This is a genomic window from Rufibacter sp. LB8, from assembly GCF_014876185.1.
In the GTDB taxonomy this organism is placed as follows: Bacteria; Bacteroidota; Bacteroidia; order Cytophagales; family Hymenobacteraceae; genus Nibribacter.
The window spans coordinates 3,960,343-4,018,013 of the sequence record NZ_JADALJ010000001.1 but is presented as its reverse complement, the minus strand read 5'-3'; the positions used below and the strand labels follow the sequence as shown (position 1 = coordinate 4,018,013).

Below are 57,671 nucleotides of genomic sequence, written 5' to 3'. Positions count from 1 at the left end.
CACAATCACGTGCAGGGCGGGCTGTACCGGGGTGGCGGGGTCTGCCTTTTCCCAGTTCTTGACCTCCTGGTCTAAGCGGGCCAGCATTTTATCTGGCGGAAGTTCGCCCAGGATACCCATGCGCTTTGACAGCGGATTGCCATAATAGGCCACAACGCGCTTGTGCGGCAGAATAGCGCCTTTGGCGGTCTCAACGGTGGCGGGGGTTGCCTTGGTGGTATCTGCAACTGTTGCTGGGCTGACTGCGGCACTGGTATCTTGCAGGGCCACGGTTTGCACACTTGCCTGGTTGGCAGGCGCGGTGGCTTCTTTTTTCACTCCCTCGGCCCCGCAACCGGTGGTTGCCAGGGTGGTCCCAACCAGCAGCGCCGTCGCGAGCTGGTTCCATGTCATCATCCTTCTGTTCATACGTTTCCTGTGTTTCCTCCCGACCTTATTAGGCGGTACGCTATTTTGTTGGAAGATACTTTTTTCTTGTCTATCGCCCCAGTTTCTGCGGGTAAATATTCTAAACTAGCCTTTTTACTCTCCTGTTGCCGCCGTTGGTGTTCACTCTTTCACGCCCCGCCCGTATAGCAATACCGCGACCACAGACTGCTGCGGCATAAAGGCGAACGCTTCTAGAGAAGACATGCCAGCCCTAGCCCTGCAATGTCTATCTTTGCCGCAAACCTACTACCACCAACCTGAGAAGACTATGGAAATGCTGCAACGCATTCTGCTGATAGATGACGACGAGATCACCAATTACATGAACATGCGCGTGTTGAACAAGGCCGAAATTGTGAAACACATTGACGTAGTCACCGACGGGCAGGCGGCGCTCAATTACCTGGCCAGCCCCGCCCACCTAAATGCCGCCCAACCCCTGGACCTTATTCTGGTGGACATTAAAATGTCTGGCATGGACGGCTTCGATTTCCTGGAGCATTACCAGCATCTGCCGGAGACCCAGAAAGCCAAAAAACTGTTCGCGCTTTCTTCGTCGGCCAGCTTCTATGACCTGCACCGCCTCAAGGAATTTCAAGATGTAGACGGTCACCTTTCCAAGCCCCTCACCCAGGCAGACGCCCTGGCCCTGGTGAAGGAACACTTCGGGGATGGCGCTCCAGAGGAAGCATCAGATTTGTAGTAACGTTCTACTGCCGTAACAAAAAACCTGTTTTGGGGCTCATTTCTGAAAATGAGCCCCAAAACAGGTTTTTTGTTTGATAAGAAACTTCAGCGTTCCGTTCATGACAACACGCATTTCATCCCCATTTGCAAGCGGGTAGAGAGATGATAAAGCTGTGAAAAAAACTGCCGCAAGTTTAGCACCAGCGTAACTTGTGGTAAAAAACTTGGTCGGTTTAACAACTGACGTAAGTTTATAAACTTACAACTTGTAAAACCATAAGTTACGCTAGCGCTAAACTTGCGGTAGGGAAAGATAAAAAAGTAATTATATCCCTCGGGCTGTCCCCTGACAGACCGAAAGAATCCGGCCTGAAACTACCTTAATTGGTTGGCTTGTCAGGGGGGACAAGTAAGGACAGAAAAATCATCCCCCTACCCCCTTCAAAGGGGGACGAAATGCGTACTAAGTCATCCTTGATCCAAAAAACCATGCTGTTGGGAGTAGCTAACCCTCCGCTGTTGGGAGTGTTTAGCGGAGCGTCACTCCCAACCACTTGTGATGGGTAGTCTCTGACTACCCTCGCTGAGAAACAGCGAAGACACGCATGGCTATTTCTTTGCCTACCCATCTAAGAAGCTACCTTGTGGCTGGACAGTTTCTTGAAAAACGTCTGGATTCAGTTTTTTTTTGGAGTGTTAGCGTAAACATCTCCATTGCGTAATTTCGCCGCTGCGCAGCGAGGGTAGTCAGAGACTACCCAATACATGTCGTCGGGAGTGACGCTGCGCTAAACACTCCCAACAGCAAGGAAAATGGGCACGAAGCTGCCTATACAGCAAAAATCATATACAAAAAGCATACAAAAAAACCCTTCCGTTTTCGGGCTCATTTTCAGAAATGAGCCCGAAAACGGAAGGGTTTTTAGAAGGCAGAAATCCTATTCGCGGCCGCGGCGTTCTGGGGCCCTTAGCGTGAATTCCTGGGTGGACTTGGTGCCGTTGGCTTCTACTTCAATGATGTATTTGCCAGGCCGCAGGTAAAGTTTCTCGTCCATAGACGGAGTTACTTTCACGGGGTCACCAGCTTTACGGCCTTCGTTGAGGGCACGTTCATACGCTGAAGAATTAGTGGCATCTACCGTTAAATCATAGCCCACGTAGTTCATGCCGCGCTCGCTCTGGTCTTTGGTTTCCTTGAGCACCTGGCCTTTGTCGGTTTTTATGCGCACGGTGGTGGTACCGGCGGTGTTCACGTAAAACGGAATAGTCATGCCCGGCTGGAACGCATCATTCCAGGCCCCGAAGCGCTGTCCCCAACGGTCTGAATACTGCGGCGCGGTCACCTGGAACACATGCACGGCTTTGCTTTGCACGGCAGGCGTGAGTTGTTGCACATGCGTTAAATTCCCGATGTACAATGACCGGCCGTGCGTGCCCACCACCAAATCATTTTCTCTAGGGTGAATCGCCAAATCATGCACCGCCACACTTGGCAAGGCATCCCCGCCAAACGCCTGGAACGACTGCCCTTTGTCAAAGGACACGTACAAACCGTTGTCTGAGCCTACGTAGAGCAGATTCGGGTTTTTAGGGTCTTCTTTTACTACGTTCAAAGGCTCTTTGGGCAAGCTGGTGCCAATGCGCTTCCAGGTCTTTCCGTAGTCATTGGAGACAAACAGATACGGCGTAAAATCATCCCAACGGTAGCCGTTCAGAGTGGCGTACACGGTGCCTTCGTTTTCCACAGAGGCCGAAATACTGCTCACCCACAGGTTCTCCGGCAGTTTGTCTACAATCTTTGTCCAAGTATAGCCGCCGTCTCTTGAAACGTGAATCAAGCCATCATCTGAGCCCGTGTACAGCAACCCGAAACGCTTGGGAGATTCCTCAATCACCGTCAAGGTTCCATAGCCCACATCGCCCACGCGGCCACCTTTGGTCAGGTCACCAGACAAAGCTTCCATGTTCTCGCCTTTGTTCAGAGAGCGGTGGAATTTGTTAGAGCCGAAGTACAGCACATCTTGGTTATGCCGTGATAGTAGAATGGGACTTTCCCAGTTGAACCGCAATGGGCGTTCACCCAAGTTATGCTTCGGTTGAATAGACAAACGCTGACCGGTGGCTTTGTTCAGCCTGAAATACGCGCCGTACTGAGAGCCGGTGTACACCGTGTTGTTGTCTCTAAAATCTACCTGCACCATCATACCGTCGCCGCCGCCCAAACGCTGGTACGGGTACCGACCATTATCCGTCCAGGCTTGGCTGGCTTGGTACGTGCTGGGCCCGCCCCACACGCCGTTGTCTTGCAGGCCGCCATATACGTTGTAAGGGGTGGCCATGTCAACGGCCACGGAATAGAACTGACCTACGGCTGGTGTATTGGCTTTAAACCAGGTTTTCCCATCGTCATACGTGATGTTGATACCACCATCGTTGCCGTTGACCAGGTGGCCGGGTTTGGTGGCGTTCACCCATAAATCCTGGTGGTCTGAGTGTACGTTGGGCCCGCCAATCTCTTTCCAGGTTTTACCGGCATCTTCAGATTTCAGCAAGGGCACTCCCAGAATATACACGTGGTCTGGGTTCATGGGCGACACCCTGATTACCCCGAAATAGTAGCCGTAGGTATAGTACAGATCATCAATATAGCCCGTGTGGGTTTTCTTCCAGGTCTGGCCACCATCATCTGAGCGGTACACCTGCGCGCCCGTCACCGGCGTCTCAATCATAGCACTGTTGGCATCTACCATAAAATCTGACAGCGCCACCGGTCTGATTTTGTCAGTGGACACCATTTCCTTCACAGATTTGGCCGTGTACTGGCGCGGGAAGTTATTGTCGTCTAAGAACGCGTTAATAGTGGCGTCTTCCAGCTTCAGGAAATCTTCTTTGGTGAAGTCTTTGAACTGCTCTTTGCGCAGACGGTTGCCGGCTGTGGGCGTGGCTTTCACATCTGAGCGCAAGTCTTGGTTATCAACGCTGGCGTAGAGAATCTTCGGGTTGCTGGGGAAAATGCTCAGGCCAATACGGCCAATGCCGTCGCTGCTGGGGAAACCCCCGCCTACTTTCTGCCAGGTCTCGCCGCCGTTGGTGCTTTTGTAGATGCCTGAGGTGTTGCCGCCTTCCACGAAGTTCCAGGCGCGGCGCTCGCGGTGCCACAGGCTGGCGTACACGTTGTTGGGGTTAGCCGGGTCTACCACTAAATCAACCGCGCCGGTGTTGTCGTTTCCGCCTTTGAGCACGTGTTTCCAGGTAGTACCGCCGTCGGTGGTTTTGTACACACCACGCTCAGGGTTCGCCGAGTACAAGTGACCCAACGCCGCTACCCATACCGTGTTAGGGTCTGTAGGGTGCTGAATAATGCGACCGATGTGGTGACTTTCCGGAAGGCCCTTGTTCTGCCAGGTTCGGCCGCCGTCGGTGCTGCGGTAAATACCCACGCCCGAGTAAGAAGAACGGGAGGAATTGCTTTCGCCGGTGCCCAGCCAGATGGAATTGGTTTTCCAGTCCACGGAGATATCACCAATTGTAATGACGGCTTCTTTGTCGAACAGCGGCTCAAAGGAGATACCGTTGTTTAGGGTGCGCCACAATCCGCCGGAGGCGTAGGCCACGTAAAACTGCGTGGGGTCATTGGGGTTCACATCTACATCTACCACGCGGCCGCTCATTACCGTTGGCCCCACATTGCGGAAAGGCACGTTGTTCACCAAGGAGTTCTGCTGGAGTTTCAGGCGCTGCTGGTAGCCGTCAAGGCGATCTTTGGCGGGCGTATGGGCGGGGACTTTCTCTTTGTTTTTCTGCTGGGCGATGGCCGGGAGACTCAACAGCCCCATCAGCATTAAGGGATAGAGTGGTTTGCGAAATTGCATATGTAGCGAAGGATTGTTTGTTAGAGGTGCGTTTGAAGTGCTGAAAATAGCGGAAAAATGCGAGCATCCGAAATAATTGCCCGCTCGCGGGTGCATCCTCAAACGGGCGTTAAAAAGAAAAGGCGTTTTAGGGCTCATTTCTGAAAACGAGCCCTAAAACGCCAACTTATATTTCTTTGAACTACTTACTGCACAGGGATCACCGGCACGGCTGCCTGCGCCGGCGAGGCTTGGGCGGGCGGTGTCACCATCAGGCTTGTCTTCACCAGCAATCCCAGACACCCAAGGCTCAACACCAAAGCGATCACGGCCCACACCTTCGGGCGGCGGGCCCGGGCCGGACGGCTGGACGTAGTGAACAACCCCAGCAGCGCCGCTACCCCGGTCACACCCATCGCCCACTGGCCCCATTGCTGGAACTGCGCTTGCTGCAGGTACCCGCCCCAAAGTTGGTCCTGCATCTCTGAAATGCTTTCCACCCTAGACACCAGGAAAAAGGCCAGCCCGGCTCCCGCCAGCACCAGCACCAGACCGGCTTTGATTAAACTGATATTAATGCGCACCAGGCCAAACCCCAACAACAACACCCCGAAGAGGCAAGCATACAAGGGCGCATAACTGAATATTTGCAGAAAGTAAAGTGTATTCATAAGACCGCGTAACGTTTTGGGGGATAAATGGATAGTGCATGAAATTGCGGTTAATACTAGTAATTAAATAGCAAAAACCCTATATCTAACCAAATTTACTGATGGTCAAGGTGTTTCATAACGGAAGATGCGGCGGAATAAATGAATGAAAAGGCGGCAGGCCGAAATAGAAAATAACTATTTTGGTTTGTAGGGACAGGTCGCGACCTGTCCTGAACGGTGGCCGAAGCAAGCAAACTCGCTAGACAAAGAAAAAGTTGCACCCCGCAGAAATGCGCGCATATCAGGAATACGTGAGGACAGGTCGCGACCTGTCCCTACATTTGTCTAGAATAGTTTTTCACCTGTATAAACACCCCAAGACAGAGCTACGCTCGTTGCTTCAAACTCGCGTTTGGGCAATCCTCAAGGGGAGAATTTGCGTTGAATTACGGCCTGTCTAGTTCGCCCACAAAATCTTTTCAAGATGACAAATTGAGAGATAGAACGAGAGGGAGATAGAGTCTTAAAGAAGTAAAAGCAAAAAATCCGAAGCAAGTTTAAAACCCACGCTCCTGCTTTTTCTGCTGGCTTCCGGCGAAGGTGAGGGTTTCTGAGAACTTGAGGATGGCTAGGCGCGTGGCGGCGGTTTTCTCAAAAATGCCCATGTGCCCCACGCCGCCCAGGAAATACACCATGCTGTTCTGCGGAAGATGGCATTGCTGCAGCACGGCTTCCAAGGGTACGGCGGCGTCTTCTTTTCCGGCCAAAAACAGTACAGGCAAGGCGGTGTCTTTCAAGACGTGCGTGCGGTCCTGGCGGTCGCGCATGGCTTTGAGGCAACCTGTGATGGTGGCCTGGGGCGTAGCTTTGCCAATAGCCTGCATTTTCTCAATGGCGGTTTTGCAGCTTTCACGGTTACCTTCGGCGAAGAGGGGCCCCACAAACGTTTCCATGAATTTCTCCACGCCGTGTTTTTCTATGAAGGAAATGGTTTTGTCGCGGCTTTCTTTCTTCTCTGCGGTGTCTGCCAGGGCGCTGGAATGGAACAGGCACAGCCCCAACAGCTGCTCTGGAAACTGCTCTGCAAACGCCAGGCTCACGTACCCGCCCATGGAATGCCCCACCAACAGAAACTTGTCTACGCCCAACGCCTGCAAGGTCTCCTGCACCTGCTGGGCCTGCGCTTCCATGGAAAAATCACCGGGGAGGGCGCTTTGCCCGTGGCCCGGCAAATCCAGGGCAATGATCCGGAAATGGTGCGTGAGCGGCTTCACGAAGTCGGTCCAGAGTTCTTTGCTTTCGCAGAAGCCGTGCAGGAAAACCAAGGTGGGGCCGGTGCCGGCGTCTGTATAGGCAAGTGGTGAATTGGTCATGGGAAATGCGTTTTAGGCTTCGTTTACGGAATGGAGGGCAAAAACAGCGGGAATAATTTGAAACGAAATGAAGCAACTTAAGTAAGGATAAACAATCTAAAAATCAATATAATGCTCTGTACTTTTCGCTTATTTTCATTAGATACTCCAAACCAGCATCAGTTATCCCATTCTGCAGGAATGACATATAAGTGCCAAAGGCTTTCTGATATTCCTCTTTATCAATTTTACCCTTTTTTTTCTCATACCAACTTATCCAACTTTGCAAATCAGAGCTTTTAAACTTCAAGAATCCAGTATGATCTACATTAACATTTGTGCCTGTCCAAGAATCAATTAAGTACAGGAAAGCAATATGTTCATGCTTTAGCTGATGTGCTTGCTTCTTACCTGCGGCAACAGAATCTAACACTGAAAAGTAGTATTTAAATTCTGTGTCTAAATCATCTTCTAACATGGTGGCACTAGCGCTTTTGCAAGAAACCATTAATATTAAAAGGACAATAAATGGGTAAATACGCTTCATTTATATAATTAATTTGATTCTGTTATTATCAAGTTTTCTACTGAAGGTTATATTACTAAAAACAGCCTAGAGATGGTACTAAATTAACTTCCATAGCCATTTCAAATCTAGTTAGCACGGTGACCAATAATGAATTTTAATTAAATAGCCGGCTTTAAAGGAAAACACCAACCCGGCATCTGACTCTTTAAAAAAAACCAGCGCATCTTTCACCCCGTTTTCTCTATCATCAAAATCTTCTTTGACGGACTTTTTGAACATCTTGGCGAAGGCAGCCATAGACATCTTATGGGTGAACCTGACCTTACCATACTCCAAAGCCAACTGACTTTCAGGGTTGAATTCTATTTCGTCAATGACATATTTTTCTTTCGCATTCCCTATAAAGGTGACTTGTTCATAGCAAAGCTCGTAGTAGGTGCCTTGTTCCACAGAATGGAATCCGCATTCATTGTTCGCTTTGACTACTTTTTTGGGCTTGCCAAGCTCGGCGGCAATCTCCTCCTTGCTTGCATCAAATTTCAAGCCTTTCAGGCGAAACAACTTAAAGTCTAGTTCTACTTTTTGGGCATAGCAATTGCCGAAACTTAAAGCGAACATGAATAGAATGCAGGAGAAAATTTTCATCAGCGAGTTGTGAAATACACTGTAAGAAAGCAAATTAAAACCAATTGAAAAGAATTACTGAGATTCCCGTTTTCGGCCTCATTTACCAAAACGAGCCCGAAAACAGAAAGGCCTCACAGGTTTTATAAACCTGTGAGGCCTCGCTCACTTCAATATCAAATCAAGCTTACACCCGTACTGCCACGCCCATTAACTCGCGCACGGCGCGCTCAATGCCGTCTGGGTCGAAGCCGCAGAGGCGGTGCAGTTCCAGTTGGGAACCGTGTTCTACAATGGTGTCCGGAATGCCCAGGCGTTTCACTTGGGCGGTGTAGCCGTGGTCGGCCATGAACTCTACCACTGCACTCCCGAAACCGCCTTGCAGGCAGCCGTCTTCAATGGTAATGACTTTCTCGTATTTTTGGAAGATTTGGTGCAGGAGTTGCTCGTCCAGGGGCTTCGCGAAGCGCATGTCATAGTGCCCCGGCCGCAGCCCATCTAATTTCAGGTTTTGGCAAACATCCACCACGTAATTGCCAATGTGCCCGATAGTGAGAATGGCTACTTCCTCGCCTTCCTGAATGGTGCGGCCTTTGCCCACTTCAATCAGTTCCAGCGGGGTGCGCCATTCGGGCATCACACCTTCGCCGCGCGGATAGCGTATGGTAAACGGCCCCATGCCGTCTTGGCTGGCCGTGAACATCAAATTACGCAATTCCTGCTCATTCATAGGACTGGAAACCACCATGTTAGGCAGACAGCGCATGTACGCAATGTCATAGTTTCCGTGGTGCGTCTGGCCATCGGCCCCGGCAAAACCAGCGCGGTCCAGCGGGAACACCACGTGCAGATTCTGCAGACAAACGTCATGCACCACTTGGTCATAGGCGCGCTGCATAAAGCTGGAATAAATGTTACAGAACGGTACCAAACCCTGCGTCGCCAAGCCCGCAGAGAACGTAACGGCGTGCTGTTCGGCAATGCCCACGTCAAACGCACGGTCTGGCATGGCCGCCATCATAATGTTCATGGAGGAACCACTAGGCATAGCCGGCGTCACACCCATGATTTTGGGGTTTTGCTCGGCCATCTCCAGCAGCGTATGCCCAAACACGTCTTGATATTTTGGGGCCTGCGGGGTGGTGTGGTGGACTTTATAGATTTCGCCGGTGAGTTTGTCAAACAGGCCGGGCGCGTGCCACTTGGTCTGCTCTTTCTCAGCTAAGGCATAACCCTTGCCTTTCACGGTCACGCAGTGCAGAATCTTCGGCCCAGGGATTTTCTTCAGGTCTTGCAGTACGCTGGCCATATGATTCACATCATGCCCGTCAATCGGCCCGAAGTATCTGAATTTCAGGCTTTCAAACAGGTTGCTATTCTTGAGCAGCGTGGCTTTGATGCCGCTTTCTACCTTGGAGGCAATCTGCTGCGCATTTGGCCCGAACTTGCTGATTTTACCCAGGATGTTCCAAAGCTCGTCACGGACTTTGTTGTAGGTGCGCGAGGTGGTGATGTCGGTTAAATATTCTTTGAGCGCGCCCACGTTGGGGTCAATGCTCATGCAGTTGTCGTTGAGAATGACCAGCAAATCTGCATCGGTGGAGCCGCCGTGGTTCAGGGCTTCAAACGCCATACCGGCGGTCATGGAACCATCGCCAATCACGGCAATGTGGTGCCGATCGTGCTCTTTCTTGTACTGCGAGGCCACAGCCATGCCCAGCGCCGCCGAAATGGAGGTACTGGAATGCCCCACGCCAAACGCATCATACTCGCTTTCTTTCCGTTTCGGGAAACCCGAAATCCCGTTCAGCTTGCGGTTGGTGTGGAAATTATCACGTCTTCCCGTCAGGATTTTGTGCCCGTAGGCCTGGTGCCCCACATCCCAGACCAACTGGTCATACGGCGTGTTGAACACGTAATGCAGCGCCACGGTCATCTCCACCACCCCCAGACTCGCCCCGAAGTGCCCGCCGTAGATAGACACGTTGTCTATGATAAACTGCCGTAATTCCTGGCATACCTGCAGCAACTGGTCTTCAGGCAGTTGGCGCAAATCTTCTGGCTTGTTTATCTTGGCCAGCAGTTCTCCGGGTTCAATGATCATAGGGGTGCGGGTTGGGTGATACGGTTGCAACAGCGTAACGTACTGAAAGTTTTTTACTATACGAAGTTACCGCCAGACAAAAGGCAAATTTACAGATTTTTTCTTAGCGTGAACTTTTGTGCCCACCGCAGGCTAATAGACTATGGATTGGTAACTGGTTTTGCGGGTAGTGTATTGCGTTTTGGGGCTCATTTTCAGAAATGAAGCCGAAAACGGAAAATTGGCTGATTGTGCAGCAAGTCTGGCGGAAGAAATAATATTCAAGAAACAATATATAATTTGGCTTTTACAGCTACATTTATAGCACTATAACCTTATCCTATAATTTTATATGAAAAAGCATTTACTGCCCTTATTAGCTTTCTTTTTACTTATGTGCAGCTGTGCAGACGATGCCGAGCTACCTGAGCCAGAAAAAAAATATTACCTGACCCGTAAAGTCTCAACAAGTGAATTCCCCGGTGGTCAAACGCTAACCATTGACCTAAGGTATAATTACAATGAAAAGAAGCAGCTAAGTTCTATCACTGGCACTAACCAAAGATCTGGTTCGGCTTCCAGTGCCATCAACATCCTTTATTCTTATGATGCCCAAGACCGCCTCGTGCGCATTCAATATTCGCCTGAGTTAATGTGGGACATCACTTACAACGAAAAAAATCAGGTAGATAAACAGATTCGTACTTCTAAGAACACAGACAACTCAACAGAAATACATTATTATAAAAATTCCTATAGTGCGTCAGGCCAACGTACCAGCTTACAAATGTGGAATATCATTGACGGAGCAGAGGTTCCAGGCCCTATCTATACCTATACGTACACCAACGGACAAGTAACATTCATGCACGGAGAGTTGCCTACTGGCGGCACCTATAATAATTACACGTTTGTCTATGATGACAAAAAAGTGCCTTTGCAGGGCATTTATCAATTATCTGTACCTACGTTGATAATGCAGGAGATTCCCCGTCAGATTTTAGCCGACCACAACCTGGTGGCACACTCAAAAACCGAAAACTACCAAGGCAACAACTATTCATTTGAGGCTACTTACCAATACAATGATGCAGGTTACCCGGTCTCTTCCATAAGATTATGGCATGAAGGGAGCATAGAGAGAATCAATTTCACCTATGAAAACTAAGCCTGCTTCAGTGAGGCGCCTTGTTGCCTCCTTCTCAACTAATAGCCATTAAAGCACATTTGCATTCGGGCGTAGTGTTCCCGTTTTCGGGCTCATTTCTGGAAACGGAGCCAAAAACGGGAAATTGATGATGGCTGGTTGCTGATAGTTTTCTTTACAATCAGCAACCAGCCATTAACCATTAAATATGCTGGCGCGAGTGTTTAGCGCAGCGGTCACCCGTGTCTATGGATGATGGGTAGTCTCCTGACTACCCTCGCTGCCCCAGCAACGACACTACGCATTTTAGATACTGACGCATATCGTCCCCCTTTGAAGGGGGTTGGGGGATGAAAAAGTCAGATGGAGAAGTAATCGGCTAAAAACTGCGACTAGTAAAAGTGAATCTCGGGAGAGTTTGTAATCACTCCTCTATGGCGCGGAAGTTACTTCCGTGACTTAAAGAACAGCCTAAAAGTAAGTCACGGAAGTAACTTCCGCGCCATAAAAGTAATCAGCACGAGTAAATCATCCCCCTACCCCCTTCAAAGGGGGACGAAATGCGTCAAAATCAGGAATGCGTGCGGGCGTTTGCGATACGCCCCTACATTATCAAAAAAACGTGAATCAGCAGAAGTAAACACCCCTCTACAGAGCTTCGCTCGCTGCCTCAAACTCTCGTTTGAGCAATCCTCAAGGGGAGAATCTGCACGTAGCAAGCGACTAACTATTTTGCTGGTTTTGATTACTTTCAAAAAAACAATCAACAAAGAACAATGAACAATTCCACCGTTTTACCGCTCATTTCCAGAAATGAAGCCGAAAACGGAAGTCAAACCGGCAAAGGTTGGCATAGGGCGATTCTTCTACGTATTTTTGGTTTTTGAACCGTTGCGTATTGCCTGCCTGTGAGTTTTGAGATAAAGCTATCGTTGTTTGAGGGGCCGTTTGACCTGCTGTTGTTCTTTATTGAACGCGACGAGCTGGACATCCATGACATTCCCATCTCGCAGATCACCAATGACTTTGTGGGCTACATCCGGCAACTGGAAACCATGAACATGGAAGTGGCCAGCGAGTTTATTCTCACCGCCGCCACGCTCATGCGCATTAAGGCCAAGATGCTGCTACCCCGTTTTGAGAAAGACGAAGAAGGCAACGAGATTGACCCACGTCAGGAACTGGTGCAGCACCTGCTGGAATACAAGCGTTACAAAGAAGTCTTGGGCGATTTAAGTCTCCTGGAAGACGTGCGCCTGCAACAGGAACACCGCGGCAACACAGATGCAGAACTGGCCAAGATTGCGGCTTCGCACCAACTGGAGTACGAACTCAAAGACCTGAACCTGTATGGCCTCATGCACGCGTTCTACAAGGCCATGCAGCGCTACGAGGACGAGCAGAACCGGCCCAAGCACACCGTTTATACCTACCCGTACACCATAGACCAGCAGCGCAACTATATCAAGCGCCGTGTGGGCACGCAAGGCACCGTCACGTTTGTGGAGCTGCTAGAAGCGTTTCCAGATAAAATAGGCTTAATCTTTAACTTCCTGGCTATCTTAGACTTGCTGCAGCTCAACGAGATTGGTTTGGAGATTGGCGACGGGTTTAATAATTTCCGCATTGTGCCGTTCTCAGACGCGCAGCACCTCACCCTTACCCAAGACCATGGACCTCAATCGTAAGAAACTCCTCTCCTACTTCACCCCGCAGCGCATTTTGATTCCGGTGGTGATTGGTCTGGGCATGATTGGCTACATGTTCTACCGTGACTCCGCCGAGATGGACCTCACGCCGCTCTACAACGCCAAGCCGTTCTGGCTCTTCATGACGTTTCTGGTGCTGGTGGTGCGGGACTTCGGGTATATTTACCGCATTAGGTACGTGACCGAGAAATTCCTGAGTTGGCGCAAAAGCGTGGATGTGATTATGCTCTGGGAATTCGCGTCTTGCGTGATGCCCAGTGTGGTGGGCGGTTCTACGGTGGCCGCTTTCATTTTGAACAAGGAAGGTTTGAGTCTGGGCAAGTCATTGGCCTACGTGATGGTGACCGCCATGCTGGACAACCTTTACTTCATCATTGCTGTGCCATTGATATTTTTGATTACCGCCGGAGATATTTTTCCCGAGGTTTCGGCCATGGAATTCTCCGTGACGCAAAGCCTGGAAATAGCGTTTATTGTCAGTTATTTGTTGATTGCGTTTTATGCGTTCTTGATGGCGTATGGCCTTTTGATTAACCCGAAGGCCGTGAAACGACTCTTCCTGCGAGCCACGTCTTTCCGGCTCACGCGCCGTTTCCGGGCTGGCGCTTACAAGCACGGCAACGAGCTGGTGTGGGCCTCGCAGCACCTCAAAGGCAGTACATTTAGTTATTGGCTGAACGCCGCGCTTTCAACCGCCTTCGTTTGGACGGCCCGCTACTTTGTAATTAACTGCTTGATTGCCGCCTTCACCGATATCAGTTTCCATGACCACGTGCTGATTTTTTCGCGCAACATGGTCTATAAGATTGTCTTGCTGGTAGCCGTAACGCCGGGCGGCGCGGGCATTGCTGAGGTGGCTTTTCCAACGTTTTTCGGGCAATTTTTGGGCAGGTTTACTACCGTGATTGTGCTGCTGTACCGCGTGGTGACGTATTATCTGTATCTGATTCTGGGTTCGTTCTTCTTACCGCGCTGGGTGTTGCGTGTGTTTGGCGAACATCCGGAGGACGAGGAATAGCCTTTCCGTTTTCGGGCCCATTTCTGAAAACGAGCCCGAAAACGGAAACGGTTTTCAGATAATCCAACTACGGAATGTTATGCTAGCTATATTTCGAAGAAATCCTGGGCAGGCCTTTTCTTCAGCAGGCCTTTAATTTCTGTTCTTAAGCCGATTCTGCCAATCGTTCTGAGGCCTTTTTACTTCGTTTCATGAAATTCTCTTTTGCCTGTGTGCTGTTGTTGGGAATGCTGGGCTGCACGGCGCAGGTGCCATCTTCTCCTTCGGTGAACAATGCGCAGCCCACGGCCCAAGCGCCCGCCGGCATCAACTGGTACCGCGCGCAAAGCCAGCCGACGGAGTGGTACGCCACGCCAGAGGCCACCCGAATTGCCGACAACGTACTGCTTTATCAGAAAAACAACGGCGGCTGGGACAAGAACCTGGACATGGCCAAGCCGCTCACGCCCGCAGAAGCAGAGAAACTGGCCTCTCCATTTGAGAAAAGCGGTATCTCCACCATTGACAACCGCGCCACCTTCACCCAAATGGCCTACCTGGCGAAGGTTTTTCAAAGCACCCAGCAGGTAAAATACAGAGAAAGCTTTTTGCGCGGCCTTGATTACCTGTTGAAAGCCCAGTACCCCAATGGCGGCTGGCCGCAGTTCTTTCCGCTGAGGGAGGGCTATTATTCCTACATCACCTTTAATGACGGCGCCATGATTGGCGTGATGACCCTGCTGCGCGACATAGCGAAAGGCAAAGAAACGTACTCTTTTGTGGATGCCGCCAGAAAGCAAGCCGCCGCGCAAGCCATTGAAAAAGGCTTAGACATAATTCTCAAAACCCAGATTACGGCAAATGGCCAATTCACCGCCTGGTGCGCGCAGCATGACCCGGTCACGTTTCAGCCACAGAAAGCGCGTGCCTATGAATTAGTTTCTTTGAGTGGCATGGAAAGCGTGGGTATTGTAGAATATCTTATGAAGCTGGAAAACCCCAGCCCAGCGGTGCAAACGGCCATTACCAGTGCGGTTGCCTGGCTGCAACGCGTTAAAATCACCGGTCTTAGGTTAGACAGAATCCCGAACGAGCACTACACCAAAGGTTATGACCTGGTGGTGGTGCCTGACCCCGCGGCCCCGCCCTTGCTGGCCCGGTTTTATGACATTAACACCAACACGCCTTTATTTGTAGGCCGAGATGGGAAAGTGAAGCAACACCTCTCAGAATTAGCCCAGGAACGCCGCACCGGCTACAACTGGTACGCGGAGTTTCCGGAGGATTTGGTTGGCAGAAAGTTTTTGCGCTGGAAGCAGAAGTGGGCGTTGACCGAATAATTTCGTGGTTTAACCCCCAGCTTTTCTGAGTGTTATGCTTTCGCGTTGCTTGACAAAAGTGTTTCCGTTTTCGGGCTCAATTCTGGAAACAGCGCCAAAAACGCTTCTTATTGCCTTACCTATTTTTCAAACTATAGAGTTCCTTTTATGCGCTTTGCACCTCGTATTATCCTAGGCTTAGCTGTTTGCCTGTCGCCTTTCGCCACTTTGACCGCCAAGGTGCCTTTTCCTGCTGCGGTGGCTACTTTTCAAGATGCGCCGTGGGTGCAATTCTCGTTTCAGGGTTTTTCTTTCTCCACGCCTGTCGCCTTGAAGAAGTTGGATTTCCCGTTGCCAGAAGACCAGAAAGCCTTGTTCCATAGCATGGAGGCGCACATGGCAGAAGCAGGCGATTTCGTGTTGTATGCCCTGTTCATGCACATGAAAACTACTACCGGCAACGCGGCCGGAAGCCTGAACGGCGCCATCACCAACGCCGTGACCCAATTGGGCGGCACAGATTTCAAGCTGGAGATTGTAGAGCAGAACAACCAGAAAACCGCCTTTTTAGCCAGCGGCACGTTTACCATCGGCACAGCTAAAAAGATAGTGAGAGGCTACGTTCACACAGACCAAAAAGGCAAATTTCACATCTTCACCGCCATTGGTGCCGATGACCTGAGAACGTCTAACGGTTTTACTAGAATGCTGACCAGTATTAAGGTGCAGTAGATAGTACCCGGTTTGAAACAGCATCGCCCTTTGCATGTTGGAATGCAAGGGGCGATGCTGTTTGAGGGCGATGCTGTTTGATGTACCTTTCACCGGAAAAAGTAACCAAGAACTGTTCTATGGCTGTCACAAATATTTCCGTTTTTGGCCTCGTTTCTGGAAATGAGGCCAAAAACGGAAACACGAAAGTTTGTGAACAGGAATAGGAATTACCGACCAGTTACCCTGTAAGGCATTGTGTATCTAAACCTTACTTTGCGGCCTGCCTGCTCGGCCGGTTTCCAGAGGGGCATTTGTTTGGCGGCGTTCAATACGGCAATATCTACATCTGGCCGTAGTGATTTAACAATCTTGAAATCATCAGTAGTCCCGTCTGCCATTATCACAAATGAAAACTCTACTGTGCCTTCCACTCCGGCTCTTTTAGCCTGAAGAGGCATTTCAAAGGTTTTTTTCATAAAAGTCATCAAACCCAAAATTCCTCCGGGGAATTCTGGCATGATGTCTCCCGAACCAATTGATTGAATCTCTGGCCCCTGTTCTTTCTTCTCAAACCTCTTCACCCCTGCTTCAATTCTCACTGGCAGCTTGTTTTCTTTGGGAGGAATGGGGCAGGAATACTCAGGGCTGTAGGCGCAGTAGGGGTTGTAGGCCAGGTTAAAATCCAGCCAAACGCTGTCTGGGGTCATGGGAATGGCGAAGTCCAGGTAGCGGCCGGTTTCATAGGTTTCCTGGCCGGTGGTGGCGTCTGTGAAGGGAATGAACAGGTACGTCATGTATTTGGGCTGCGAGATCAATTCCTGGCTTTGGTACACGCTCAGGCGCAGCGGCTGGCCCTGCAGGGAGAAATGCAGTTCGCCGTACTTGAGGTAGTCTGGCTGGCGGCCGGTGGTGGTGGGCATTTTGAAGATGGTTTCCTGGGCGGTGCGCACAAACTGGGCTTTCACTTTATAGGCCTCGTTCACCGCGAAATACGGCAGGCCGTTAAACGTGGCTTTGTCCAGGGCGCTGAGAGGCGAATTCTCAGAATGTTTGAACACGCTGTCTTCTTTGGCGCGGTGGCGGGAGATTTCTTGGGCATAGGAGGTGGCATTGGTTGGTATTTGCCCCCAGCTTACTAGTGAACACCCTACCAAAACCAAGAGAACTACAAGTCTACTGAAACTCATTTTCAACCTCATTTTATTGAATGACAATGCGGTACGGAATAGTGTATTTCACGTTTACCGGCAACCCGTTGATATACCCTGGCTGCCACAAAGGCATGGCCTGCACTACTCTCACCACTTCCGCATCTAAGATAGGGTCCACAGATTTGACAATTGTCACATCCTGCACTTTGCCGCGTTTGTCCAACACCATGGTAACAACCACGGTCTTGTTCATGTCCACTTTCTTAAAGTTCTCAGGAAACCTGAATTTGTTAGACAGGTACTGGAACATGGCTTTATGGCCACCCGGAAACTCCGGCATTCGTTCCACTTTATCTTCATCGGCCAAGACTGAGGTGGTTTCTGCGGGAGGCAACAGGTATTCTTTGCGCAGGATATAATCTAGAGCCCTTCCCTTGGTGAAAAACCTGTCACTGGGGGAGAACGCCTCGGCTTGGGCTAGGAAACCCAGGGGCATGACTTTCTCCTGCTCTTTGTCTTTGTATTGGTACACCATTTTGCCGCTGGTTTGGTCATACACCTTGCCTTTGACCAAGCTGCCGTTCTCAAATTCCTCCTCAAACACCTTCTCTCCGGTAGGCTGTGTTGCAAACCAAGTGCCTACTTTTTTCCCATCGGCCCAATTGCCCGAAACCTGCATGCTCACATTTTTGGCACCCACTTTGGCCTGAAGGGAGTTTTGCCAGGCACCAGTGCCTTCTTTCACCAACTGCTGGCCGGTAGAATCATAATAATTGATGACCTTGAAATTATCATCTAAGAACTCCAGGGTCTGCCAGGGCTTGCCGTCTGGGTAAAAATAGTTCCAGGCACCGGCTCGCTTGTCATTCAGGAAAATGCCCTGTTGCGCCAGTTGCTTGGTGCTGTAATACAGAGAAAACACGCCTTCCTTTATGTTAGCCACATAGGCAACCTGCATCAGCGGGGCGCCACTTACATAATAATCGGTGACAGTGCCGTGAAAGGTGTGGGCCAGGGTGTCTAATTTACCAACCCTTATAAAGGCAGCCTCCGGTTTCTCAGTGACCTGCCAGTTGGCATCAAAGAAAACAGTCACCGGCACTACCTGCGGCGCGCTGGTTTGCGCGGCGGCCGTACTCATAAAGCCAGCTAAGAATAGAAGAAGGAAAACACGAAGGGCCATGCACATAAAAATTACGCTTCCCCAAAGCTACAAAACCCATTCCTGTTTTCGGGCTCAATTCTGAAAACGAGGCCGAAAACGGAAACCCGGCAGGCACAAAAAAAACGCCTGACCGTTGGGCCAGGCGTTTTGGGCTTCATTTAGAAAACAGAGCCTAGAAACGCTCGTCAGCAGAGAAGAAGAATTCGCCTTCAATCTGGGCGTTCTCATCTGAGTCAGAGCCGTGTACGGCATTGGCCTCCACAGACTTGGCGTAAACCTTTCTGATGGTTCCCTCCTCGGCCTGGGCCGGGTTGGTAGCACCAATCAGTTTACGGAAGTCTACCACCGCGTTGTCTTTCTCCAGAATCATAGCCACAATAGGGCCAGAGCTCATGTATTTCACCAGGTCGCCGTAGAAGGGACGCTCTTTGTGCACCTCGTAGAAGGCGCCGGCGCGCTCCTCAGACAGGCGGGTCTTTTTCATGGCCACCACTCTAAAGCCGGCCTCTTCCATCATTTTGGTGATACCGCCAATGTTGTTGTCCTGCACGGCATCTGGTTTGATCATGGTGAACGTTACGTTTCCAGCCATTTTTTCTTTCTCTAGTTAATGTTGTTGTGAATTTAAGTCTGCAAAATTAACAAATTACGGCAAAAGCCACCTAGTACGGCAAAAATACCCGGGGCGTTTACAGATGCTTGATTTAATTTGGTTTGTACCTTATTTCTTCAGAATTTTGCATCTTGTACCCGCTCTTTTTGCAACGGGTCTTAGAGTATACAATGCAGCAAATCAACGCGCTAAAGGAGCTTCTAGCAACTCCCAAGAAGATCATGATCACCACGCATCATAAACCTGATGCAGACGCATTGGGGTCTTCACTGGGGCTGGCCGGCTACCTTAAGAAAAAAGGCCACCAGGTACAGGTCATCACCCCGTCTGACTACCCTTCTTTCCTGAACTGGATGAGCGGGAACGAAGACGTGTTGGTGTACGGCCCCAAGACAGATGCCAAAGCCCGGCAGATCACCCAGGAAGCAGACGTCATCTTCTGCCTGGACTTTAACCACCTGGGCCGTATCAATGAACTGGGCGAGTACGTGCGGGTGGCCCCGGCCACCAAGGTCTTGATTGACCACCACCTGCAGCCAGACACGTTCGCAGACATCATGTTCTCAGACATTACGGCCGCGGCCACGTGTGAGATTGTGTTTGACGTGATACGGCTTATGGGCGAGGAGCACCTCATTGACGTGCCCATGGGCGAATGCCTGTACGCGGGCATTGTCACAGACACCGGCTCTTTCCGGCATGCCAGCACCACGCGCAACGTGCACCTGATCATTGCAGACCTGCTGCAGACCGGCATTGACATCTGCAAAATCCACCGCAACATCTATGACAGTTACTCAGAGAAGCGCCTGCGCTTTTTGGGTTACGTGCTCAAAGACAAGCTGCAGGTGGTGCGCGAGTACAACACCGCCTACATTGCCGTGACCGCGCAGGAACTCAAAGACTATGACTCCCAAACCGGCGACACAGAAGGTTTGGTGAATTTTGCGCTCTCCATTGAAGGCGTTCGGTTTGCCGCCCTGTTCATTGACCGCACAGAGGCCGTCAAGATTTCCTTCCGGTCGGTGGGTGACATCTCGGTGAACGAGTTCGCGCGCAACCATTTTGAGGGCGGCGGGCACAAAAACGCGGCCGGCGGCATCTCTTACCTGCCTTTGGTGGACACCGTGGAGAAGTTTGTGGACCTGTTGCCGCTGTACGCACCCCAACTCACAAAGTAATTTAGTAAGACTCTATATTTTTAATCTAAAACCGATGTTCAAAAAATCACTTTACCTGCTGCCTGCCCTGGCAGTGGCTTTGATCTCTCCTTCTTGCAAAGGCCTGGGAGAAGATAAATTTGCGAAAACCCCTTCTGGTCTGGAGTACAAACTGTATAGCCAGAGCAAAGAAGGCAAATTTGAATCAAAAGATGTGACCAAGGTAGACTCAGCCGCCTTTAAAGCCAAGTTAGGCAAGGTCATGAGCTTTGAGATGGAATACCGCACGGCCAAAGATTCTGTGTTGTTCAGCACCAAAGACAACGCCATGCCCATCCAGATCAAAATGGTGGAATCGCCTAACAAAGGCAGCATTGAGGAAGCCTTCTTAATGCTGGACAAAGGCGACAGCGCCGTGTTCAAGATCAACGCAGACACCTTGTTCGCCAAGACCTTCAAGAGCGCCTTGCCTCCGTTCATCACCAAAGGCAGCTTTTTGACCTTTTACGTGAAAGCCATTAACCTGCAGACTGAGGAAGAGGCCATGGCCGATTACCCTAAAATGATGGAGCGCCAGCAGAAAGAGATGGAAGCCCGCGCCGCCAAGCAAGGTCCCGTAGATGACAAACTAATTCAGGATTACATCAAAAAAGAAAACCTGACTGCGCAGAAAACTGCCTCTGGCGTATACTACGTAGTTACCCAGCCGGGCACTGGCGCCAATGCCGCAGACGGCCAGACCGTGAGCGTGAAATACAAAGGCACCTTGCTGAGCGGCAAAGAGTTTGACTCTTCAGACAAATCTAACGGCGGAAACCCTATTGAATTCCCGTTGGGCCAGGGCCAGGTGATCAAAGGCTGGGAAGACGGCATCAAGCAGTTCAACAAAGGCGCCAAAGGCATTCTGTTGATTCCTTCGCCGCAGGGCTACGGTTCTATGGCACGCGGTGCTGATTTGCCGGCCAACTCCATTCTGCGTTTTGACGTGGAACTGGTTGACATTAAATAGCCTTACCAAATTTTAAATTTAGCTTACCATGAAAGGGTTCTTACAGAAAGGTTGGTTGTGGGCATGCGTACTGCTGGTTGGTTTGGGCGGTCTTCTCTCTTCTTGCGAAGAGGAAAACCCTTATGACCCCTGGGCTAGCTTTGACCCCGTGGCCCAGACTGCCAAAGATGACCAGCTCATTCAGGATTACTTTAAATCCAGGAATCTCAGAGACACCGTGAAAACGGCTTCTGGCCTGTATTACAAGATTCTGAGCCCTGGCACTACCCAACAAAAGCCGGTGGCTGGTGACTCCGTGACCGTGCACTACTCCGGTAAGTTTGTTGAGAATGATCAAATAGTTTTTGACTCATCCTGGAAACGTGGCTACCCTTTCAAGTTTAAAGTAGGCGTGGGCAGTGTGATCAAAGGCTGGGATGAAGGCCTCACGTACGTGGAGAAAGGCGGCAGAATCAGATTATTTATTCCGTCACAACTGGCGTATGGGCATGTGCCTGGCTATGGCTCATCTATTCACCCAGACGCCTGCCTTATCTTTGAGGTGGAACTCCTTGACATCAAGAAAAACAACTAGGCCGCTGGCCTGAAACCAAAAAAGCCTGTCCTTTTAAAAGGGACAGGCTTTTTTTTTGCCCATTGCGGTGCAGGTTGTAAATTCTTGGCAGTAGGCATTTCCGTTTTCGGGCCCGTTTCTGGAAATGAGCCCGAAAACGGAAAATTTGAGCATGACTCTATTCACTTAGCACTTCAGAGAGCACCGGCAAAGATTTTATTTCGCCCAGGTTGTCTACGTGCAATTGGAAATAGCGCACCAGCAGATGCAGGAGCTCGCGCCGTACCCGTCCGTTGGCCAGGTTGGCTTCCAAGCCGTTCTCCAGCAAGGTAGAAAGGTAGGGTTCCAGTTGCTGCAGTTGCATGAGCGTGGTCCCAGACACTTTGGCCCCGCCGGCATCAAAGGCCACTTGGCTGATCAAATCATCTGCGGAAGACACGCCAAAGCCCAGGTACCCCGCTAACTGCACCATAAACACCAGGTGGAAGTTCTCATACCCAGCGGCCATCTGGTCAAATTCCTGAATGGCCCGGTGCAGAAAGTCAAACAGCGGCCGGTTCTCCTCTTCCTCGCGCACGGTTTTGGCCACCATCTCAGACAAAAACAGCAAGATGCTGCTCTTCCTGATGTCATAGGGCACGCTGCTGAAATGATGGCTGCATTTGTACTCAGAAATACGGGTAATGCCGCCTTTGGCCGAGGGGTAGACCACCATGTCCAGCAAGGTGAACGGCTGGAACAGCGCAATGCGCGAGGCGCTGCCTTTCTTGCGCACGCTGTTCACAATATAGCTCTGCAACCCAAGCTCCTCTGTGTAAACTCTGGCAATGATAGAGGACTCCCTGAACTTGATGAAGTTGAGAACAATGCCTCGGGTTTTTACCAGCATAGTAAATGGGTTTCTTGAACAGAATTCTAACTAAAAAGCAACTTATTGGGAATACATGCTATTCACCTCCTAGCTACTCTACCTTGCATACTGAACCACCAAACGCAAGGTTTTTAAGCACGGAAATAGTAAGAAGCTAAAGATTACCGTTGAATAGCGATTTTGGCAGTGCATGTTTCAGAGCCGTCTGCCGAGGAGGCCATGACCAGGTACACGCCCGGTTTGGCGGGTTGCCCGTTGTAGTTGGTGCCGTTCCAGGCAAAGGTGCCACCCGCCGACTTGCCCTCGTACACCAGCACCCCGGAAATGTCTGTGATTTTCACCCAACCATTGTTAGGCAATCCTGAGATGCCAATAGTGCCCGTAAAACCGGCGCGCACGGGATTTGGGAACACATTAAGGCAATTCTCCTCCACTTTCTCTGTCTTGGTGCTGGCGCCTTTGTAAATGGCAATTCCGCCATCTGTGGCCACCATCACGTCTCCGGTGGAGTGGTCAATGGCTACTTCCCTTATTTTATCTGATGGCAACGGGCTGTTTTTGGTGGTGAAGTTGAGAACCATCTCTTCGCCGGTTTCACTGAACAGCCAGAGCCCTGTGTCGGTGCCAATCCATTTGCGGTTGCCCCCGTCCACGGCTATGCTCCTGATCACCTGCCCCTGCAACAACGGCCGGCGTTCATAGATGGGCAAATACGCGCTGTAAGATGAACTGGTGAAAATAGATGAACTGCTGGTGAACACGGCCACGCCGTCACTGGTACCCACCCACACCTCGCCGTTCAGGTCCACAGCCATGGCATGTACCTGACCGTTGGGCAGACCGCCAATGCTTCCTTCGCCCAGGTATTTGTAGCGCCCTTCCACGTGATCATACACCACCAAGCCAGAGCCCGGGGCATTGATAGACAAACTCACCCATTTGTAGCCCAAGTCATCTACAAGCACTTTGTGCGCCGTGTTGGCGAACTGTATGCCCGGGAAAGGATGGGCCTCCCAGGTGCCGTCGGGTTTTAACTGGTGCAGGCCCGCAGCCTGGGCCACCTGGTTTCTGTTGGTCACCCAAACGCTGCCTTCCTGGTCCACGGCCACGCCGGGCACGCGCACAAAGAATGGTTTTTCGCCGGGCTGGGTTAAGCGTAAAGTGCTGTTTTTCTCATTGTACACCTTGGCCTTGGTGGCCCCTGCCTCAAACTCCAGCAGACCGTCACCGTAGCTGGCCAGGTAGAACTTACCGTTCACCGGGTTGCGCACCGCCCCCACTATGTCACGCACGGAGTCTGCGTACACGCCTGTGCCGGCATCAAAGCTGGTCCAGGCACCGTTCTGAAACTGGTAATACCCTGCCGTTGATTCGTTCTGCACGTACGACTGGCTGAAACCGCCGCCCACTACCGTGAACTTGCCTGGCTCAGCGTACACACTAAAAGCATTGCCGTACGCGGGGCCGGCGGGGGCATAGGCTTGACTTTCTGTAGCGCCCTGAAACCTGACCAAACCTTTGCTGTAGCTGGCAATCCATTGGCCGCCGTCGCGGGCTGGGAGCACCATGCGTGCCGCCAAGGTAGGATCTACTCTTCTGGTCACCATCTGCAAAGCGGCGTTCACTTCCACAATCTCATGGGCATTGGCGAAGGCCAGGCGCTTGCCGTTGCTGTACATAGACACGTAGCGGCTGCTGGGGTTGTTGAACGGAGCCGTTTCCCAGGAGACACCGTTGAACCGGAACATGCCCTGGTCAGAAACACCGGTGTACACGGCTTCCTGGAAAGTGGCAATGTTTCTGGTAGGGAAATCTGGGTTACCATTGGGCAAGCCTTGCGCCTGACCAAACCTTCGCCAGCTCTTAAAATCCTGCAGGTTGGCGCTACGCATATTCGCCGCCATGATTCCCATAGACGAGGCAATGTACACGCTGTCTTTGAGCACGGTGGCGGCATAGACTTGCACCACTTCGCCCTGAGGGCCAATGTTGCTGTAGGTATCTTTCACTTCGCGCCTTTCCAGGTCCAGCACCACCAACCCGAACGAAGTGGAGAGATAGGCCTTCTTCTCATGGGTGTAGATATGGTAAATTTCTTTGGCCCCAATCAAAGGCTTGCGCAGCAAATCTGTGAGGTTATAGATCTTGCCGTTCCGGAGCAGGTCAATGTTGGTGTTTTCATAGGCCACCACCAGCGTTTCTGAGGCAGAGTCATAGGCCAGGGTGCTGAGGTTCACATCACTGAAACCGTCAATCTTAGAAAGCGTCTGGACCGTGTTGTCACTTTTGATGAGCCTAAAAAAGCCGTCTTCGGTGGCCACGTACACAGAGGTCTTGGTTTCTGCCAGTGCCTTGGCCCGGTTGTTAGGCGCGTGCAAACTCCAGGAACCTAGCGGCAACGCTGACTGCCCCATAGCCGTGAATGCCAGCAACAAACCGCAGACAACCCCAACCCATTTATGTAAACCTAAATATGCCATGAGAGCACTATTACTATGTTAATTTCAAACTCGGCCCTAAGCCCGGCAGCAATCAGACCATGTTTCTTTCAAGCATCCTACAGTCCTGCAAAAAGCACTTTTGGCCAAGCCCTGAAATGCATTTTCCCTGCAAAACAAATCCCTTAGCTGCTTACCCAAAGATACACAGTTTCAACGCGTTTTCGGCTTCATTTCATATAATGGGCCCGAAAACGGAATGGATTTCTTATTGGGCAAGCCTCGCTTACCGCAACACCAGCATGGAACAGACGCCCACCAGCATAATGCCCTTGCAAAACCAACTCAACTGGGCGTATTCTAACTTTCTGTCTGCGTAATACAGTTGCCGGGTCAGCAGCAAGGTGGGCAGTACCACCCCAATGCCCAAATACATTAGAAACAGAGGTTGCTCGGCTTTCGCCCACATCACCACCAACGTATACAGAAGAAACAAGGCCAGCAGCGGGTACAGCACCCATTTGGTTTTGGGCAGGCCCAGCACAATGGGCAAGGTGCGGCACCGGAAAGAAGCATCGCCCTCCACGTCTTCCATGTCTTTGATAATCTCCCGTATAAGCGATATCAAAAATGCGAAGACCCCGTACGCCCAGGCCGCCACAGACGGTTCACCGGCCTGTAGCGGCACTACCAGCACCATCACCCCTGAGAGCAGGGCAATGGTGAGGTTACCCACCAGCGGCCGCTTCTTGAACTGCGCCGAATAACCCCACAGCAGCATGGCCACGCCAAACAGCACCACCGCCACGCGCACGCCTAGCAAAGTACCCAACGCCACACCCGTAGCCGACAGGTAGAAGTGCACCATAATGGCCTTTCGGCGGGTGAGGCCTTTGCCCAGCACCACGCGGTCTGGCTTGTTGATGCGGTCTATCTTGAGGTCATAGTAGTCATTGATGATGTAGCCCGCCGCCCCAATGCAAAGCGTGGCCAGGGCCAGCACCAGAAAAGGCCAGGTAAGGGCCTCTGCCCAGGTACGCTCCGGAAACACCAGGTATTTGCGCACCAGCAACTGGGCCAGCAGCATGATGAGCAGGTTGGGGAATCTGATGAGGGTGAGAAAGTTCTTCAAGGCGGCCGGGAGCGAGCAGGAAAGGTACGGCTAAACGGCCACAAAAGAAAAAAGCCCCTAGAGCAGGGGCCTTTTGAAGAGTTACAAAATGAGTATGATAAGTAGAAGTGTTAGAGCTTTTTCACGTTTACCGCGTTAATGCCTTTTTTCCCTTCTTTGGTGTCGAACTCCACTTTGTCGTGCTGTTGGATCTGAACACCGTTGAGGCCGGTGATGTGTACAAAAAAGTCCTCATTGGTGGCTTCTTCTGTAATAAAGCCGTAGCCTTTAGAGTCGTTGAAGAATTTGACAGTCCCTGTTTTCATAAAAAAATAAAAATTGAAAGAATGAATGATGTTGTAAATATATGATTATTAACGAAACACCAAACTTTATTTACAAAAATTATAATATGAATATATAAATAAGGATATATTGGTCTTACCAGGTCTTGTGCAGTTTCATCACCATCTCAATCAACTCGCGCACGGCACCTTTCCCGCCCTCGGCAGAGGCCACGTACTGGCTGATGTCACAGATGTCAATGGCCGCGTCTGCGGGGCACGCCGAGATGCCGCAGTGTTGCATTACCTCCAGATCAGGCATGTCATCGCCCATGAACACCACATTCTCCGGGTCAATGCCGTGGTAATAGATGTAATTCTGGAACGTGTCCAGCTTGTTCTCTGCCCCAAGGTAAATGTCTTTGATGTCCAGGGTCTCCAGACGTTTGCGCACGCCGGGCTCGTTGCGCCCCGAGATGATGGCCACCCGGTAGCCACTCTTAAGCGCGTGCCTGATGGCGTAGCCGTCTTTTATGTTGAAGGCGCGGGCCTGCTCACCGGTAGAGAAGCACAGCAAGGTGCCGTCTGTGAGCACGCCGTCCACGTCAAAGATGAACGTGTTGATATGGCTGAAATCTGGAAGTGCCTGCATGGTCATGGCCTTAAAAAGTTTAAACAGAAAAACGCGTTTTCGGGCTCATTTCTGAAAATGAGCCCGAAAACGCGCCTACACGTGCTGGCTTGTTATTGGTTATCGCGCCACTCATACACCCACTGGGCCTGAATCATTTCCAGGTGCCCCTCGGTGGCGCCTTCACGGGTACCCTCAAAGTTAGGGATAGACAGCACCCACTCCAGCAGGTCTGTGAACCGAACGCGGTAAATCTTGGCTTCATTGAAATCATCCCCGAACTTCTCATAGAGCGCCATGGCTATATCTTCATGGTCGGCCCACTTGATGGGTGGTTCAAATTGATTGCTCATATTTTTATAATTGTCAGTTGTTATGCATGATAAGCGTTAACCCCCTCTGTCATCTTGGAAAGATTTTGGTGGCCAGCTAGACAGGCACTTACTATTCGCTTTTACAGTTTGCCACCAAGTTCCTTAGAAGATGACAAACAAAATACTGGCTTGCTTACTCCTGGTGCTTAACCAGTATTTTCACTTACGTGAAGAATGTGGTCTAAAAACTAATTTCTAGCCCTTGAATTAATGCCCTAAGAAATCTTGTCTGGGAATGGTGACCACTAAATCCTGGCCGCCCTGCACCACGCACTGGCAAGCCAGGCGCGAGTTGATGCGCGGGTCCACGGCGCGGTCAATGTAATCTTCCTCTTTGTCAGTGATTTCAGGGAGGTCGTCCATGCCAGCTTCAATATAGACGTGGCAGGTGCTGCAGCCGCACACGCCGCCGCAGTTGTGCTGCAGCTGGATTCCGTTGTTCAGGGCCACATCCAACACAGACTCCCCTTCGGCGCCCGAATGGGTCTCGTCTGGTTTTCCGTTGGCAAACTTATATGTGATGGTCACTACTTTCATAAACGCGCGGTGTTAAGGCAGCAAAGGTAGGCATACACGCGCCCTAATCAAAACCCGAACGTTCTATTGCGCGGGCTTGCCTGGGTTTCTGTTTTTGGCCTCTAAACCTGAAACGGGGGCAAAACCAGCCTGCCGCTGAATGCTGGCAGTGAGCACCTGGTATAACGCGGTATACTCCGGAAAGTCTTGCAGCAGGTTGGCATGCGCCTGCAGCGTGGTCTGGTCATTGCGCCGGGCCGGGCCGGTCTGCACCGCAAACGGCGGAAATTGAAACGCTTTAGCCACTGTTTCTTCTACCAAAGGCTGCAACAGGGTCACAGGCAGATTGGCGGTTTGCAGGATTTCCTGGGCCACGCCCCACAGATGGTTGGTGAAATTACACGCGAACACCGCCGCCACATGCAACTGCCGCCGCGCTGGACCGGCCATTTCCAGCACATTCCGGCTTAAAGCAACGGCCACTTGCTGCAGCATCTCCCCCGCCTCCGGCGAGGAGGCTTCCCAACAGATAGGAATACGCGGCCAGTCTACGTCTTTCTCCTTACTAAAGGTCTGCAACGGATAAAATACACCCACCTGCACGTTCTTCAAAGGCTGCAACACCTCCATTGGCTGCGTCCCCGACGTATGCGCCACCACCGTCCCTTCCGGGAAAAGGGCTTTGGCAACAATTTCTGGCAGCACCTGGTCTGGCACGGCCAGCAAGTACAAGTCAGCCCTTGGGCAAGCAGTGAAATCAAGAAAATCTACGGCTCTGGCGGTTGGCGCAAATTGAACTGCTTCCTGGGCATGGGCCAGCGTTCGGCTGTAAATGACGACCACTTCCAGCCCAGCCGCGGCCAAACCTTTCACCAGATGCGTACCTACGTTGCCCGTGCCAATGATGCCTATCTTCATGGATGTAACTCTACTGTTGCAGTGGCAAGGTACCAACAATTCAGTAACAGACTACGCATTGAAATTTTGTAGGGGCGTATGGCATACGCCCTACGCAGTGGCCTTGGCAGCTCTGTTACCGTAAGGAATGCAACAAAGGATAAGCGGAAATGCGTTTTCAGAAATGCGTAAGGGCGTATGCCATACGCCCCTACATTATCTGCATGCGCGGTATCAGATATGCGTTAGGACAGGTCGCGACCTGTCCCTACCATCATAAGAAAGGCGTGTTCTCGTTGGCAAATTCGCCTCCTCTTTTAAAGAAAGACAATGTTGAACCGTAGTCTGTGTATAGAAATTGACAATAAGTTTTAGATTTCTGTAGTTATTTTCTGTACACTCACCGTTTTCGGCTTCATTTCCAGAAATGAGCCCGAAAACGGCTAAAAACAAAAAATCCGGCGGAGAGAGAACAACTCTCCTTCCACCGGATTTCCAATAAATCATTGATAAAACTTAGGCCACCAATTCAGGGCGCTTTACGGCTTTGCCTTTAGGCAGAGGTGGTTTCTTGCCAGATTTGCCGTCTTTGAAGTGGCGCACAATGGCCATCACAAACCCGAGGCTCATGACCAGCGTGCCTATCCAGAGAATGTTGATGAACGGTTTCTCCATGGCCTTCAGGATGATGTAGTCCTTTTGGCTGGTGTTGATACCAATGGTGAATTCGCCTTTGTCTGGGTTGATGTTTAGGAGCATCAGGCGCAAGCCCAGGTCTTCAATTTCTTCGGGTACGCGGCCCACCATGCGGTCTCTGATGGCATAGATAGGGTGTGCGTGGTAGGTGCGGCGCTCGCCCAGAATCTGCATGTCAGCTTGTACGGCCACGTCGCCGGGTTTCAGATTGAGCATTAACGTGTCTTTGGCGGGTTCAATGCCTTTCAGAATAGCCACGTAATCATTGAGAATAAGCGTATCGCCAATTTTAACGTTGTACTCCTTCATTTCGCCCCACTCCTTCTCCTCGTTGGGGTCTGGAATGGTAGAAACGTGCGTGTACAAATCTTTAGACCAGAACATCTTGACATCCGGCGAAGCCAGAAGCCCCATATCTGGGTTCACCTGCGCCCGTGGGTACAAGGTGAAGACTTCTTCGGTCTCGCGGTTCTTGAATTCCACCTGGTAATAGGTGTTTTCTGGCGATATTTCCACGGTGTCACCGGCTTTGTACAGGATTTGGTCACCGTCTTTCAACGGACCGCGGGCGATGGCCTTGTATTCATCGTCAATCCTGAAAAGCAACTGCTTGTTCACGTAGTCTGGAATGTCTTTCACTTCCAGGTACTGGCCTTTGTAGCTCACTTTGTAAGGGCCCATATCAGTGGCTACGTTGCGCCACAAAAGCACGTTGTCGCGGTTAATGTCATCGCCAAACTCGCGGGCGTACACCATGCCCGACATGTTTTTGGAGATGATGTTGGAATACCCAGAGGAGAACAGCACGCCAATCAGCATCATGGCCACGCCAATGTGCGCCACGGCGCCGCCGGCAATAGAAACGTTCTTTCTCAGGACGCCCAACAGAATGCCCAGGTTACTGAACACCGCGTACAGAGACGCCGCCAGCAGCAAGATATACACCGGATTGTTGATGCGCTCAATATAGCCCAGCTTGCTGATCAAGAGAATCAAAGCCGTAAACAGACCGGTAAGCATCAAAGGCACAATGAACACGTCAGAAATCTTGCTTCCGTTGTTCTGCTTGCGCCACCAGAGCATCTGCCCCGTACCCGACAACAGCGCAATGGCCACACCCAACCATAGCTGAAACTTGGTGTAGTGCGCAATCTGGTCGGCGGGGAGGGCCACGTTGGTTTTAATGCCAATAAAGCCCATGAACGAGTTATATACCGGAATAGACGTGGTGAACAGCACCTGAAACGCGCCCAAACAAAGCACGGCCGCACCTATGAACACCCAGAATTCGCCGGAATAGGTGGCTACTTCTTTATCCGTGACCGGAATGTATTTCCAACGGTAGATCAGCAAGCCAATAGCCAGCACGAAGAACGCCGCCATGTAGGTGAACAACTGCCCAGACAAGCCCAAATCTGTGAACGAGTGCACCGAGGCGTTGCCCAGAATACCGCTTCTTGTTAAGAACGTGGCGTATAAAATCAACAGGAACGAAACGATGAACAGGATAAACGTGGCGCGCAGCGCGGTTCTGCTTTTGCGGTAGGCCAGCAAGGTATGAATGGCTCCCACCAGCACCAGCCACGGAATGTACACGGCGTTTTCCACCGGGTCCCAGTTCCAGTAACCACCAAAGTTGAGGGTTTCATAGGCCCAGTACGCGCCCATCATGATACCTATGCCCAATACCACGGCAGCGAACAGCGCCCACGGCAAGGCGGGTTTGGTCCAGGCTGAGAAATCTTTTTTCCAGAGACCGGCAATGGCAAAGGCAAACGGCACCAAGGTAGCAGCAAAACCCAGGAACAAGACCGGCGGGTGAATCACCATCCAGTAGTTCTGCAAGAGCGGGTTCAGGCCGGTTCCGTCTTTGGGCACATAGTTAGGGTCCATCTGGAACACCGGCGCATCGGCCATGAAATCACGCATCAAGATAAACGGCGATGACCCAATCTTGAGGTCACCAATCACAATTCCCAGAATCATGGACGTCAAAAACAGCTGCACAAACGAGAAAACCGCCATCACCGGGCTTTCCCATTTCTTGCCGGCATATTTAATCAAGACTAGCCCCAGCAGCACGTGCCAGAAAATCCAGAGCAGGAAAGAACCTTCCTGGCCTTCCCAGAAGCAGGAAATCATATAATGCACCGCCAGGTGGTTAGACGAGTGGCTCCACGCGTAATGGTATTCGTAGCGGTGGTTGTAGATGATGTTGAAAAGGCAGAAAATGATGCTGAACACCGCCAACGTGTGCACGAAGAACGCACCTCGGGCCATTTTCTTCCAGCCGGCTTGCTCAGAGGTGAGTTCCTGCGCATTGGCTGCGAATGAATAAGAAAGGGAGGAAACCAGTGCCGCCACAAACGCGACAATCACACTGACGTGACCAATGTCACCAATAAGCGTATTTATCATTTCAGATAGTTATGAGTTCTGAGTCTAAAGTCCTGAGTTTAAAACCCGAGAACCTGTACTACCAGAACTCTTGCAACATATATTAACTCAGTGAGCCTTGACCTAGTCCCAATTTCAACTCAGGACTCAGAACTCTAGACTCAGGACTATTTTAAAGGCTCGCCGTTTCGGCCTTGATTTCGTTTTCTGTGTATTTAGACGGGCATTTAAGCAAGATTTTATCGGCTATAAACACCTGGTCTTTCATGCTGCCCGTAATCACCACCTGCTCAGAACGGTCGAAGTCCTGGGGTTTGGGGCTGTAATACACCACTTGCTGCTCTACGCGGTTGGTATCTACCAGCACGAACGAGAAGTAATTGGGGTCTAGCGTGGGGTCATACTTCATACCCACAATGTGGCCTTTGGCATCTTTCTTCAGGCGGCCCACCACGTGCACCTTGCCGTCGTCGCCGTCTTTGGCGCGGGCTTGCGCTTCAGAAAAAGGCACGTACACGCTGGCATCTGAGGCCGTAGAGGTAATAATGCCAATGGCTACGGCAATCACTAAAATCCCGATAATGTGTATTCTCTTCATGGTTTTGAACGCTTTGGCGGTTTGCGCCGCCTAGTCAACAACACTTCTAAAAAATTAAATCCTGAGGCGCTGCATTTCTGCAAAGGTAGGCAGCATTTCCGTTTTCGGCCTCGTTTCTGGAAATGAGCCCGAAAACAGGTTTATTGGCGAAGTTCCTTTTCCAGGTGACTAACTTTCTTATCAAGATTTATCAAGTAAAACAATACGCCTAGCAGCACGCTCACCAACACAATGACTACAATGTAAATCTTGCCGTCGCGGCGCAGGGCATCGGCCATTTCTGGCGCAGAAGCCTGGCTGGAAGAATATTCAACGGTGGTGGTACCAGACTGAGCCATGGCCGGAACCGTGCCCACGGCTGCCCACAGCAGGAGCAGCGCCAAAAGCCATTTATGCATTTTCATAGAATTTTTGGGTTAACACTTCCAGGCGCGTGCGCACATTTACCATCCAGATGCCCAACAAGGTCCAGGCCAGCACGCTTGGGTAGAACACCGCCCGCAGCCGCGCATCTAAATCATAGGCGTTGAAGCCCGGGTTTCCGCCGTTGCCGGGGTGTAGGGAGTCGGTCATGCGCGGCAAGATGAACAGCAAGGGAATCAAAGCCGCAAACGCGAACACGTTGTACACCGCACTGATGCGCGCCCGCTGCTGGTGGTCCTGAAAAGAACCGCGCAAAATCATATAGGCAAAGTAAATTAACAGCCCGATGGCCGCGCCGTTCTGCTTGGGGTCATTGCTCCAGAACTCGCCCCACGTGAATTTGGCCCATTCCATGCCGGTCACAATGCCCAACACGCCAAACAAAATGCCCACATTGGCCGACTGCACCGCAATTATATCATGCTTGAGTAGCGGGTTGCGCAGGTATTTAATGGAATACACCACGCTTACCAGCAGAATCAAAATCATCCCGAACCACATGGGCACATGGAAGAACAGGTTCCGGATGGTCTCGTTCAGAATGGCCAGGCGCGGCACGTCGCTCAAAAAGCCCATGACTACCGTGTAGAGCAGCAGAGCAATTGTGAGCCATTTCCACCAGCTTAGTTTCATGCTTTTTTATTTATTATTTCAGTCGAAGTCTGGTTAAAGGACTTTCTTTTATTTCAATCGGTTTTCTAATTCGCCCTAAAGTTCCTTTCAGGATGATAATTGAGGGTTTGACTTTTACCTTTTACCAACGCACAATTGCCCACTATATTTAGCTTCGCCACAGGTAGGGGAACAAGATGTAAGACACCGTTACCACTATCATGTTGATGGCCAGCAAGGTAAGCGCCTCGTCTACACTCACGCTGGGGTCCAGGCCGTCAATGGCGTTTTTGGACATCTTCATCAGCATCAGCAGCATGGGCACCATCACCGGGAAACTCAGCACTGCCATCAAGGTTCCCGTGTTCGCCGCTTTGGCCGCTATGCCCGAAATCATGGTCAGCGATGAGGCGAACCCAATAGCGCCCAGCACAATGGTGAGCAGAAACATGGGCACATCTTGCACCGGATTTCCAATCACTACCGCGTAAAACCCGAAACACAACAGCGCCAGCACCAGCATGAGCGCGGCGTTGTAGAGCATCTTCGCCACAATCACCCCCTGCGGACTCACCACACTGTAATAGTAGAGCAACCGTCCGCGGCTCTCCTGCGCGAAGCCTTTGGCAATGGCATTCACCGCCGTGAACAGCAGAATGATCCAGTACAGCGCGTTCCAGACCGGCACCTCCAGTCCGCCAAACCGCAGGCTGAAGCTGAGGTAGCAGATGAAGACCGTGCTGCCCACGTACAGCAGCATGCCGTTAAAAGCATACTTCTGCCGCCATTCCAGCACAAAATCCTTTTGCATCAAGTAGATAACCTCTTTCAGCAGCACGTTTTTCGGTTTTGCGCAAAGGTACAACACAAAAGTGGGCCGCCCCATGATTTCTGTCATTATTCACAGTATTGGCCTTTGGTTAGTGGCTTTCCTTTGGGATAGTTAGGGATGGGGAGGAATTGATGACTATAGAAATGGTCATCCGGAGCGTAGTCGAAGGATCTAACGAAGATTATTTCGGCTGTATTCCGCCGTTGTTGGTGTTCTCACCAACGACCTATACTGCGGTTCAAGTAGCTGTTATTGTGCACGCAGTTTGCTTTCCTTCCAAAATTTCGCTGCATCCTGAGTTTTACAAGACAGCCTTTTCCATATTATGGATCCGAGCGCTCACGGCCGCGAGGCCCCGCCTTCCCCTCTCGCACTGCCCGTCTTGGCCATTTCTGTTCTTTGTTTCATAGCCCTAGCCATGCAAGGCCAACCCGCGAGGCGCTCGGTGGAAAGGCTGGAAAAGATGTGGATTTAAAGGCAGTCTGCGTTTTCGGTCATTAGCAGTGCCGCCTGCTCAAAAGACCTCACAGATTTTGGAAACCTGTGAGGTCTGCGCCAATTGCGTTTTCGTGTTCTGGATTGTAAATGGAAGCAAAACTGGGCAATACGTGTGCCGGTTGTAGAGACCAGGCACTGCCTTGTCTCTACGGTGAAGGTTCCGACTGCTGTTGCTCAAAAGACCTCGTAGTGTGCGCAGCTCCTAAGAGTGTCTCCGCCAATTACGTTTCTAGGCTCTATTTTGGAAATGGAGGTAAAAACAGGTTCGTACTTGTAGAGACCAGGCATCGCCTTGTCTCCCACGCATGGCTTTCTGCTGCTCCCCGCATCCAAAAAACTCCCCTCCTGTCCTAGGAGGGGTTGGGGGTAGTCCGTTTTCGGCTCCATTTCCATTCCAGAGCCTGAAAACGCACTTACTGCCAAGCCGCTTAACACAACCGTAACACAGCGCACTGCTCCTTAACAATAGAGTAACAAGGAGGTAATCATGGGGTTAAACAGCCGCTCTACTTTTGCAGCGAGACTAATCACAACCGAATGAAAACCTTTTTACTCACCCTCTCTTTTCTCACCACCTTCTTTTACAGCCAGGCCCAGCAGGGCACCTTGTCCGGAAAAGTGAAGGACAAGAAAACCGCAGAGCCCATCATTGGGGCCGTGGTGTTCATCACGGGCTCGGGCACGGCCGCGGCCACTGACATTGACGGTTCTTACAGCCTTAAACTACAGCCGGGTATCTATAAAATCACGGTATCTTATGTGAGTTACAAGCAGGCGGTGTATGACAACATTAAAATAGAAGCCGGCAAAACCACCACCATGGACTTCGAGATTGAGGAAACGGCTAGCACCAACCTCAACGCCGTGACCATTGTGGGCACGCGCCAGACCAACACAGACATCTCCCTAATCAATGAACTGAGACAGAGCGAAGTAGTGGTCAGTGGCGTGTCTGGCGAGCAGATCACCAAATCCCTGGACCGTGATGCTGCCGAGACCGTGAAACGGATTCCCGGTGTGACCATCATGAACGACAAGTACATTGTGATCAGGGGCATGAACGAGCGCTACAACTCTGTCATGCTCAATGACGCCCTCACGCCCAGCACCGAACCCGACAGCCGCGCCTTCTCCTTTGACGTTCTGCCCACCAGCGTGATTGACCGCATCTTGATTTACAAAAACGGCTCACCGGAATTGCCCGGGGATTTTGGCGGAGGCGTGATCAAGGTCTTCACCAAAAACTTCGCCGATGAAAATACCACCAGCCTGGGTTTCTCCACTTCGTATAGAGGCAACACCACGTTCAGCAACTTCCTTTCGGCGCCGGGCACCAAGACAGATTTCCTGGGGTTTGACAACGGCGACCGCAAATTGCCTGGCAGCTTTCCCACCAACATCAACCAGGTTGGCAACAATGGCCAACTGGCGGAATTAGGACGGCAGCTGCCCAACACCTGGACCGGCACCAACGGGAACGCCCTGCCAGACATGCGCTTTTCCCTGGGCATGACCAGATTGGTAGATGTGAAAGACCTGCGCCTGAGCAACGTGACCGCCATCTCGTACAGCAACACCAGAACCTTTACCACGGGCTCGCGCAACAAGTACCAACAGTTTGACCCAAGCACCGGCAAGAGCCCGCTTGATTTCAGCTACCAAGACGAAACCTCTACCCAGAACACCCGCCTGGGCGTGCTCCACAACTGGACCGCCAGACTCAACAACCGCAACAAACTGGAATTCAGCAACCTTTTCAACCAACTGGGTTCCAATTCCATCTTGTTCAGAAAAGGCACCGAGTTTTTCAACGGGCTGGAGCAGCAGAACTACGCGCTTCGGTTTGAGAGCCGCACCTTGTACACCGGTCAGTTACAGGGCACGCATGATTTCAACGATTTAAAGACCACGGTTACCTGGAACGGCGGCTATTCCTACACCAACCGCAACGAGCCTGACTACCGCCGCCTGAGAACCCAACGGGACATTGGCTCCAATGACAAATTCGCGGTTGCGTTCAAGCCAACCGCTTCTCTGGCAGACGCCGGCCGGTTTTACTCAGACTTGAACGAGCATGTGTACACCGGCTCTGGCCAGATTGAGCATAAATTCAATCCCGCAGATTCTTTGTCTGAGAACGCGCCAAAGCTGAGAGCCGGTTTCTACGTGGAGCGCAAGAACCGTGATTTTGACGCCCGCTTCCTGTCTTACCGACCGGCCAACTCAGATTCTTTTAACCAGAACATTCCGTTTTTGCCCATTGACGAAGTTTTCGCACCGCAGAACATCAACGCCACTACTGGCCTAGCCATAGTGGAGGGCACCAACCCGTCAGATTCTTACACGGCTTCCAATACCTACGCTGCCGGCTATGTGGGCGGTTCCGCTCCCATCACAGACAAGTTCTCGGTTTCAGGCGGTGCCCGATTGGAGTATAACCACCAGCAACTGCAAAGCCTGAATTCCCTGGGCCGCGCCTATAATTTTGATGACAAGGTGCTGCGCGTGCTGCCTTCGTTGAACATGACCTACGAGTTCAGCAAGCGCTCCATGTTACGCGCCGGAAGCAGCATCACTTTGAACCGTCCGCAGTTCAGAGAAGTGGCCCCGTTCAGCTACTACAACTTCATCACACTGTTTGAGGAAAGAGGCGCACCCTTGAAAACGGCCACCATTTACAACGCAGACCTTCGGTATGAATTCTACCCATCCCAGACAGAGTTGTTGAGCGTGGGCGTGTTCGGGAAATACTTCAAAGACCCTATTGAGAAATACTTTGAGGTCACCAACATCGGCAACTCACTCACTTATACCAACACGCCCAGCGCCACCACCTACGGCGTGGAAGTAGAAATCAGGAAGTCCCTTCGGGAACTGACCCAATCGCCTATTCTGCAAAACATCACACTCTTACTGAACGCCTCTTTGATTAAGAGCGAAGTGGAACTGTCTGAGGAAGCTGCCGTGGGCATGAAACAAACCACCAGACCCATGATGGGCCAGTCGCCTTACGTGGTGAATGCCGGGTTGTACTACCAGAACGACGAGCGCCAGCTGCAGCTCAACGTGCTCTACAACGTGGTGGGCCAACGTATCTGGGCCGCTGGTTCTTACGCCAACCCCACCATCTATGAAATGCCCCGCAACCTGCTGGACGTGAGCGTGACCAAAGGCCTGGGCAAGCATTTTGAACTGAAAGCCGGCATCCAGGACATTCTCAACCAGAAAGTGAGCCTGGTGCAGGACTCCAATGAAGACGCAAAAATCACCAAGGTAGATGAAACCGTGCAGGATTACCGCCGCGGCTCTTACTCCAGCCTGGGCATCACTTACAAATTCTAACCAACCAACGCAGATTTAAACAACCAAATTTTAAAGTAAAACGACATGAAAAGATTACAACAACTTGCCTTCCTGTTCGCGCTCACCTTTGCCGGCTTCTCCTGCTCAGATGACGATGACGCGGTAGAAACCGCCACCGGCGAACAATTCACTATGACTGAAGCCAGCGGCGTAGTTACCGTGGAAGGTTCCTCTGAGGAAAACGTCACCTTTATGGCCAACAAAAAGTACCTGTTGAAAGGCTTTGTGTACGTGAAGCCCGGTGCCACCCTCACCATTCAGCCGGGCACCATTATCAAAGGCGATAAAACATCTATGGCCACGCTAGTGATTGAACGCGGCGCGAGGATCATGGCCCAAGGCACTGCCCAGGCTCCAATTGTCTTCACGTCTAACCAACCCAAAGGCAGCCGCAACGCCGGTGACTGGGGCGGCATCATCATCTTGGGCGCCGCGCCTACCAACCTGCCCAGCGCCAATGCCAAGATTGAAGGTGGCGTAGACCGCGCCTACGGCGGAACCACTGCGGCAGACAACTCAGGCGTACTGAGCTACGTGCGCATTGAGTTTCCGGGTATTGCCTTTCAGCCAGACAATGAAATCAACGGCCTGACTTTGGGCGGCGTGGGCAGTGGCACCCAGATTGACCACGTGCAGGTATCTTTCTGCGGCGATGACTCTTATGAAATGTTTGGCGGTACGGTGAACGCCAAGTACCTGATTGCCTACAAAACCGTGGATGATATGTTTGATACAGACAATGGTTTTTCGGGCAACTTCCAGTATTTGCTGGGTATCTCTGACCCCAACGTGGCAGATGCTTCTGGTTCCAACGGTTTTGAGTCTGACGGTGACGCCCAGGGTTCTGACAACACGCCCAAGACATCGGCGGTGTTTTCTAACGTGAGCTTGTTCGGACCAAATGCTACCGGCAACACCACGTTCAACACCAACTTCAAGCGCGCCATGCACATCAGAAGAAACAGCAACATCTCCATCCACAACTCGCTGTTTGCGGGCTGGCCAGTGGGCTTATTGCTAGACGGCACCAAATCTCAGGCCAACGCCACGGCCGGTACGCTTAAAATCCAGAACACTTATATAGCTGGCACCATTGCCGCCAATGCGCTTACCAAAGAATCTGGCAGCACCTATGACGTGGCCACCTGGTTCAATGCCGCCGGTAAGAACAACATGGTAGTCGCCAACAACAGTGACCTGGGCATTGCCGGTTCTTTCACGCAGGCAGGCGCTCCTAACTTCACGGTTGGCGCTCAACTGCTGACTGGTGCGTCTTTCACGGGCTTGCCCGCCTTCTTCACCAGCACCGGCACCAACATAGGCGCTTTCGCCAATGGCCAGGACTGGACCGCGGGCTGGGCCAACTGGGACCCGAAAAACACTGATTACTAAACCCAATTGCCTACAGGATTCTATCCAACCTTGCATCATTAAAGAAATATTGTCGGTCATTATGGGTGAGAACTAACGACGCGACAATTACTTTGCCCATGAAGTAGTCTCTCATGCGCAGAGGGCCCGCCACAATTGGCGGGCTTTTTCTTTTTAAAGGATTTCCGTTTTCGGGCTCATTTCTGGAAATGAGCCCGAAAACGGAAAAGCCAATAGCACTAAACTATGGTTGGACTAGGATTCATCGGGTGATTTAACCTATTCATCTGAGCAGCGTGTCCTTAAACGAGTAAAGAAATAGGTTAAACTTGTGTTTGGGCGAAGTGGTCTAAAATCAGATTTGGGCCTGATTTCGTGCTCTATATTTGTATCATCAATCACGCAGAAAAGCACAAACGCATGAAAAAGGTAGCCTTCGCCCTCATATTCTTCTTCACTGTAGCAGCAGGTGCATTCACTGCGCAGGCAGGTCCAGCGGCCAAGGGCAAAGGTTCTTCTGTTGACCGTGCTTTGATTCAGGCGTTGGCCTTGACGGAGTCTCAGTACATAAAATTGAAAGCTCTGGAGAAAACCAAGACCCAAGACCTGAAAGACGCCCAAACCGTCGCCTCTGCTGACATGCTGCCTACGTTTGTGGCAGAGATCAACGAGCGTTTTGAGACGGCGGTGCTGCAGTTATTGAAGCCCGCGCAGCAAGAGGCTTACGTGGCCAGCAAAGGCACTTTCATCAAATAAAAATTTTCATACAGATAGGTTAGATCAAAAGAGCACTCTTCTGGAGTGCTTTTTTATTTACAGTACTTTGAAGCTGTTAGGCGCCAGGTTAAAAGCCGATTTAATAGACGTCCTTGGGGCCGTCAATCTTGATGGCTGATGTTATCTTGCTTGTTGGTGATAACAACAAGGGCGAGAGACCAGGATGGAGGCCATGATTTCTCTCCCCTAATCAAGTTCATGTTAAATAAAATAGTCCCGTTTTCGGGCTCATTTCTGGAAATGAGCCCGAAAACGGGACTATTGGTGAATTGCGAATTGCAGGTTTGATTAACTGATGGGCACCTTGCGCAAGATGGCTTCCACGAAGTCCTTGGTTTTCACGTTGTCGGCTTCAGCTTCATAGTTCAGGATCACGCGGTGACTGAGCACGTCTGAGGCAATTTCTTTGATGTCTTCGGGGAGCACGTAGTCCCGTTCCTCAAAGAAGGCGGTGGCTTTAGCGGCCAAATTCAGGGCAATACTGGCCCTAGGCGACACACCGTATTGCAGGTACTGCGCGTAATCTGGCAAGTCATAGTCTGCCGGGTGCCGCGTGGCGAACACCAACTCAATAATATAGCGTTCCAGGGTTTCAGAGATCTGCACCTGGTTGATTTCGTTTCTGATGTCAAAGATGTCTTGTTTGGTGAGCACGGTGTTCACGGTGCTGCTGTAAGACAGGTTAGACATGCGGCGCATCACTTCCAATTCGTCTTGCTTGGAGAGGTAATCTACGTAGACTTTCATCATGAACCGGTCCACCTGGGCTTCGGGCAGCGGGTAGGTTCCCTCCTGCTCCACGGGATTCTGCGTGGCCAGCACCAGGAATGGCAAATCCAGGCGGTAGGTTTTCTCGCCAATGGTCACCTGTTTTTCCTGCATGGCCTCCAGCAGCGCGCTCTGCACCTTGGCGGGCGAGCGGTTCACTTCATCGGCCAGGACCAAATTGGCGAAGATGGGGCCTTTCTTGACCTCAAACGCGCTGGAACTCTGGTTATAGATCATGGTGCCCACCAAGTCTGAGGGCAGCAAGTCTGGGGTGAACTGTATGCGCTGGAAATTGAGGTGCAACACCTTGGCCAAGGTATTGATGGTGAGCGTCTTGGCCAAACCCGGCACACCTTCCAGCAGAATGTGGCCGTTGGTGAACAAGCCAATCAAGAGGCGGTTGACCATGTACTGCTGCCCTACCACCACTTTGCCCATCTCCCTGAACACCTGCTTTATCTTGAGCTGATGTTCGCGAATCTTTTCCTGGTAAGAGATTTCCTCGGTCTGCATTTGTTCTGGTTCTGGTAAAAAGCGAAGGTAGGCATTCTATTGTTTACGCGCCATGCCTACCATTTCTTGAATACTGTTGCGCCCTATTAACTCATGGGTCCAATCTCAACTTAAAATAGGCAATCATTTGCTTTAGAACCATTGCTACTAAAATTTTCCGATGGGTTAGGCTATTCGGCAAATAAGTAGAGGATTGGCCACAAATGCCGCACTTAACAACTTGAGCGTATGTACAAAAAACGGCTTTTCTTAGTCTGGAAGTATAGCGGCGCATACATCTGGGTCAAATGACTTTTCCCTGGAGAGGTTCCTGCCTTTTCATAATATTTTATGTAAGAACATATTTTGCGCAATTGATAAGTTAGGGTAGTGGAAATGTCCTTCTGCCCGCCCGCTGTTTACGCGTCTAATTGCCCTAGCCAAAAAAACTTAAAACGTAATGGCGCAGGCCTTCATCTACCGTTCTTAGAGGTTACAGACAACCTCTACCCCTTTCAAATCATAGCAGCAGACCTACTCATTACTAATTACTTATAAATTGATTACTTATTTTTTTATATTTTTAATAAATATATTATAAATCAATTAATATAATATTTCAAATGTTAACTTGTATCTGTAAACTCTAAACAATATACGCCCCTATATTAATTTATTCATATATTAAAAACACTCTAAGCATATTTTTTATGGTTTAAAGTAGATTAAATAAGGCTTTTTTCATTAAGGAGAGAAATTAATCGTCCTAATTACGGGTTTCATCGATTTTAATTTTTTTAAATGAACTATTAAGTGGGTATTTGACCTATTGCTTTTAATCACCAAGATTAACCGCAAGCTCTTTCTTTTAAATTTTATATTTAAACAAAGAACTAAAAGCATGCGACCCTTTAAAATTATTGAAACGCTTATGAATCTTTCTACGCTTTGCAGTCTTGTTAAACGCTCTTCTTTTGGTATCTCTTGTCTGGCGCTAGTGTTTTTCAGTTTACTATCTTTTCAGGTAGATGCTCAAACCAAAACTACGTATTGGCGTGGTTCTACCAGCAATGATTGGAATACATCAAGCAACTGGACAAATGGCGTGCCTGATGCTAATACAGCTGTGATAATAGGTGGCAACAACTACTCAAGCAGCGTTACGCGGTTCCGGCCTATCATTCAAGAAAACTATTCAGTCAGAATGTTTTCTTTAGAAATAACCAGCGCGGGGGCCACCATTGGCCCTGTGGAATTGATTTTAAGGAATGCCAACTTAGCGGTAACAGTTACTAACAATATAACCACCATAGGAACCGGCACTTTACTAAATCAAGGCTCAATTCTGGTAGTGGGCGGAAATTTCGTTAATGATGGCGCTTACGGTGAATCTCTTTATAATAATTTACCCCCTACCATTGAATTCACCGGGTCGGGCAAAACGGTGGGTGGTACTTCTACCAACACGTTTAATGCTGCTACTATTAGTGGCAGTATTATCCTTAAGTCTAACATAACTGTTAATGCCTTAGGGTCTTCAAAATTTGAGGTTACCGGCACCTTAGATCCTGAGTTGAACAGAGTGACTTTTCCTACTTCGTATGCTGGGTTTACGGTAAGTGTAAGCGGAACTTTAAAAGTAAAGGCTTCCATATTTACGAACAATTACAGTCTTTTTCCTACTATGTATGGCTCTGAAACCCAAGCAAGCACCGTAGAATATGCGTCTAACGGCAACCAGACAATAGCCAACAATGGTCCATACGGTATATTGCGCATAACTGGGAGTGGGGTCAGGAGTTTAGCAGGGAATACTACTGTTTCCGCAAAATTTGCAATTACCCAACTAGTAGTAGAGGCCGGAACACTAGATTTGCAAGGATTTTCATTAGTTAGAGTTAGCGATCCTACCGTTGCCGGGGGTACGCTTACATTAGCCAACGGTGCCACTTTAATGATTGGTGGAACCGGCACCTTCCCAACAGGCTTTGCCACCCGAAACCTGGGCAGCACCAGCACGGTTAACTATTACGGCTCCACCCAAACGGTTGCCAACGAAGCCTACGGAAACCTAACCTTAAGTGGATCTGGTTCCAAAACCTTGCCGGCGGCCACTATGGCCGTTGCCGGTAAGTTCACAAGTGCTGGTTCTGCCTCATTTACCGCCAGAGGAGCTATAAACGTCAGCGGCGATGTGGAACTTGGTGGAGCATCAAATTTTAATGGCGCCGCCTTTACGCACACGGTGGGTGGCAACTGGACAAACAATGCTACTTTTGCCGGAGCCAGCAGTACCGTGGTTTTGAACGGCGCAAACAAACAAATCAATAGGACAGTTAACGGCTCTGCTACTTTCAACAACCTTACCGTTACAAATGCAGGGCTCACCATACCAGCCTCAGCTGTTACAATAGCCGGGAACCTGCTGACCACGGGTGCCGGTGCCCTTACGCAGAGCAACGGCACCTTAACCATGACCGGAAACTCTACTTCTATAACAGGCACGGGCATTAGCCTGAACAACCTCACAGTAACCGGAACCATCAATACCACTGCCTCCTTTACTGTCACTGGGAACCTGGTGGTGAGCGCAGGAGGGTTAACCGCTACAACTGGCACCGTTTTAATGAACGGTGCATCTAAGAACATCTCGTCAAGCGGCGCCTTGACATTCTTCGGCCTGCGAGTGTTGGGCAGCATCTCTACCAGCAGTTCCTTTACTATAAACTCTGATCTGAGCGGCATAGGTAAATTAACGGCTACTGCCGGCACTGTCACCTTCAACGGCACTTCTACTTTTGCCGGACCCCATGATTTGTTTAACGTAACGGTGGCGTCTGGCAAGAGCTTGACCATGGTGGCTAACGCAAACCTTAGTATAGCCGGCGAGTTAACAACCACCGGCACCTTCAACACTACTACTAATTCACCTAATACCGTCACTTTCAATGGCACAGCTTCACAGAACGTGCCGGGCAGAGCATACAGCAATTTGGTGCTTACTGCCGCTGGAGCAAAAACTGCTTCGGGCGCTTTACTAGTAAATGGCAACTTCACTATTAATTCAGGCTCTAATTTAAACGCTGGTGTGTTCAGCCATACTATAAACGGCAACTGGATCAATAACGGCACTTTTGCCCACCAAAATGGAACAGTTGTAATGGCAGGCCCTACTAATACCACTTTGACGGGTGCCACCACGTTCAATGCCTTGACCATCAATAAAAGCAACGAAGGCAGTACTGTAACGCAAACTACAGATATGACTACTGCCACCCTTAACATGACAAAGGGCTTGTTGCTTACCGGTGCCTTTAAGGTAAACATATCTGGTAACCGCACAGGCCTTGGGTGGATAATAGGAACGGTAAGGAGAAACCATACGTTTGCTGCAAATACTGCCTATGCGTTCAATGGACCTTACACTCAGATTAAGTTTGGCACAGCGACTAATGTTTCTGATGTGTCTACCACGTTGACACTAGGCGCGGTTAACAACTTTCCTTTCGGCGCTTCCATCAATGGAAAACTAACGGTTGCCATTCCTGTTGGCACCTATACCGGGGCCACGCTTCAACTGCAATACCAAGAATCTGAACTTAATGCCAACGCAGAGGATGAATTGCAGCTGTATAAATTCTCCGCCACTACCAATACCTGGGAGTCACAAGGTAAAAACCAGAACAACGCCACTGAGAATTGGGTAAACCAAACTGGCTTGTCGAATATAACGGGGCAATGGACACTATCTTCTACCACCAGTGTGTATAGCTGGAAAGGAACCACCAGTACTGACTGGAACCTGGCCGCCAACTGGAATAATATTACCTCTGGTGCACCAATACAGGCTACAAGCGTGCCTGGCGCAACAGACATTGTGGAATTGGGCAACGTTGTGCCAACCTATCAGCCTATTGTAAATTTAAACACAACCATTAAAGGCCTGCAGTTTAAAGGCTTGGCGCCTACATCTCTAACTCTTGGCACAGGTAATTTGACCGTTAGCGGTAACTTGGCCACCAGCGGCACTGGCACTATTGCAAACCATGCTATAAACGTAGACACTAAGCTACTTACCGTGGGTGGCGACATGGTGTTAAGTGACGGAGGCAACAACATCAGCCTGAACTTGGTCTCAGGAACGGCAACCGTGGCTGGAAACTTAAACCATGCCGGTAATGCCATTATCAATTTGGGCACGGGTAATTTCAACCTGAGCGGTGATTACAACATAAGCACTCCCGTAAATAACTTTAGAAAGGATAATGGCACCTTTACTTATCAAGGCGGCAACACCCAGAAGATTGGAGAAGTATATTATCACCACCTCACTATTGACAAGACTGAACAAAGCCTTGCTGAACTTACCGCTGCCTCTATTGGCTATGTGGCTGGCACCCTTACTATTAAAAAGGAATTTTGTCTGTACCGGGCGGCACCTATACATTGCAGGGTGACCTTGTGCAGGAGGGCGGTACGTTTAGCATAGGAGCCTCTACCATCACTATTCAGCAAAACTGGACCAAAGCTCCCGGAGCCATCTTTGATGCCGGCACTAGCACTATTTCCTTTATTGGGAACACCAGCCAACCTATACCCTCGGCCACCTTCAACCATCTTATTATTAACAAAGGCGCTTCCTCTCCTATAGCCCCGGCCGGTAATGTTACGGTTAACGCTGATTTAGATATTAGAAGCGGTATTTTAAACTTAGGAAACTACACCATAAACCGAAGTGCCGCCGGGGGCAGGTTCATGATGGGTAGTGCCGCCACACTGAGCCTGGAGGGTTCTAATTTCCCGACTAGCTATAATAACTATATGTTGGATAAGGCCAGCACTGTTATTTACCAAGGTTCTACCGCACAGGGCATAAATGGAGTAACGTATGGCAATCTAAAAATCTCCAACGGCGGCACAAATGCCAAGCAGTTACTGGCGGCCACTATGGTAGGCGGCAATTTAACCATTGACAATGGAGCAAGCCTTAACGGAAACGGCCAAACCCTTACTTTACAGGGTGATTTCAACCAGAATGGCACATTTTCAGCAGGTACTGCTTATTCAGAAGGCACTTTGGTACTGGCAACCAATGGAGGCACACAGAAATCTTTGTTAGGCAACATCACCTTGAACAACTGGCTATTAGAGGAAGGCGCTTCCTATAAAATTGTCGATGGCGACATTACAATAAAGGGGGATTTCACCAACCAAGGGAGTGTTGATGCGCTTAACCGCAGCATCTTCTTTGAAGGAGACTTCCTGAACACGGGCATCCTTAAAAGCAGCGGCAATACCGTTTTTGCTGGCACCCGCCTGCAAAATATTCAGCTGCAAGCCCCTCTCCAAGGCTCTTTGCCACACCCTTCTATTCCTAATTTAGCAGTGCCTCCTACTGTAGAGTTTGCTGGCAATGTGGCTCCGTTGTTCAATTCTACAATGGTTCCTACTTTTGGCAAATTGACCATTAGTAATACTGATATTGCCGGCATACGCGCAAGTGTGGGCTGGACGGTAAACCTAGATTTTAACGTATCCGCCGGCGCAAAATTTATTGGAGGCCCCTACACCCACAATTTTTATACTTCTATTAACAATAACGGCACCATTCTAAGCACTGGCACTCTTATTTTCAGTCCAATAGCCCTGGCTGGGCTGCAGGCTTATCCATTAAACTTCGGGGCATCATCTACCTCTTTCCGGAGCACTGGAACCTTGCAAATTGGAGGGGCGCAGAAAGTGGCATTAATAGGCACCCTTCCTACTTCCTTTACCCGTTTGGTTTTGGAAAACACGCATGAAGATGGTGTTTCTATGGCAGCTTTAATAGGTTCAGAAGTCCGTGTAACAGATGACTTAATTATTGCTGCTAACGCTACGCTTCACGCTGCCACTAAAAAGTATGTATTAGATGGCAACTTGGTGAACAATGGAGTTTTAAACGCCCTTGGTGCTGACATAACATTCACCTCTAAGAAAGCTGAATTAGGCCAAACCACAGAACCCGCCATTTTCAGCGGCTCGGGCACTTCCACTGTTAACAACCTTACCGTTGCTACAGGTGCCCATTTAAGCATAACCCATGATATTGTAACCATCTTTGGAGACTTCACCCATAACGGCACTTCATTTGATGGCTCTACAGCAGAGTTTAAATTCAAAGGCACGGGAGCTTCCAGCATTATAGCAGCCAACAATGAACCTGTTAGCATACAGCATTTACATGTAGCCAAAACCGGGGCAGGAACTCTTACCTTAGAAACTCCACTTAACGCGGTGACAAGCCTGATGATTGAGTCAGGGACGCTAGATGCTAAAAGTCAACCCATAACCACAATTAGTGATACTGAATTTCCTACTTCTCCTTTATTCTCCATCAATGACGGAGGCACCTTCCGGATAGCAAGCGCAGCCATGCCTGTTTTTGCCTCCCATCTATTTGCTGCAAACAGTACGGTGGTTTATGAAGGCATTAACCAGACTATAAAAGGTGTGCAATATGGCAATTTAGAGTTATTGAAAGCCGGCACCAAAACCTTTGATGGTGAAAGCGCCCAGATAGCAGGCACTTTCACAATTGACCCAGCAGCTGTTCTTATTTTACCAACTGTAATGGAATACAATGGTGCTGTCTCTCAAGGCATAGCAGCACTTAATTACAAAACGTTAGTAATTAGTAATACTGGCGCTAAAACATTACAGGCAGGCACCACTGGCATAGCAGGGGCTTTTATCAGAGAAAACTCAACATCTATTGATGCGTCTGCGGTGAATGTGACAGTAGAGTATAATGGTGCAAATACCCAAGAGGTTTTGCCTATTAACTACTATAATTTAAAATTAAGCAACGGAAGCCTAAAAACGTTTTCGGGTACTACAGGCATTGCGGCAGACTTTACAATGACAGATGGCGCTTCAGCTGATCTTCTGACCCAAGAAAACACCATAGATTTTAACGGTGCCCGTGCTCAGAATATTCCGGGTTTAGCGTACAGTAACCTGACTTCTTCCGCAGAGGGCATCAAAACCTTGCAGGGCCCGATTACAGTAAAAAAGCAATTATTGGTGTCCAAAGGTGAGATAAGAACCGGCAACACTAAAATCACATTAGGCGAAGCCGAAGGATCCATCATTGAAAGCGAAACCGCCTTTGTCACCGGCACAGTAGAGACATCACGCACGCTCACCCAAAGCAGAGAAACTTTCGGGAATCTGGGAATTACCATTACCAATGCGGCAACCGGTCTTACCAAGGTGTCACGGTTAACGGGTACCGCCGTGGGCGTCAATGCTACCAGTATAAAACGAAGCTTTATAGTAACACCAACCGGGGTTAACTCTGGGCTAGCTGCCATAGTAGAGATAGACTACCTTACGCATGAACTAAACGGTGTTCCTGAAGAAAAACTGGCTTTCTATACGTCCTCCAATGGCATACAATGGTTAATGCAGCCTAGAAGCAAATCAACGTTTGAAACTACTGAAAACACAGCTACTCTTTCTGAAGTAACCAGCTTAAACCGGTTTGCGCTGGCCGACCTGGAAGTGCCATTACCGGTGAAACTGATCAGCTTTACTGGTAAGGTACAGAATAACGGCACGCTGCTGAACTGGAAAACAGCCTCAGAGAAAGACAATGACTTCTTTGAGGTGGAGCGCAGCACAGACGGCAAGAACTTCCAAATGATTGGCAAAGTGAAAGGCAACGGCACCACCACCGTTGAGATGGGCTACAGCTTCTTAGATGCTGCTTCGGTCAACGGTACGGTGTACTACAGATTGCGCCAGGTGGACTTTGACGGCAAGTTTGAGCACACCAAGATCATCTCTGTCAAGTCAAAAGCGGTAGCCATTCAAGTGGAAGCCAAAGTATATCCCAACCCCACCACAGACGGGGTGCAGCTGCAGTTTTCTGGCATTACTTCTGGCAAAGCAGTCATCAAGATGTACTCCGCCATGGGCACACTCGTCAGTACCCAACAGGTTATGATTGGCTCAGATGAAAAAATTGACCTGAGCACATTAGCCGCAGGCACGTACCTTCTCAGAATTTCGGGCGATGGTTTTACAACTATGGTACGCGTAGTGAAACACTAGTAGCTCAACAGGTATTCCTCTAAAAGTTAATGCAGCAGATGGTTGCAAAGAACTGAGAGACACTCCTGCAGTGCCGTAAAATTTCCACCTTTTCAGAAAATCCGTTTTGGGGCTCTATTTCGTAAATAGGCCCCAAAGCGGATTTTCTATTTTACCACCAAGCGCTCTAGCTACCTCCGCAGGCCGCTTACCAATGGAATTTTTTTTGATCATCAACTTATTGCCAGAAAGTCAACACCCTATACTAAGCAAACAATGGCTCTTCTAGTAAGTTAACCTCTTTCTGTTTTCAGGTTCCTTTCTAAAATGGAGGCCAAAAACGGAAAACAGGTGAACGTATATGCATTTAATAAGAACCTACTGCCCTATCTCAATCATGCTCACTACCATAGCTTTGAATACAGACTGATGCTTTTGCAAAACCGCTTGACACTACTAATAAGAGTAATTTTCAACGAGGATTTGGGCTTATTCACCTAGCACGCTTAATATTCAACGGGCAACCGTCCGTATTTACCGAATTTTGTGAAGTCAAATTGAACTAATCAAGCATTTTTGCACTAATAAAATGAGAAAGTGAATTAGCGACTATTCATTCCTTTTACTGCTTATAAATTTTATATTAACAGAGTCTTAGATCTGCTTTACCAATTATTCCAAGTATATGCCCCAAAACTTACGCGTTCTGTTTTTCGCTTTGCTCCTACTCCCGCTCACCGTTCTTGGTGAAGGGTCAAAGCAGCTTACCCCCAATACCACCGGTACTGCAAGCTATGCCTTGACAGACCCTCGCAACACCAGGGCGGGTTACTTGGCACATGATGCCAACTTCCCCACCGCTACTGGGGTGGCCATTACGTCTTTGAGCTTTCTGAAGCCATCTGGTTTTAGCCGGAATGGGGCTACGTACTCCAGAGACCACCGGCTGTATATTAGGGTGAAGGCGGGGGAACGCCTATTTTACGGGGTGCACCGGGCTATTCATGACCAGACGCAGGCTAACCAGGCCAACCTTATTCTTACGGTACGCCGCACAAACGCTGCTACGGGGGTAGATGACGGCACTTTTGTGCAGGCCAATACCTTGCTAGCTAACACTTCCTCCACCAGAGACATGCTTTTAGTGGCCAACCAGAACGGGGTCATCAACACCGCCGCTGAAGCAGAAGCTGGCCCTAACAGAAGCATCAACGGAAAATCGGTAAATACTGGTTACCGTCCGCTCAGCATTTACAATGACACCAACGTTGACTATGACTACTATGTGGAGTTCACGCAGGAAGGCGAAACCGGCTGGACAGATGATGGCCGGAGATTCTCTGTCTATGATTTCTGGGATTTCACGGTAATTGACGCTAATGGTGATGAAAGACAAGGCCGTATGCGCAGCAAGTTGTGGTCTTTCTCTTCTGGCGGAACCACCAACGTGTTTGCCAGCACCTTCAACATGTTCCCATTGGTGCCTAGCGATGATGAGACAGACCGTTATTTTGTAAAGAAATTTGAGTTGGCGGGTATTGCGCCGCAGAACTTCTTCCGGTTTGTGACCAACAGCGCTGGGTCTATACCTGCCACGGGCAGAACCACCCCAGAGCAACTTCGCAGAAGCCAGACCAGCCAGACAGACTACGCTGAGTTTTTCAACTTCGTGAACAACCCAGACCCCCTTATCTGGCCAAGTGCCACTGCCCCTACTTTTGCAGTAGGCATTACCTCCTCCTGTAATCCCGCTACCGGTGGTGGTGGAAAGGCTACCTTCTTTATTAATAGCAGCGTTAAGAGTACTTTTATTGTTTATATAGACCTAAACGGAGTTGCAGGCTACCAAGCTGGTACAAGAGACGTTTTGCTAGAGCAGTCAGGATTGGCTGGGGCACGCACCTTGGATTGGAATGGTAGAGACGGTTTGAATGCCGTAGTACCTTCAGGCACCAATATTTCTTACCAGTTTAAGAACGGTTCAAGCCCGGTGCATTTCCCGGTTTGGGATGCTGAGTGGAACGACGGCTTCCGGGTGGAAGATGTGCGCCCTTTGGCTGGTTCCAACTATAATGGTCTGCTCTTCTGGGATGATAGCAACATAGCTACCTCCTCTACCACTGACTTCCCTGTCCCTAGAGAGTTGTTTGGGGTAAACTCCTCTACAGGTGTCCATAAGTGGGGTTCCTCTACTTCAGCTGCCGGAGATACCAAAACAATGAATACCTGGACTTACGGTTACACGAATTCATTGACTGAGACTTCTACCTTCACTTATGGCAACTGTAGCAGCAGTGTGGATGTAGGCGTTACAAAAACTGCCTCAGGCCCCTTTGCTGTAGGTGTACCCTTTAACTTTACAATTACCGCCAAGAACAATAACGCAAATGTGGTAGCCAATGGCGTAAAAGTAATTGACCAGTTAGATACTGAGAAGTTTGAATTTGTAAGCGCTTCCAGTACTAATTTCAACGCTTCTACTGGTGTGTGGGATGTAGGTAACATTGCAGCCACTGGTAGTGCTACCTTAACCCTTACCGTAAAACCTTTGGCAGTAGGAAGTGCCTCAAACGTCATTAATAAAACGCAGTTCAGCCCAGACCCAACGGCTGCTAATAACACAGCCACGGCCACCGTCACTGTGGTAGCCGCTGCTGACATTGAGGTTAAAAATACCGTAGCGCAAACCACTTATAACAATGGGGACATTGTGACTTATACCGTCACTGCCACCAACTTAGGCCCTAATAATGCTACGGGTGTAACAGTAACTGACAAGTTACCAACCGGATTAACGTTGCAAGGCACTGCGCCTGCGGGTTACAACGCTACTTCCGGCCTTTGGACAGTTGGCGCCTTGGCTGTTGGGGAAACCAAAACCCTTACGTTGAATGCTAAAGTATCTACCACCGGAACCATTTCCACCATTGCTACCAAAACAGGCGGAACCCAGTTTGACAATGTTTCTGGTAATAACAGCCAGACTGCCACTATTACGGTAAACCCTACTGCTGATATAGCTGTCACCAACACGGTGGCTACCGGCCCATATTATGTTGGTCAACCGGTTACGTACACTGTCACGGCCCGTAACATTGGTCCTAATGACGCCACCAGTGCCACCATTACAGATCTTTTGCCGGCTGGCATGACGTTCGCAAGCGCTACTGCTTCTGCTGGCACATATAATGCTTCCACTGGTGCCTGGATCCTTCCTATTGCTAATGGCATTACCCAGACACTTACCATTGTAGCTGTTCCAACAGCCGTAGGCACGTACGCCACCACTGCTGCCAGAACAGCAGGCAATGAAAATGATGGGGTAAGCACGAATAACAGCGCTTCAAACTCTATTACTGTGGGTGCATCTGCAGACGTAGCAGTTACCAATGTTGTCTCTAGCGGCCCTTATGTGAATGGCCAGGATGTAACGTACACCGTTACAGCTACAAATAATGGCCCAAGTGATGCCACAGGTGTAGTAATCACAGACAGACTTCCTACAGGCTTAACGTTTGTAAGTGCTACCCCAACGGTAGGCACCTACGTTTCTAGCAATGGACTCTGGACTATTGGTGCTCTACCAGCGGGCACTACGCAAACGCTTACCTTAGTAGCTAAACCTACTACCACGGGGTCTATTACTACAACTGCTACCAAAACGGCCCAGACAGAGTTTGACCCGGTTACTGCCAACAACGCACGCCCAGCGGTCATTGAGGTAGAAGCGGCTGCTGACATTGCTATCACCAATGTAGTTTCAGCTGGCCCTTATTACAATGGCGTAAATGAGACCTATACCGTAACCATCAGAAACAACGGCCCTAACACCGCTACTGGCGTAGTAATTGGTGCTCAGATTCCTGCCAGTCTTACGGTAGTGAGTTTTACGGCTCCTGAAGGCACCACTGTTGACAACGTGGCTCGAACTTGGTCAATTCCTAACTTGGCGAGTGGGGCAACCGCTGTGATTACGGTAGTGGCAGCCCCCAATACCACAGGTGCCATCAGCACCACGGCTACTTTGGTTTCTATAAATGAGACGGACCTTGTTTCTTCTAACAACGTCTCTTCTACCAGTATCACAGTCTTACCACAATCTGATATTGCTGTGACCAATACTGTTGCAGCCGGACCTTACTTACAAGGGGAAGAAGTAACTTACACCGTAACTGCTTCCAATAATGGGCCAGATAATGCTACCAATGTTCTTATAAGAGATTTGCTATCTACTACTAACTTTACCTTCGTTAGCGCTACTACTTCTACCGGAACCTATACTTCTGCCACAGGTAATTGGGATATTGCTTCACTTCCCAAGGGTGCAACTGAAACTTTGACACTGGTTGTAAAGCCAAGGGTATCTGGTAGTGTTTCTACCACTGCTTCCAGAATTTCAGCGGATCAATTTGATGGTAATGGAGCTAACAATATCGCCTCTAATACTATAACGGTAGAAGCTACAGCTGACATTGCAGTGACTAATACTGTGTCTGCAGGACCATATTACAATGGTAAAACCTTAACATATACAGTTGTTGCCCGGAATAACGGTCCAGGTGCTACTTCTAATGTTTCTGTCCAAGATCAGTTACCGGCGGATTTGACTTTGGTAAGCGCTACACCCACCTTAGGTAGTTATGATGCAGCTACTGGATTATGGACGGTAGGCAACTTAGCCAGTGGAGCAGCTCAAACCTTGACTTTAGTAGTGATTCCTACAACCACAGGCTCTTTTACCACTACTGCCACTAAAATAAGCTCTTCTGAAATTGATAATAACGTAGCAAATAATACAGCAGCAAACACTATTACAGTAGGTGCAGCTTCTGATTTGGCTATTACGAATGTAGTTTCTGAAGGACCATACTTTAGTGGCACAAATGTAACCTATACCGTTACTGTCACCAACCTAGGCCCAGACGGAGCCACAGGGGTTTCTGTAACAGATAGATTACCATCTGGATTAACATTTGTTTCTGCTTCACCATCTGTTGGCTCTTATGTTGCTTCTACCGGTCTTTGGACCATTGGCAATCTTGATTCAGGTGATTCAGAAACTTTAACCCTAGTGGCAAGACCTACCAATACGAATGTATTAACCACCACTGCTACAGTACGGTTAGATCAGTATGACAAAAATACTTCTAATAACTCTGAGGCAAATGCTATTAGCGCGGGAGCACCCTTACAAGCTGATTTGTCTGTGACCAATACGGTCTCTGCGGGACCTTATTATGTAGGCAAAGATGTCACTTATACCGTAAGTATCAGAAACAATGGCCCTAATGCGTCATCTGGCGTAGTAGCAGTAGATGACTTGCCAGAAGGATTAACCTTTATCTCTGCCACTCCTTCTGTGGGCAATTTTGATGCTAGCACTGGCATTTGGGAGGTAGGAAGCATTGCCGTAAATGCCACTAGAACCCTTACCCTGGTAGCTAGACCAACTGAAGTTGGCACTTACACCACAACGGCCTCCAAAATTGCCAGCAATGAAATAGACAATGTCACCACCAATGATGCTGCTTCTAACAGCATAACAGTAAATGCTGCCGCTGATATAGCTGTAACAAAATCAATCTCCGCTGGCCCCTATAATGCAACAGACGAGGTTACATTTACAACAACTGTTACTAATAATGGCCCTAATGCAGCTACATCATTAGTAGTAAGGGATCTATATTCTTCATCAGCTGGATTTATTTATGTAAGTGCAAATCCGAGCCAAGGAACCTATGCAAATGCTTCTGGCGACTGGGCAATTGGTGAGTTAGCAGTTGGGGAGAGTGTCACCTTAACGGTAATTGCCAAACCAAACAGAGCAGGAACCCTCATTCAAAGCGCAAGTAGGTTGTCATCCGCTGAAGTGGATTTAATTGCCGGCAACAACACTGCCGGTGTTCTTCTGGAAGTAAACCCAACAGTTGACATTGCCGTGACCAATACTGTAACTACAGCGGCAAAGTACAATGGCGTCCCTTTTACTTATACTGTCAATGTAAGAAACTACGGCCCAAGCCCTGCAACAGAAGTAAGCATTGAAGACTTATTGCCAGCAGGTCTTACCTACGTAAGCTCAACCACTACGCAAGGAGAGTATAATCCAGTTACCGGCATTTGGTCAGTGGGAAGTCTTGCCGCCGGAACGAGCTCAAGCTTAATAAGAACCTTAACAATCACTGTTTTACCTACAATGGCTGGTGACATTATTACAACTGCTAGTAAGGTGGCGGGCGCAGAGTATGAAAGTGTTCTGGCAAATAATGACGCTATCAACACCGTAACTATATTACCATCAGTTGACATAGCAGTTTCCAATAGCTTTGCTGAAGGACCATATTATATTGGAAAGGATATAATTTACACGGTAACTGCCAAGAATGAAGGTCCAAACAATGCAACTGGTGTTAAGATTCTAGACAGGTTCATTTCTTCATCTGGATTCACTTTCGTGAGTGCTTCTGCTCCAGACGGCACTACCTATACCAGCAATGATGGTATTTGGACCATTGGTGACTTAGCTGCAAATGAGACGAAGGAATTGACTATGGTTGTAAGACCTAACAGAACAGGTAGTTTAACAAGCACGACAACTAGAAATGCTAGTAACGAGGTTGATCAAGTTACGTCCAATAATACTTTTACAACAAGTATAGAAGTTTCACCAAGCGTAGATATTGCCGTCACTAATACCATACCAGCAGGAACATACTATAACGGCGATAACGTCACATTTACGGTTAATGCCAGAAATAATGGTCCAGTTGGTGCAACAGACATTAATATTGAGACTGGCTTGCCTACAGGTTTCTCCCTTGTTAGTGCTACCCCTGGCATGGGAACATTTGATTCTGAAACAGGCATTTGGACGATCAATACCCTGGGCGTCAACACTACTACTGCCCTTACCTTAATTGGGAAAGCCACTGCAGCCGGAAATTACACCTTGACTTCTACCCGCACTACAACTACAGAAGTAGATGTAAATGCTGCTAATGATTCTGACACAGAGAATGTTCTCATAAATGGCAAGGCTGAGATAACTGTAGACATGACAGTTAAAAGCAATACTGGTACAGAATATTATCGTAATGCCTCCATCGCCACGTTCACGGTGACTGTTACCAACACAGGTCCAGATGCGGCTACTGATTTGACTTTCAAAGATAGCCGTACAGGATTTATCACCTTTACAGGAGTACAAGCGGACCCAGGCGTGCAGTATGACCATACTACCGGCGAAGGTTTTATTGCAAGACTGGAGCCTGGTGAATCTAAGCAACTGGTGGTGATGGGGTATCCCAATGTAACGGGTAGTATCACCCTAAGTGCCACGAAATTAACGCAAAAAGCAAGTACTGTTGACATCCTGACAGCAAACAACACGGCCTTTGCCACCATTTTCGTGTCGCCAAGTGCTGATTTGCAGGTAACCAATACGGTAGCAGATGGTCCCTATTATGCAGGCATCAACACTACCTTCACTGTTAGTGTTAAAAACAACAGTACAGTAGATGCTGCTACGGGTGTTCAGGTAGCCAACCTCTTACCTGAAGGCTTACAGTTAGTGACTGCTACTGCAGGGAATGGCATCTACAATGAAACAACAGGCATTTGGTCCTTGGCTTCTGATTTGGCTGCTGGCAGCACGCAAATATTGACTTTGGTGGTGAAACCAGTTACTACAGGAGTGCTCACTACTACCGCTAATATAGTAACGCCTGCTAATCAATACGACAACGTTACTGCCAATAACAGTGAATCAAGGTCTATTACGGTACTACCCATGGCAGACGTATCTATTGCCGCAGCTTTCGTGGGTGGCCCTCATTCCTTGAACCAAACGGTTTCCTTTGTGGTGACTGCCACCAATAATTCTGCTATTGCGGCAGAAGGAG

Annotated in this window: 39 protein-coding genes (2 of these 39 only partly in view); 15 read left to right on the top strand and 24 right to left on the bottom strand. The window is 49.6% G+C overall.

Annotated features, from left to right (window positions below):
* On the bottom strand, positions 1-393 hold the 5' portion of the coding sequence (locus tag IMY23_RS16680) for a hypothetical protein (RefSeq protein WP_225986534.1). Its footprint begins 606 nt before the window's first position; the window shows 393 of its 999 coding nt (coding positions 1-393); it begins with the start codon at positions 391-393; its stop codon lies off the left edge, out of view.
* A 238-nt stretch (positions 394-631) separates the two neighbouring features.
* Here IMY23_RS16680 and IMY23_RS16675 point away from each other — a divergent pair, with 238 nt between their 5' ends.
* Positions 632-1,132, top strand: coding sequence for a response regulator (locus IMY23_RS16675; RefSeq protein ID WP_225986533.1), 501 nt, complete (start codon positions 632-634; stop codon positions 1,130-1,132).
* Positions 1,133-2,054: 922 nt separating this feature from the next.
* On the opposite strand, the gene IMY23_RS16670 is transcribed toward IMY23_RS16675, so the two are convergent.
* The 6 genes from IMY23_RS16670 to dxs all read right to left on the bottom strand — a co-directional run bounded on the left by IMY23_RS16670 (position 2,055) and on the right by dxs (position 10,229).
* Positions 2,055-4,988 (bottom strand): glycosyl hydrolase, encoded by a 2,934-nt coding sequence (locus tag IMY23_RS16670; RefSeq protein WP_192823170.1) that lies wholly within the window; start codon positions 4,986-4,988, stop codon positions 2,055-2,057.
* Between the two features lie 185 nt (positions 4,989-5,173).
* Positions 5,174-5,638: a hypothetical protein gene (locus tag IMY23_RS16665; protein WP_192823169.1), complete on the bottom strand. Its 465-nt coding sequence runs from the start codon at positions 5,636-5,638 to the stop codon at positions 5,174-5,176.
* A 539-nt stretch (positions 5,639-6,177) separates the two neighbouring features.
* Entirely contained in the window at positions 6,178-6,993 is an 816-nt protein-coding gene (locus IMY23_RS16660) for an alpha/beta fold hydrolase (protein WP_192823168.1), read from the bottom strand.
* A gap of 103 nt (positions 6,994-7,096) precedes the next feature.
* Positions 7,097-7,450: a hypothetical protein gene (locus IMY23_RS16655; RefSeq protein WP_192823167.1), complete on the bottom strand. Its 354-nt coding sequence runs from the start codon at positions 7,448-7,450 to the stop codon at positions 7,097-7,099.
* A gap of 180 nt (positions 7,451-7,630) precedes the next feature.
* A complete protein-coding gene (locus tag IMY23_RS16650) occupies positions 7,631-8,146 on the bottom strand; it encodes a hypothetical protein (RefSeq protein WP_192823166.1) in 516 nt (171 codons plus the stop codon).
* Positions 8,147-8,312: 166 nt separating this feature from the next.
* A complete protein-coding gene (gene dxs, locus IMY23_RS16645) occupies positions 8,313-10,229 on the bottom strand; it encodes a 1-deoxy-D-xylulose-5-phosphate synthase (protein ID WP_192823165.1) in 1,917 nt (638 codons plus the stop codon).
* A 331-nt stretch (positions 10,230-10,560) separates the two neighbouring features.
* Between dxs and IMY23_RS16640 the strand changes: the two genes are divergently transcribed.
* From IMY23_RS16640 to IMY23_RS16620, 5 genes are all read left to right on the top strand, one after another.
* Positions 10,561-11,376, top strand: coding sequence for a hypothetical protein (locus IMY23_RS16640; RefSeq protein WP_192823164.1), 816 nt, complete (start codon positions 10,561-10,563; stop codon positions 11,374-11,376).
* 887 nt (positions 11,377-12,263) lie between these two features.
* Complete coding sequence (locus IMY23_RS16635) at positions 12,264-13,043, top strand: segregation/condensation protein A (protein WP_192823163.1); 780 nt, start codon at positions 12,264-12,266, stop codon at positions 13,041-13,043.
* Entirely contained in the window at positions 13,027-14,082 is a 1,056-nt protein-coding gene (locus IMY23_RS16630; protein WP_192823162.1) for a lysylphosphatidylglycerol synthase transmembrane domain-containing protein, read from the top strand. The genes IMY23_RS16635 and IMY23_RS16630 overlap by 17 nt, the downstream gene beginning before the upstream one ends.
* A 191-nt stretch (positions 14,083-14,273) precedes the next feature.
* Positions 14,274-15,401 (top strand): pectate lyase, encoded by a 1,128-nt coding sequence (gene pelA / locus IMY23_RS16625; RefSeq protein WP_192823161.1) that lies wholly within the window; start codon positions 14,274-14,276, stop codon positions 15,399-15,401.
* A gap of 147 nt (positions 15,402-15,548) precedes the next feature.
* Positions 15,549-16,112 (top strand): hypothetical protein, encoded by a 564-nt coding sequence (locus tag IMY23_RS16620; protein ID WP_192823160.1) that lies wholly within the window; start codon positions 15,549-15,551, stop codon positions 16,110-16,112.
* A 209-nt stretch (positions 16,113-16,321) separates the two neighbouring features.
* On the opposite strand, the gene IMY23_RS16615 is transcribed toward IMY23_RS16620, so the two are convergent.
* The 3 genes from IMY23_RS16615 to IMY23_RS16605 form a co-directional block, all read right to left on the bottom strand.
* Positions 16,322-17,281 (bottom strand): TonB family protein, encoded by a 960-nt coding sequence (locus tag IMY23_RS16615; protein WP_192823159.1) that lies wholly within the window; start codon positions 17,279-17,281, stop codon positions 16,322-16,324.
* Between the two features lie 13 nt (positions 17,282-17,294).
* Positions 17,295-18,386, bottom strand: coding sequence for an energy transducer TonB (locus IMY23_RS16610; RefSeq protein ID WP_192823158.1), 1,092 nt, complete (start codon positions 18,384-18,386; stop codon positions 17,295-17,297).
* A gap of 196 nt (positions 18,387-18,582) precedes the next feature.
* Complete coding sequence (locus tag IMY23_RS16605) at positions 18,583-19,002, bottom strand: nucleoside-diphosphate kinase (protein ID WP_192823157.1); 420 nt, start codon at positions 19,000-19,002, stop codon at positions 18,583-18,585.
* 191 nt (positions 19,003-19,193) lie between these two features.
* On the opposite strand from IMY23_RS16605, the gene IMY23_RS16600 reads away from it, so the two are divergent.
* The 3 genes from IMY23_RS16600 to IMY23_RS16590 are packed head-to-tail and all read left to right on the top strand — an operon-like array spanning position 19,194 to position 21,766.
* A complete protein-coding gene (locus tag IMY23_RS16600; protein WP_192823156.1) occupies positions 19,194-20,204 on the top strand; it encodes a bifunctional oligoribonuclease/PAP phosphatase NrnA in 1,011 nt (336 codons plus the stop codon).
* Between the two features lie 34 nt (positions 20,205-20,238).
* Positions 20,239-21,192, top strand: a complete 954-nt coding sequence (locus IMY23_RS16595; RefSeq protein WP_192823155.1) for an FKBP-type peptidyl-prolyl cis-trans isomerase — start codon at positions 20,239-20,241, stop codon at positions 21,190-21,192.
* 28 nt (positions 21,193-21,220) lie between these two features.
* The gene (locus IMY23_RS16590; RefSeq protein ID WP_192823154.1) at positions 21,221-21,766 is read left to right on the top strand and encodes an FKBP-type peptidyl-prolyl cis-trans isomerase; all 546 of its coding nucleotides are present in this window, start codon (positions 21,221-21,223) and stop codon (positions 21,764-21,766) included.
* Between the two features lie 157 nt (positions 21,767-21,923).
* Here the strand turns inward: IMY23_RS16590 and recO are convergent, their stop codons facing one another.
* From recO to IMY23_RS16525, 13 genes are all read right to left on the bottom strand, one after another.
* The gene (recO, locus tag IMY23_RS16585) at positions 21,924-22,634 is read right to left on the bottom strand and encodes a DNA repair protein RecO (RefSeq protein ID WP_192823153.1); all 711 of its coding nucleotides are present in this window, start codon (positions 22,632-22,634) and stop codon (positions 21,924-21,926) included.
* Between the two features lie 143 nt (positions 22,635-22,777).
* Positions 22,778-25,096 (bottom strand): hypothetical protein, encoded by a 2,319-nt coding sequence (locus tag IMY23_RS16580; RefSeq protein ID WP_192823152.1) that lies wholly within the window; start codon positions 25,094-25,096, stop codon positions 22,778-22,780.
* A 244-nt stretch (positions 25,097-25,340) separates the two neighbouring features.
* Positions 25,341-26,186, bottom strand: coding sequence for a geranylgeranylglycerol-phosphate geranylgeranyltransferase (locus IMY23_RS16575; RefSeq protein ID WP_192823151.1), 846 nt, complete (start codon positions 26,184-26,186; stop codon positions 25,341-25,343).
* 110 nt (positions 26,187-26,296) lie between these two features.
* Positions 26,297-26,491, bottom strand: coding sequence for a cold-shock protein (locus IMY23_RS16570; protein WP_192823150.1), 195 nt, complete (start codon positions 26,489-26,491; stop codon positions 26,297-26,299).
* A 115-nt stretch (positions 26,492-26,606) separates the two neighbouring features.
* Positions 26,607-27,101 (bottom strand): KdsC family phosphatase, encoded by a 495-nt coding sequence (locus tag IMY23_RS16565; RefSeq protein WP_370589882.1) that lies wholly within the window; start codon positions 27,099-27,101, stop codon positions 26,607-26,609.
* A 92-nt stretch (positions 27,102-27,193) separates the two neighbouring features.
* A complete protein-coding gene (gene iscX / locus IMY23_RS16560; RefSeq protein ID WP_192823148.1) occupies positions 27,194-27,433 on the bottom strand; it encodes a Fe-S cluster assembly protein IscX in 240 nt (79 codons plus the stop codon).
* A 228-nt stretch (positions 27,434-27,661) separates the two neighbouring features.
* Positions 27,662-27,991, bottom strand: a complete 330-nt coding sequence (locus IMY23_RS16555; protein WP_192823147.1) for a 2Fe-2S iron-sulfur cluster-binding protein — start codon at positions 27,989-27,991, stop codon at positions 27,662-27,664.
* Between the two features lie 63 nt (positions 27,992-28,054).
* Positions 28,055-28,924 (bottom strand): Rossmann-like and DUF2520 domain-containing protein, encoded by an 870-nt coding sequence (locus IMY23_RS16550; RefSeq protein WP_255430338.1) that lies wholly within the window; start codon positions 28,922-28,924, stop codon positions 28,055-28,057.
* Positions 28,925-29,383: 459 nt separating this feature from the next.
* Positions 29,384-31,981, bottom strand: coding sequence for a cytochrome c biogenesis protein CcsA (gene ccsA / locus IMY23_RS16545; RefSeq protein ID WP_192823145.1), 2,598 nt, complete (start codon positions 31,979-31,981; stop codon positions 29,384-29,386).
* A 151-nt stretch (positions 31,982-32,132) separates the two neighbouring features.
* Entirely contained in the window at positions 32,133-32,558 is a 426-nt protein-coding gene (locus IMY23_RS16540) for a cytochrome c maturation protein CcmE (RefSeq protein ID WP_192823144.1), read from the bottom strand.
* A gap of 140 nt (positions 32,559-32,698) precedes the next feature.
* Positions 32,699-32,962, bottom strand: coding sequence for a CcmD family protein (locus tag IMY23_RS16535; protein WP_225986532.1), 264 nt, complete (start codon positions 32,960-32,962; stop codon positions 32,699-32,701).
* Positions 32,949-33,614 (bottom strand): cytochrome c biogenesis protein CcsA, encoded by a 666-nt coding sequence (gene ccsA, locus IMY23_RS16530; RefSeq protein WP_192823143.1) that lies wholly within the window; start codon positions 33,612-33,614, stop codon positions 32,949-32,951. The genes IMY23_RS16535 and ccsA (IMY23_RS16530) overlap by 14 nt, the downstream gene beginning before the upstream one ends.
* 148 nt (positions 33,615-33,762) lie before the next feature.
* Positions 33,763-34,404 (bottom strand): heme exporter protein CcmB, encoded by a 642-nt coding sequence (locus tag IMY23_RS16525; protein ID WP_192823814.1) that lies wholly within the window; start codon positions 34,402-34,404, stop codon positions 33,763-33,765.
* A 1,056-nt stretch (positions 34,405-35,460) separates the two neighbouring features.
* On the opposite strand from IMY23_RS16525, the gene IMY23_RS16520 reads away from it, so the two are divergent.
* The 3 genes from IMY23_RS16520 (at position 35,461) to IMY23_RS16510 (ending at position 40,413) form a co-directional block, all read left to right on the top strand.
* Positions 35,461-38,265, top strand: coding sequence for a TonB-dependent receptor (locus tag IMY23_RS16520; protein ID WP_192823142.1), 2,805 nt, complete (start codon positions 35,461-35,463; stop codon positions 38,263-38,265).
* A 45-nt stretch (positions 38,266-38,310) separates the two neighbouring features.
* Entirely contained in the window at positions 38,311-39,678 is a 1,368-nt protein-coding gene (locus tag IMY23_RS16515; RefSeq protein ID WP_192823141.1) for a T9SS C-terminal target domain-containing protein, read from the top strand.
* 399 nt (positions 39,679-40,077) lie between these two features.
* Positions 40,078-40,413 (top strand): hypothetical protein, encoded by a 336-nt coding sequence (locus IMY23_RS16510; protein ID WP_192823140.1) that lies wholly within the window; start codon positions 40,078-40,080, stop codon positions 40,411-40,413.
* A gap of 309 nt (positions 40,414-40,722) precedes the next feature.
* Here the strand turns inward: IMY23_RS16510 and IMY23_RS16505 are convergent, their stop codons facing one another.
* Positions 40,723-41,715, bottom strand: a complete 993-nt coding sequence (locus IMY23_RS16505) for a MoxR family ATPase (protein ID WP_192823139.1) — start codon at positions 41,713-41,715, stop codon at positions 40,723-40,725.
* Between the two features lie 808 nt (positions 41,716-42,523).
* Between IMY23_RS16505 and IMY23_RS16500 the strand changes: the two genes are divergently transcribed.
* From IMY23_RS16500 to IMY23_RS16490, 3 genes are all read left to right on the top strand, one after another.
* Positions 42,524-46,183: a hypothetical protein gene (locus IMY23_RS16500; protein WP_192823138.1), complete on the top strand. Its 3,660-nt coding sequence runs from the start codon at positions 42,524-42,526 to the stop codon at positions 46,181-46,183.
* Positions 46,114-49,791, top strand: coding sequence for a T9SS type A sorting domain-containing protein (locus IMY23_RS16495; RefSeq protein WP_192823137.1), 3,678 nt, complete (start codon positions 46,114-46,116; stop codon positions 49,789-49,791). Before IMY23_RS16500 ends, IMY23_RS16495 begins: the two co-directional genes overlap by 70 nt.
* 664 nt (positions 49,792-50,455) lie before the next feature.
* Positions 50,456-57,671, top strand: partial view of a T9SS type A sorting domain-containing protein gene (locus IMY23_RS16490; protein ID WP_192823136.1) — the 5' portion only. It continues 2,087 nt past the right edge of the window; only the first 7,216 of its 9,303 coding nucleotides appear in the window; its start codon is at positions 50,456-50,458; its stop codon lies beyond the right edge, outside the window.

What these genes read in the sequence shown, in the direction of transcription:
- IMY23_RS16675 (WP_225986533.1), top strand. Translation starts at nt 632, where the DNA reads ATGCCAGCCCTAGCCCTGCAATGTCTATCTTTGCCGCAAACCTACTAC.
- IMY23_RS16670 (WP_192823170.1), bottom strand. Translation starts at nt 4,988, where the DNA reads ATGCAATTTCGCAAACCACTCTATCCCTTAATGCTGATGGGGCTGTTG.
- IMY23_RS16665 (WP_192823169.1), bottom strand. Translation starts at nt 5,638, where the DNA reads ATGAATACACTTTACTTTCTGCAAATATTCAGTTATGCGCCCTTGTAT.
- IMY23_RS16660 (WP_192823168.1), bottom strand. Translation starts at nt 6,993, where the DNA reads ATGACCAATTCACCACTTGCCTATACAGACGCCGGCACCGGCCCCACC.
- IMY23_RS16655 (WP_192823167.1), bottom strand. Translation starts at nt 7,450, where the DNA reads ATGTTAGAAGATGATTTAGACACAGAATTTAAATACTACTTTTCAGTG.
- IMY23_RS16650 (WP_192823166.1), bottom strand. Translation starts at nt 8,146, where the DNA reads ATGAAAATTTTCTCCTGCATTCTATTCATGTTCGCTTTAAGTTTCGGC.
- dxs (WP_192823165.1), bottom strand. Translation starts at nt 10,229, where the DNA reads ATGATCATTGAACCCGGAGAACTGCTGGCCAAGATAAACAAGCCAGAA.
- IMY23_RS16640 (WP_192823164.1), top strand. Translation starts at nt 10,561, where the DNA reads ATGAAAAAGCATTTACTGCCCTTATTAGCTTTCTTTTTACTTATGTGC.
- IMY23_RS16630 (WP_192823162.1), top strand. Translation starts at nt 13,027, where the DNA reads ATGGACCTCAATCGTAAGAAACTCCTCTCCTACTTCACCCCGCAGCGC.
- pelA (WP_192823161.1), top strand. Translation starts at nt 14,274, where the DNA reads ATGAAATTCTCTTTTGCCTGTGTGCTGTTGTTGGGAATGCTGGGCTGC.
- IMY23_RS16620 (WP_192823160.1), top strand. Translation starts at nt 15,549, where the DNA reads ATGCGCTTTGCACCTCGTATTATCCTAGGCTTAGCTGTTTGCCTGTCG.
- IMY23_RS16615 (WP_192823159.1), bottom strand. Translation starts at nt 17,281, where the DNA reads ATGAGTTTCAGTAGACTTGTAGTTCTCTTGGTTTTGGTAGGGTGTTCA.
- IMY23_RS16610 (WP_192823158.1), bottom strand. Translation starts at nt 18,386, where the DNA reads ATGAGTACGGCCGCCGCGCAAACCAGCGCGCCGCAGGTAGTGCCGGTG.
- IMY23_RS16605 (WP_192823157.1), bottom strand. Translation starts at nt 19,002, where the DNA reads ATGGCTGGAAACGTAACGTTCACCATGATCAAACCAGATGCCGTGCAG.
- IMY23_RS16600 (WP_192823156.1), top strand. Translation starts at nt 19,194, where the DNA reads ATGCAGCAAATCAACGCGCTAAAGGAGCTTCTAGCAACTCCCAAGAAG.
- IMY23_RS16595 (WP_192823155.1), top strand. Translation starts at nt 20,239, where the DNA reads ATGTTCAAAAAATCACTTTACCTGCTGCCTGCCCTGGCAGTGGCTTTG.
- IMY23_RS16590 (WP_192823154.1), top strand. Translation starts at nt 21,221, where the DNA reads ATGAAAGGGTTCTTACAGAAAGGTTGGTTGTGGGCATGCGTACTGCTG.
- recO (WP_192823153.1), bottom strand. Translation starts at nt 22,634, where the DNA reads ATGCTGGTAAAAACCCGAGGCATTGTTCTCAACTTCATCAAGTTCAGG.
- IMY23_RS16580 (WP_192823152.1), bottom strand. Translation starts at nt 25,096, where the DNA reads ATGGCATATTTAGGTTTACATAAATGGGTTGGGGTTGTCTGCGGTTTG.
- IMY23_RS16570 (WP_192823150.1), bottom strand. Translation starts at nt 26,491, where the DNA reads ATGAAAACAGGGACTGTCAAATTCTTCAACGACTCTAAAGGCTACGGC.
- IMY23_RS16565 (WP_370589882.1), bottom strand. Translation starts at nt 27,101, where the DNA reads ATGCAGGCACTTCCAGATTTCAGCCATATCAACACGTTCATCTTTGAC.
- iscX (WP_192823148.1), bottom strand. Translation starts at nt 27,433, where the DNA reads ATGAGCAATCAATTTGAACCACCCATCAAGTGGGCCGACCATGAAGAT.
- IMY23_RS16555 (WP_192823147.1), bottom strand. Translation starts at nt 27,991, where the DNA reads ATGAAAGTAGTGACCATCACATATAAGTTTGCCAACGGAAAACCAGAC.
- ccsA (WP_192823145.1), bottom strand. Translation starts at nt 31,981, where the DNA reads ATGATAAATACGCTTATTGGTGACATTGGTCACGTCAGTGTGATTGTC.
- IMY23_RS16540 (WP_192823144.1), bottom strand. Translation starts at nt 32,558, where the DNA reads ATGAAGAGAATACACATTATCGGGATTTTAGTGATTGCCGTAGCCATT.
- IMY23_RS16535 (WP_225986532.1), bottom strand. Translation starts at nt 32,962, where the DNA reads ATGAAAATGCATAAATGGCTTTTGGCGCTGCTCCTGCTGTGGGCAGCC.
- ccsA (WP_192823143.1), bottom strand. Translation starts at nt 33,614, where the DNA reads ATGAAACTAAGCTGGTGGAAATGGCTCACAATTGCTCTGCTGCTCTAC.
- IMY23_RS16525 (WP_192823814.1), bottom strand. Translation starts at nt 34,404, where the DNA reads ATGCAAAAGGATTTTGTGCTGGAATGGCGGCAGAAGTATGCTTTTAAC.
- IMY23_RS16520 (WP_192823142.1), top strand. Translation starts at nt 35,461, where the DNA reads ATGAAAACCTTTTTACTCACCCTCTCTTTTCTCACCACCTTCTTTTAC.
- IMY23_RS16515 (WP_192823141.1), top strand. Translation starts at nt 38,311, where the DNA reads ATGAAAAGATTACAACAACTTGCCTTCCTGTTCGCGCTCACCTTTGCC.
- IMY23_RS16510 (WP_192823140.1), top strand. Translation starts at nt 40,078, where the DNA reads ATGAAAAAGGTAGCCTTCGCCCTCATATTCTTCTTCACTGTAGCAGCA.
- IMY23_RS16505 (WP_192823139.1), bottom strand. Translation starts at nt 41,715, where the DNA reads ATGCAGACCGAGGAAATCTCTTACCAGGAAAAGATTCGCGAACATCAG.